Origin of the sequence: Nocardioides sambongensis (genome assembly GCF_006494815.1) — a bacterium.
Classification (GTDB): domain Bacteria; phylum Actinomycetota; class Actinomycetes; order Propionibacteriales; family Nocardioidaceae; genus Nocardioides; species Nocardioides sambongensis.
This window is the reverse complement of the sequence record NZ_CP041091.1, coordinates 1,377,843-1,432,960: the sequence shown is the minus strand read 5'-3', so window position 1 is coordinate 1,432,960 and position 55,118 is coordinate 1,377,843. Positions and strand designations below refer to the sequence as shown.

Below are 55,118 nucleotides of genomic sequence, written 5' to 3'. Positions count from 1 at the left end.
CCGTGCGCGACGACGACCTGGACCTCTACCTGCGGACCGTCGGGCGCGGCCGGATCCGGGCCGAGCAGCGGATGGTCTTCGCCAACCTCGACCAGCTGCCGGTCCAGACCGTCGGCTACCGGCTGGTCGAGGACTCCGTCGCCGCCGACGGCGACCGCAGCTACTGGGTCACGGTCGAGACCACCCTGCGCCTCGACGGGTACGACGTCGCGCCGGTGCGCACCCGGGACCGATGGCGCTTCACCCTCGGTGAGCACGGCCGTCGTCTCGCGCTCTCCTCCACCACCGACGTGGCGTGGGAGTCCGAGCACGGTGTAGGGCAGCAGCCCTGGGACGTCGAGCCGATCCGGGTGGAGGAGGGCTTCGACGTGCTCGGCATCTTCGACGCGAGCACCGTCGGCGGCGCCGACGACCTGCTGGCCGCGGTCGGTGACGGTCGTTTCGACGTGGCCGCCGAGCTGGACGACGGCGAGAGCGTGGCGGACCGGCCCGGCACCGTGGTCTACGTGCTCCGGGACCGGTCGGCCACCGACGGCCTGACCGGGCAGCCGGTGGGTGCTCCCCAGCGCGCCGACGGGCTCACCATCGCGATCCCCGCGGACAGCACGGACCCCGGGGCGGGGATCGCCGGCTACCGGATGTCGCTGGACCCGCAGGTGCTCGACGAGGACGACGTGGTGCTGGACCGGCTGATCCGGCACGAGCTGACTCATGCGATACTCGGCGACCGTGGCCGCGGCGGCCCGCTCTGGATCACCGAGGGCGTGGCCGAGTGGGTCTCGGTGCAACGCCTCGCGCCGGCGGAGCGCCGACTGCCCGCCGACGCGCTGAGCGTGGGCGCGAGCGCCTCCGCGCTGCCCACCGCGGAGGACTTCGCCGGCCCCGACGCCGCGGCCTGGTACGCCGTCTCCTGGTGGGTGTGTGAATACATCGCCACCACCTACGGGGAGGCGGCGCTGTGGGCGCTGCTGGACCGCCTGGTCGCCGGCGAGGAGACCGGGACGGTGCTCGGCGAGGTGCTGGGCCTCACCGAGGAGCAGCTGGTCCAGCGGGGTGTGGCCGTGATGACCAGCACCTACGGCTGAGCCGCGGCCCGGTCCGCGCGGCGCGGGCAATAGGCTGGCCCGGTGACTTCCGTGCCGAACCGACTCGTCCACATCGTCGACGACGTCCCCGAGCTCGAGGGCGTCGAGGACCTACGGATGGTGGTGGCGCTCGACGGCTTCCTCGACGCCGGCAACGCCGGCGCCCTGGCGTGCCGGCACCTGGTCGAGGTCGGCGCCACCGGCGGGGGCCTGGTGGTGGCCACCTTCGACGTCGACCAGCTCCACGACTACCGCGCGCGGCGACCCCCGATGACCTTCGCCCGCGACCACTACACCGACTACGAGGCCCCGCGCCTGGTGGTCCGGCTGCTGCACGACGCCGGCGACACGCCGTACCTGCTGCTGCACGGGCCGGAGCCGGACACCCGGTGGGAGGCGTTCTGCCGGGCGGTGCACGAGGTCGTCGAGCGCTTCTCGGTCGCGCTGGTGGTGGGGATCGGCGCGGTGCCGATGGCGGTGCCGCACACCCGGCCGATCGCGATCACCCACCACGCCAACAACCCCGAGCTGCTCACCGGCACCAGCCCGTGGCGCGGGGAGCTGCGGGTGCCCAGCAGCGCCCAGTCGCTGCTGGAGGTGCGTCTGGGGGAGTGGGGACAGGACGCCCAGGGCTTCGTGGCCCACGTGCCGCACTACCTGGCGCAGCTCGACTTCCCGCGCGCCTCGCAGTCCGTGCTGGAGCAGGTGGAGCTCGCTGCCCGCCTGACCATCGACCTCACCGCGCTGGGCGAGGCCGCCGACGAGCGGGAGCAGGAGATCGCCCGCTACCTGGCCTCCAACGAGGAGGTGGCCGGCGTGGTCGCCGCGCTGGAGCAGCAGTACGACACCTTCGCGCGCGCCGAGGCGGAGGGCTCCAGCCTGCTCGCCGAGGACGAGCCGCTGCCGACCGGCGAGGATCTGGGCCGGCAGTTCGAGCAGTTCCTGGCCGGGCTCGAGGGCCCGGACGAGCAGCAGGGTGGAGGACTCGGATGAGCGACCCCACGGCGATCCCGACCGGGACCCCGGAGGAGGAGACCCGCAAGCTCGTCGAGCTGCTCGACCTGGAGCGGCTCGACGTCAACCTCTACCGGGGACGGCAGCCCGCGACCACGCGACAACGGGTCTACGGCGGACAGGTCGCGGCACAGGCGCTGATCGCGGCCAACCACACCGTCGACCCCGACTACCACGTGCACTCGCTGCACTCCTACTTCCTGCTGCCCGGCGACTACCAGGTGCCGATCATCTACGACGTGGAGCGGATCCGGGACGGACGGTCGTTCCTGACCCGCCGGGTGGTCGCGCGTCAGCACGGACGGGCGATCTACTACCAGACGCTCAACTACCAGCGGGCCGAGGACGGCTTCGACCACCAGGACGCGATGCCGGAGGTGAAGCCGCCGACCGACGGGGTGGACCTGCTGGAGCTGATGCGCTCGCGGGGCACCGACGACGGGTTGGCCCAGGAGTGGGCGGCCCTCGACGTGCGGTGGATCGGCAACTCCCGCCACGGGGGCCTCGCCGACGACCCGGTCCGGCCGTCCCGGGCCGGGGTGTGGCTGCGGATCGCCGGGGAGCTCTCCGACGACCCCAACGAGCACCTCGCGATGTTCACCTACGCCAGCGACGTCACGCTGCTCGGGGTCTCGCTGGCCGCGCACGACACCGATCCGTCGAAGGTGCAGATGGCGTCGTTGGACCACACCATCTGGTTCCACCGCCCGTTCCGGGCCGACGAGTGGTGGCTCTACGACCAGTGGTCGCCGTCGGCCAGCGGTGCGCGCGGGCTCTCCCTGGGGCGGGTCTTCACCCAGGACGGCAGCCTGGTCGCCACGGTCGCGCAGGAGGGCCTGATCCGACCGCACACGGGACACGCCCGCCCCACGGCTGAGCCCACGACCGAGCCCCACTCCGAGCCCCACTCCGAGCCCACGTCCGACCACCGGTCCGCCGAGCCGGCCCGGTGGTCGGGGCTGGTGATCACAGCGCGGTGGTACGACCCATCAGGTGCGGCGCTCCGCTCTTCGGGTCCACCAGGGTGAAGTCCCAGCCGGAGCCGGCGCGGCGTGCCCCGAACCGCACCGTGCCGGGGAGGAAGATCGGCTTCTTGAACCCGACCTCGACGCGCACCGCATCGGGCAGGCGGGTCTCCAGCGCGGCGACGCAGCGGGCCATGCTCCACATCCCGTGCGCGATGTGGCGCGGGAACCCGAAGGCCTTGGCGGTCAGCGGGTGCAGGTGGATCGGGTTGCGGTCGCCGGAGACGGCGCCGTACCGGCGTCCGAGGTCCTCGGGCAGCCGCCACACCGGCGCCTGCGGCTCGACCGCGGCGAACGCGGTGCCGGGGTCGCCGCCGTCCTTGTCGCCCTTGCCGACCCGCAGGTACGTCGACGTGGACTCCCAGACCACCTCGCCCTCGACCGTCGCGACGACCACCATGTCGAACGCGCGCCCCTTGGTGCTGGTGCGCAGGTCCTGCGACACCAGGGAGAGGTCGATCCGCTCGCCGACCGAGACCGGCCGGTGCTGGGTGATCGCGTTCTCCAGGTGGACCGTCCCGATCGCGGGGTAGGGGAAGCCCGGGTCGGTCATCAGCGCCATGTGCAGCGGGAACGCCAGCATGTGCAGGTAGGGCAGTGGGGCGGTGTCGCGCCGGGGGAACCCGCAGACCGCGGCGTAGCGCTCCACGTCCGCGCGCTCCACCGGCACACCGGTGCGCTGCAGCGTCAGGTCGGGCAGGCCACCGCCGGTCTTGCGGATGCCGGGCAGCCGGTTCAGTCCCGGGACGACCGGCAGCGCGGCTTTCAGCATGGTCGTGGCGCCGCCGCTGCCGGCCACCTCGCGGGTGGTGGGGTCCGAGGCCATCTCAGGCCCCCAGCATCATCTGGCCGCAGACCCGGACCACGTTGCCGTTGACGGCCGAGGAGGCGGGGTTGGCGTACCAGGCGATGGTCTCGGCGACGTCGACCGGCAGGCCGCCCTGGGCCATCGCGTTGAGCCGCTGACCGACCTCGCGGGTCGCGAACGGCACGGCGGCGGTCATCTGGGTGATGATGAAGCCCGGCGCCACCGCGTTGATGGTGATCCCGTCCTTCAGCTCGTCGGCGAAGGCGTCCACCAGGCCGATCACGCCCGCCTTCGAGGCGGCGTAGTTGGTCTGGCCGACGTTGCCGGCGATCCCGGCGATCGAGGCCACCCCGACGATCGAGCCGCCGTCGTTGACCACGCCGCCGTCGAGGAGCTCGCGGGTGATCAGCTCGGGGGCGGTCAGGTTGACCGCGAGGACCGAGGTCCACCGGTCGCCCTTGTCGTTGGCGGCCATGTTGGCGAGCTTGCGGTCGCGGGTGATCCCGGCGTTGTGCACGACGACGTCGACCCCGCCGTGCTTCTCCTTCAGGTGGTGGGCGATCCGCTGCGGAGCGTCCTTCCCGGTGATGTCCAGGGTGAGCCAGTCGCCGTCGAGCTCCTTCATCAGCGACTGCAGCTCGTTCGCGGCCTGCGGTACGTCGACCCCGACCACCGTCGCGCCGTCGCGGTGCAGCACCCGGGCGATCGCCTCGCCGATGCCACGGCTGGCGCCGGTGACCAGCGCGACCTTGCCGGCCAGGGGCGCGGTCCAGTCCTCGACGGTCGTGGTGGTGGCCTTGCCGTGGGCGCCGATCCGGACCACCTGGCCGGAGACGTAGGCGGACTTGGGGGAGAGCAGGAAGGCCAGCGTGCTCGTCGCCGCGGCCTCCTGGCCCTCGGCGACGTAGACCAGCTGCACGGTCCCGCCGCGACCGATCTCCTTGCCGAGGCTCCGGCTGAAGCCCTCCAGCGCGCGCTGGGCCACCCGCTCCCGGCCCTTCGCCTGCTCCGGCGGAGTGCCCAGCACGACCACGCGGCCGCAGCGACCGAGGCTGCGCAGCACCGGGGTGAAGAAGTCGCGCAGCGCGACCAGCTGGGTGGAGTCGGTGAGCCCGGTGGCGTCGAAGACGATGCCCTTGAGGCCCTCGGCGTCGCCGAGCTCGGGGGCGTCCGCCACGGTGGTCGGGTGCGCGGTGGTCGAGGGCGCGCCGAGGATGTCGAGGATGCCCGGCAAGGACTCCACGAACCGGCCGGTGCCACCGACCAGCACGGTGCCCTGCACGAGCGGGTCACCGGCGGAGTAGCGCTCGAGCGGGGTGGGGGCCGGCAGCCCGAGGTTCTTGACGAGGATCTTGCCGAGGGGGGAGCTGGCGAAGCCCTGGTACTTGTCGCTCATGGTGCTGGCGCCTTTCGCTGATGGCGAGGGGAGTGCGTGAGGTGCGGGTGGCCCGCTGGCCTCCATGTAACTAGATGTGTAACTCTGAGTCCACATTTCGTGATCTGCCCCTCGAACGCTTCCCGTCCGGGGCGTTGGACCTGAGGATAGGAAACATGGCCAACACTGTCCGTCGTGCCGCCGTCATCGGTGGCAACCGCATCCCGTTCGCCCGTTCCAACGGCGCCTACGCCACCGCCTCCAACCAGGAGATGCTGACCGCAGCCCTGGACGGGCTGATCGCCCGCTTCGGGCTGGAGGGTGAGCGCATCGGCGAGGTCGCCGGTGGCGCGGTGCTCAAGCACAGCCGCGACTTCAACCTGGTCCGGGAGTCCGTGCTGGACACCCGGCTCGCCCCGGAGACGGCCGCCGTCGACCTGCAGCAGGCCTGCGGGACCGGCCTCCAGGCGATCAACTACATCGCCAACAAGATCAAGCTCGGCCAGCTCGAGTCCGGCATCGGTGGGGGCGTCGACACCACCTCCGACGCGCCGATCGCGGTCGGCGAGAGGCTCCGCAAGAAGCTGCTCCAGCTCAACAACGCACGCAGCAACAAGGAGCGTCTCGGCGTGCTCGCCTCGCTGCGCCCCGGCGACGTCGGCCTGGCCATCCCCTCCAACGGTGAGCCGCGCACCCGGCTCTCGATGGGGGAGCACCAGGCGCTCACCGCGCTGGAGTGGCAGATCGCTCGCGAGGCCCAGGACCAGCTCGCGGTCACCTCCCACCACAACCTGGCCGCCTCCTACGACGATGGGTGGCAGGACGACCTGGTCAGCCCGTTCCGCGGGCTGGAGCGGGACAACAACCTGCGCCCCGACTCCTCGCTGGAGAAACTGGCCAAGCTGCGGCCGGTCTTCGGCAAGGGCGAGGCCGGGACGATGACGGCGGCGAACTCCACCCCGCTCACCGACGGCGCCTCCACCGTGCTGCTCGCCTCGGAGGAGTGGGCGGCCGCGCACGACCTCGAGCCGCTCGCCTACTTCGTCGACTCCGAGGTCGCCGCGGTCGACTTCGTCAACGGCGCGGAGGGGCTGCTGATGGCCCCGGCCTACGCCGTGCCGCGGATGCTCGAGCGCAACGGGCTCACGCTGCAGGACTTCGACTTCTACGAGATCCACGAGGCGTTCGCCTCGCAGGTGCTCTCCACGCTGGCCGCCTGGGAGAGCCCGGTCTTCTGCAAGGAGCGGCTCGGTCTCGACGCCCCGCTGGGGACGATCGACCGCGCCAAGCTGAACGTGAAGGGCTCCTCGCTGGCCGCCGGGCACCCGTTCGCCGCCACCGGCGGACGCATCGTGGCCAACGCCGCCAAGCTGTTGAAGGCCAACGGCGGCGGTCGCGCGCTGATCTCGGTCTGCGCGGCCGGCGGCCAGGGCGTCGTCGCCATCCTGGAGGCCTGACCAGGTCGGACCAGGTCGGACCAGGTCGGACCAGGTCGGACCCGGCACCGCGGATCAGCCCGCGACTCGCGTCAGGTGTGCGTGGGTCGCGGGCTGACCAGTGCGAGGGCCGAGCTGACCAGGTAGCGACGTACCTGCTCGCGGGAGACCTGGCCGACGGTCGGGACGCCCGGCGCGGCCTCGCTGACCAGGATGCCCAGGCGCGCGAGCTGGAGGGCGCCCAGGCCGCTGGAGTAGAGCATGTTGGCGAGCAGGGCCGGGTCCTCGGGGTTGCGGAAGTCGCCGGTCTCGCTGCCCTTCGCCAGGGCGTCGGAGAGGATCCCCAGGCAGGACGTGATGCCGCGGCCCAGCCGGAAGAGGGCGCTCTCCGAGAGCTCGTCGAGCAGCTCCGAGCCCGGCCGGTTCATCAGTGCCTGCGCACAGTCCACGAAGGCCGGGTGGGCGACGCCGTAGTCGACGAACGCGCCGACGATGGCGGCCAGCTGCGCCCGGGGTCCGTCGGCGGCGTCCGCGGCGGTGCTCATCGCGGCGGCGAGCTCGTCGAGGTAGCCGACCAGGGTCAGCGCGACGATCTCCTCCTTGCCGGTGAAGTGCCGGTAGACGATCGCGCGGTTGATGCCGACCGCGGTGGCGATCTCCTCGATCTGGACCTCACGGACGCCCTTGGCGTCGAAGATCTGGCGGGTGGCGGCGATGATCTGCGCCTGACGGGCCTTGCGGCGTGCGGCCGCCGCCCTGCGCCGGCCGTCGTTGGCGGGTGCCGGAGTCACCATGCGGGCAGTGTACGACGTGTGCAACTCAGAGTTGCAGGAGCGCCTGGACGGTCTGCACGGTGTCCGCCTCGGCCGCGGTCTTGTCGTCGCGGTAGCGCACCACCCGGGCGAACCGCAGGGCGACGCCGCCCGGATACCGCGTCGAGCGCTGCACACCGTCGAAGGCGATCTCGACCACCTGCTCCGGACGCACCGTGACCACCCATCCGTCGTCGGACACCTCCAGCTCGCGGAACCGCTCGGTCTGCCAGGCCAGCAGGGCGTCGGTCATCCCCTTGAAGGTCTTGCCGAGCATCACGAAGCCGTCACCGTCGCGGGCGCCGAGGTGGATGTTGGAGAGCCACCCGCGCCGGCGCCCGGAGCCGCGCTCCACGGCCAGCACCACCAGGTCCAGCGTGTGCACCGGCTTCACCTTGATCCAGGCCGACCCCCGCCGTCCGGCGGCGTAGGGAGCCTCCGGGTCCTTGACCACCACGCCCTCGTGGCCCGAGGCGAGCGCGGCGTCGGCGAAGGCGGCGGCCGTGGCCGGGTCCCCGCCCTGCCAGCGCGGCACCACCAGCTCCTCGGGCACCAGCCCGGCGAGCCGGCGCCACCGCTCGTGGGCGGGCCGGTCGAGGAGGTCGACGCCGTCGACGTGCAGCAGGTCGAAGAAGTACGGCGCCACCCGTACCCCGTCGTCGGTCCGGTGCTGGGCGGTGCGGGCAGCGGTCTCCTGGAACGGTCGCGGGCGCCGGTCCGGTCCCAGCAGCAGCGCCTCGCCGTCCAGCACCAGGCGCTCGGAGGGCAGGGCTCGGACCGCCGCGACCACCTCGGGTAGCCGGTCGGTGATGTCGTCCAGGCTGCGGGTGGCGACGGTGACCGTGTCCCCGTCGCGGTGGACCTGGATCCGGATGCCGTCGAGCTTGGTGTCCACGGCGAGCACCGGGCGGTCCAGCTTGGCCCAGGCCGACGCCAGGTCGGTGGCCGACGAGGCGAGCATCGGGAGCACCGGGCGGCCCACCTCGAGCCCGATCCCGCCCAGCTCGCCGGCGAAGGCCGCGTCGACCACGGGCGGCACGCCTCCGGCCAGCATCGCCGCCCGCCGCACCTGGGTCAGCGGCTGCCCGCTGGCCGCGGCGAGGGCCTCGGCCAGGATCGCGTCCGAGGCGCCCTGGCGGACCTCGCCGAGCACGACCGCCCGCAGCCAGCGTTGCTCGCTCTCGGTCGCCGCGCCGAAGAGGTCGGACGCGCTCCGGGCCCGGGCGCCAGTGGAGCCCGCTCCGGTCAGCCGCGACATCGCCGCGAAGGCGGCGTCGACGTCGGCGACCGCCAGGCTCGCAGCCTCGTCGGGCGCCGGCGCCGGCAGCTCGCGCAGGCTCCGCCACCCGAGCCCGGTACGACGCTGGGCCAGTCGTCCCGCCAGGTAGGACGCGACCAGCGGGCGCTCGTCGGGCGCGGCGCGGCCGAGGGCCTCCGCGACCAGCCGGGTCTTCTCCCGGCGCGAGCGGGTCGCGGCGACGGCCGCGGAGGTGGCGACCAGGTCCTGCAGCAGCATCAGCCCTCCTGGGTGCCGGGAGACCCGGAGCGACGTTCGGGGCGCCTCAGCGGGCGGTGGCCTCGAGGACGGTGGCGGTCACCGCGCCGCGGATGACCAGCTCGAAGACCTCGTCGAGGTCGACCGCCTCGTCCACACCCTGCAGGTCGCCGAAGTAGCCGGCGACCTCGAGGGAGACGAACCCGTGCAGCGCGGAGAAGATCGCCAGAGCGGTCGGGATCAGCCGGTCCTCGGGCAGCCCGGCGGAGCGGACCATCACCGAGAGCGCCTCGATCGCGTCGAGCGCAGCGGTGTAGAAGCCCTCCCGGTCCAGCGGGGGACGGGTCAGCGCCGCGTAGCGCTGTGGGTGCTGCTGGGCGAAGGCACGCAGCTGGTGGCTCAGCGCCCGGAGGCCGTCCGCCCCGGCGTGTCCCATCGCCGCGGTGCGCACGTGCCCGCCGAGCATCTTCATCGCCCGGATCTGGATCAGCGATCGCAGGTCCTCGAGGCTGGCGACGTGGTTGTAGAGCGAGGAGACGCGGGCGTCCAGCTCGGCGGCGAGCGAGGTCATCGTCAGGGCGTCGTAGCCGTCCCGGTCGATGAGCGTCTCGGCCGCGACCAGCACGACCTCCTGGTCCAAGCGTCCGCGACGAGGTCGCGCGCTGTCGATGGTCACGGTTACTCCTGGAGCGAAGGTGTTTCGTCGGTTCGTGACACAGCCTAGTCTCTCGCCCGGGTGTGGTCGTTGCCGCAGCGCCGTGGGTGGCCTCTAGCCTGGCGCCATGGCTGGCCCGCGCACCCGAGTCTGGCGTCCCGGACGGCCGGTGCCCGTGCGGCGCATCGTCGGCCAGCAGCGCCGGGGCGGCGGTGACCCCACCCAGCGGGTGATCGGCGAGACCGTCTGGCGCGGGAGCCGCACCCCCGACGGCCCGGCCACGCTCGCGCTGAGCCCCGGGCCCGACCGGGTGGAGGCGCGGGCCTGGGGGAGCGGTGCCGACTGGGTGCTGGACCGGCTGCCCGCGCTGCTCGGCGATGCCGACGACTGGACCGGGTTCGAGCCGCGCCATCCGGTGCTGGTCGAGGCGCAGCGGCGGCACCCGCACCTGCGCCTGGGGCGCACCGGACTGGTCTTCGAGGCGCTGATGCCGTCGATCATCGAGCAGAAGGTCACCGGGCAGGAGGCGTTCGCCGGCTACGGCGCGCTGGTCCGCCGGTACGGCGAGCCGGCACCCGGGCCGGGGGCCGATCGGCGGCTCTGGGTGGCACCGGCGCCGGCCACGGTGGTCGGCGTACCGTCCTGGGCCTGGCTGGAGCTGCACGTCGATCCGGCGCGCTCGGCGGCGTTGGTGCGGGCCGCCGAGCGGGGCGCGGCCTGGGAGCGCTTCGCCGACCGCCCGGCCGGCGAGCTCGACCGGGCGCTGCGCAGCATCCGCGGCATCGGGGTCTGGACCAGTGCCGAGGTCCGGGCACGGGCGCTCGGCGACCCGGACGCGGTCTCCTTCGGCGACTACCACGTCGCCCGCGACGTCGGCTGGGCGTTGACCGGCGAGGAGTTCGACGACCGGCGGCTGGCCGAGTTCCTCGAGCCCTGGCGCCCGCAGCGCGGCCGGGTGCCGTTCCTGGTCGGGGCCGCGGGGCTGCACCGACCGCGTCGCGGCCCCCGGATGGCTCCGCGCAACCACCTGCCGCGGCGGGCGCCGGGCGGGTGAGCGCGCGGGGCGATGCTCTAGATTGGCCGCGTGGTGGCTGAGCGTGGGACGGGGGCGGGACTGCGCACCTGGCTCCGCCGTCTGCTGCTGACCTTCGTCGGGGTGCCGTTCCTGGTCGCGATCGGGATGTCGGTCGTCGACTCCTACCGACGGCGCGGCAAGAAGCCGAAGCCCTTCCCCACCCACGCGCCCGTTCCGGTCCCGGTCGGTGACGGAGAGGTCACCACCTACACCTACGGCAAGGACCTCTACGACGACATGCTCGCCGCCATCGAGGGGGCGCAGCGCCAGATCCTCTTCGAGACCTACATCTGGAAGGGCGACGCGACCGGCGAGCGCTTCAAGGCGGCGCTGCACGCCGCGGCCGAGCGTGGCGTCGAGGTCTACTGCATCTACGACGCGTTCGCGAACCTGGTCGTCTCCCCGCGGTTCCTGCACTTCCCGGACTCGATGAAGGTGCTGCGCTATCCGGTCTACGCCGCCGGATGGCGCTTCTTCGACCTGCGGCGCTACGGACGCGACCACCGCAAGATCCTGGTGGTCGACGACGCGGTCGGGTTCATCGGCGGCTACAACATCGGGTCGCCGTACGAGACCGAGTGGCGGGACACGCACGTGCGGGTGACCGGACCGGCGGTCTGGGACCTCAAGCGTGCCTTCGCCGACTTCTGGAACCTCAACCGGCGGCGCCGGCTGCGGAGCTCGGAGCGCCCGCTGCTGCTGGAGACCGCCTCCACCTGGGAGTCGCGGATCCGGTTCCAGCGCAACGTGCCGCGCCTGTGGATGTTCCCGATCCGGTCGATGTACCTCGAGGCGATCAACCGGGCCAGCCACAACGTCTGGATGACCCAGGCCTACTTCATGCCCGACCAGGACTTCGTGGACGCGCTGAAGGCGGCGGCCCGGCGCGGGGTGGACGTGCGGCTGCTGCTCCCGCTGAAGTCGAACCACATCGTCGCGGACTGGATCTCCCGGGGCTACTTCAGCCAGCTCCTGGACGCCGGGGTGCGGATCTTCCGCTACCGCGACGCCATGGTGCACGCGAAGACCGCCACCGTCGACGGCACCTGGTGCACCGTCGGCACCGCGAACATCGACCGGCTCAGCCTCCAGGGCAACTTCGAGATCAACATCGAGGTGATCGACGCCGGGCTGGCGCGGCACCTGGAGGAGATCTTCCTGGTCGACCAGTCGAACACGCTGGAGCTCACCCGGGCGAGTGGTCCGCCCGCGACCTGCACCGCAAGTTCACCGAGCTGGTGCTGACCCCGCTGCGCCCGCTGCTCTGAGAGGTCCGGTCGCCCCGGTCGCTGTCGGCGGCGGGTCGTAGGCTCGCAGCATGCGTCCGGTCACCGATCTCGAACGTCGTGTCGCGCCCCTCCGTGTCGAGTCGGAGTTCCAGCCCTCGGGGACCAGCCGGCCGCCATCACGGAGATCGCCAAGCGCCTCGACGGGGGCGTCGACGACGTGGTGCTCCTCGGTGCCACCGGCACCGGCAAGACCGCGACGATCGCCTGGGTCGCCGAGCAGGTGCAGCGCCCGCTGCTGGTGCTGCAGCCGAACAAGACGCTGGCCGCCCAGTTCGCCAACGAGCTGCGTCAGCTCTTCCCCAAGAACGCGATCGAGTACTTCGTCTCCTACTACGACTACTACCAGCCCGAGGCCTACGTCCCGCAGACCGACACCTACATCGAGAAGGACTCCTCGATCAACGAGGAGGTCGAGCGGCTGCGGCACTCGGCGACCAACTCGCTGCTCACCCGGCGCGACGTGATCGTGGTCAGCACCGTCTCCTGCATCTACGGCCTGGGCACGCCGCAGGAGTACGTCGACCGCATGGTGCGGCTGCGGGTCGGGGAGGAGCACGACCGCGACTCCGTGCTGCGCCGCCTCGTCGAGATCCAGTACACCCGCAACGACCTCTCCTTCACCCGTGGCACGTTCCGGGTGCGCGGCGACACGCTGGAGATCTTCCCGGTCTACGAGGAGCTCGCGGTGCGCATCGAGTTCTTCGGGGACGAGGTGGAGCGGCTGATGACGCTGCACCCGGTGACCGGCGAGGTGGTCACCGAGGACACCGAGCTCTACATCTTCCCCGCCAGCCACTACGTCGCCGGGCCGGAGCGGATGGAGCGCGCGATCACCGGCATCGAGGCCGAGCTGGCCGACCAGCTGGCCACCTTCGAGCGCCAGGGCAAGATGCTGGAGGCGCAGCGGCTGCGGATGCGGACGACGTACGACATCGAGATGATGCGGCAGGTCGGCTCCTGCTCGGGCATCGAGAACTACTCGATGCACATCGACGGGCGGCCGCGGGGGAGCGCGCCGAACTGCCTGCTCGACTACTTCCCCGAGGACTACGTGCTGGTCGTCGACGAGTCCCACGTCACCGTGCCGCAGATCGGCGGCATGTACGAGGGCGACATGTCCCGCAAGCGCAACCTGGTCGACCACGGCTTCCGGCTGCCGAGCGCGATGGACAACCGCCCGCTGCGCTGGGAGGAGTTCCTGGACCGGATCGGGCAGACCGTCTACCTCTCCGCGACCCCGGGCGACTACGAGCTGGACAAGGTGCAGGGCGATGTCGTCGAGCAGATCATCCGGCCCACCGGCCTGGTCGACCCCGAGGTCGTGGTCAAGCCGACCAAGGGGCAGATCGACGACCTGATCGGCGAGATCCGCACGCGCACCGAGCGCGAGGAGCGGGTGCTGGTCACCACGCTGACCAAGAAGATGTCGGAGGACCTCACCGACTACCTGCTCGACGCCGGGGTGCGGACCCGCTACCTGCACTCCGAGGTGGACACCCTCAAGCGGGTGGAGCTGCTGCGCGACCTGCGCCTGGGCGCCTACGACGTACTCGTCGGCATCAACCTGCTCCGGGAGGGTCTCGACCTCCCCGAGGTGTCCCTGGTCTCGATCCTGGACGCGGACAAGGAAGGGTTCCTCCGCTCGGACAAGTCGCTGATCCAGACCATCGGCCGCGCCGCGCGCAACGTCTCCGGCCAGGTCCACATGTACGCCGACAAGATCACCCCCTCGATGGAGTCGGCGATCGAGGAGACCAACCGGCGCCGCGAGAAGCAGATCGCCTACAACACCGAGCGCGGCATCGACCCGCAGCCGCTGCGCAAGAAGATCGCCGACATCACCGAGATGCTGGCCCGTGAGGACGAGACCACCCAGGAGCTGCTGCAGACCTGGGCGGACGTGGGTCAGAAGGGTCGCGCCGGCGGGGTGAAGCCCAGCAAGGGCGCGCCCACACCGGCGCTGCGCTCCACCGACGTGGGCGCGCACAGCAAGGAGCTAGCGGGGATGCCCAGCGCGGACCTCGCCGCACTGATCCAGGACCTCACCGACCAGATGAAGGCGGCCGCCGGCGAGCTCCAGTTCGAGCTCGCGGCCCGGCTCCGCGACGAGATCGGCGAGCTCAAGAAGGAGCTCCGCCAGATGATGGCCGCCACCCAGTAGCACCCGGAAGCACCCCGCGGGGCCCTCGATCGCGCCCGCCGGGTGAATCCTGCCGTCGATCTCACGAATAGTTTTCGTTCTTCCGCGTGTGCCTGTCGAGGACGCATCGTCGCAGGTCAGCCACTGCCTTCGGGGGTCCGGTGCGCTGCTGCGCCATCCCACCGGACGGCCGAATCTGAAAAAGATGTCGCATCGGGCGTGACCAGCAGCACATCTGTCCCGTTACTCCGAGCGAGAGTCCGTCGACACCGGACGGCCGCCCGAGGGAGCAGCGCGGGGTGGTCCCAGGTGGGGTCACGTTCCCACCTGCCGGGCTGTCGACCAACGGAGGGAGGAGCGGACGTGGCGTTCAACGCCGTCTCGGTGATCCGCGGCCCCGGTGAGATCGCACTCATGGTCGTCGAGGTGACCAAGAGGATCTTCACCCGGCCGTTCCAGGTCCGGGAGTTCTTGGAGCAGGCCTGGTTCGTCACCAGCGTGACCCTGCTGCCCACCATCTTGGTGTCGATCCCGTTCGGCGCGGTGATCTCGCTGCAGGTGGGCAACCTCACCGGTCAGCTCGGGGCCCAGTCGTTCGCCGGCGCCACCGCGGTGCTGGCCACCGTGCGCGAGGCCGCGCCGATGGCCGCCGCGATGATCATCGCCGGCGCCGCGGGCTCCGCGATCTGCTCCGACATGGGCGCCCGCAAGATCCGCGAGGAGATCGACGCCCTGGAGGTGCTGGGCATCGACCCCCTCGAGCGGCTGGTCGCCCCACGTGTGGTGGCCACGATGTTCGTGGCGCTGATGATCAACGGCATCGTGATCTCGGCCGGCATCGGCGGCGGGTACTTCTTCACCGTCATCGTGCAGGGCGGGTCGGCCGGCGCCTTCCTGAGCTCGTTCGCCGCGATGGCCTCGCTGCCGGACCTCTACATCTCGATGATCAAGGCCCTGATCTTCGGCTGGCTGGCGGCGATCATCGGCGCCTACAAGGGCCTGCGCGCCGGTGGCGGCCCCAGCGGCGTCGGCCGGGCGGTCAACGAGTCGGTGATCATCGCCTTCATGGCGCTGTTCTTCCTCAACGCCGTGATCACCGCGATCTACTTCCAGGTCGTTCCACCGGCCGGGATCTGAGGGGGAGGACATGGCCAGCATCACCAGCGCCGCCGGCGAGGTCGTCAAGGCCCGCCGCCGCTCCCTGGAGGAGTACGGCGACCAGCTGTTCTTCTACGTCAAGGCACTGATCTGGGTGCCACGCACGATCAAGCGGTATCCGCGCGAGATCATGAACACCCTGGCCGAGGTCGCCTTCGGCGCCGGAGGCCTGAGCATGATCGCCGGATCGGTCGGCGTGATCGCGTTCATGGCGTTCTTCGCCGGCACCGAGGTCGGCATCCAGGGCTATGCGTCGCTGAGCCAGATCGGCGTCGCCAAGTTCAGCGCCTTCATCTCCGCCTACTTCAACACCCGCGAGGTGGCGCCGCTGGTCTCCGCGATCGCCCTCGCGGCGACCGTCGGGTGCGGCTACACCGCGCGGCTCGGCGCGATGCGGATCTCGGAGGAGATCGACGCGCTGGAGGTGATGGGCATCCCGTCGCTGCCGTTCCTGGTGACCAGCCGGATGATCGCGGCGTTCGTGGCGGTGATCCCGCTCTACATCGTCGCGCTCTGCGCCTCCTACCTCTCTCCCCGCCTGATCGTGACGCTCATCTACGGGCAGTCCGCGGGCACCTACGACCACTACTTCCTGCAGTTCCTGCCGCCGATCGACATGCTCTGGTCGTTCTTCAAGCTGCTCTTCCTCGCGGTGGCCGTGATCCTGATCCACTGCTACTACGGCTACACCGCCTCGGGCGGTCCGGCGGGGGTGGGCCGCGCCGTGGGTCGTGCCATCCGGACCAGCATCGTCACGATCGTCGTCGCGGACTTCTTCCTCAGCTTCGCGATCTGGGGCTCGACGACCACGGTGAGGATCACCGGATGAGCCGCTCCACGACGCCCGTGGTCTCCGCTCCGTCCGTCCGGACCTGCGTGCGGGGGCGCCGCTGATGCTGGTCAACGTCCACCACGACTCGGCGCGGGAGCACAACCGGCTCCTGGTCGCCGGCATCGTCTTCCTCACCTCGATCGCGCTGCTGATCGGGCTGTCGATCGCGATCTACAACAAGGAGTTCGACCGGGTCACCTGGATCACCGTGAAGGCGGACCGGGCCGGCCTGCAGCTGGCCAAGTTCGGCGACGTCCGGATCAACGGCGCGCTGGTCGGTCAGGTGCGCGAGGTGACCCAGGACGGCGAGCAGGCCGAGATCCGCCTCGCGCTCGAGCCGGACGCCGCGAAGTCCATCCCGTCCAACATCTCCGTCGAGATCATGCCGACGACGCTCTTCGGCCAGAAGTTCGTCTCGCTGGTCCGGCCTGAGGCCCCCTCCTCGACGCCGCTCGCCGACGGCGACGTCATCCCGTCGGACCGGGTGACCACCAACGTGGAGCTCAGCCGGATCCTCGCCGACCTGTTCCCGGTGCTGCGCGCGGTGCGTCCCGCCGACCTCAACGCCACCCTGAACGCGCTGGCGACCGCGCTGTCCGGTCGTGGCGACGAGATCGGCACCACCATGGACCAGCTCGGCGGCTACGTCGACGCGATCGACGACCACCTGCCGACCCTGCGCGAGGACCTGGTCGAGCTCGCCGACGTGGCCGACGCCTACGACCTGGCCGCCCCCGACCTCCTCGACACCCTGGCCAACGTGACGGTCACCAGCAAGACGATCGTGCAGAAGAAGCGGGACCTGGACACCTTCTTCTCCGACCTGGGCGGCCTGGCCGACGTGGCCACCCGGGTGCTCGCCGAGAACGAGCAGAACCTGATCCGGGCCGGTGAGCTCACCGAGCCCGTGCTGGCGCTGCTGGCGGAGTACTCCCCGGAGTTCCCGTGCCTGATCAAGGGCGCCGCGCGCTACGCACCGATCCTCTCCAAGACCTTCGAAGGAAACGTGGTCAAGCAGTACATCGAGCTCGGCACCCCGCAGTACCGCGCGTTCGACGAGCGCGACACCCCCGTGTACGGCGAGGTCGGTCACGGCCCGTGGTGCGCCGGCCTGCCCGACTTCAAGGTGCCGGCCGACCCCGCGCCGCTGGACCAGGGGTGGGCGCTCGACGAGGACCCGCCGACCAGTCCGCTGCCCAACCTGGGCCTCTTCGACCCGATCTCGGACACCGGGGTGGACAGCGGGCTCGCGGGCTCGGAGGCGGAGCAGCGGATCGTCAACGCGATGCTCGCCTCCCAGAGCGGGCAGGACCCCACCTCCTACGGCTCCCTCGGGAGCCTGCTCTACGGACCGTTGGTCCGTGAGGGCGAGGAGGTGTCGGGATGAGCAGGCGCAACAACGTCACCATCGCCGCGGCGGTCAAGCTGGGCGTCTTCACCGTCATCTCGGTGCTGTGCACCGCGCTGCTCGCGGTGATCATGGGCAACATTGGGCTCGGCGCGGCCAAGGAGTACTCCGCGATCTTCACCAGCGCCACCATGCTGGAGAAGGGCGACGACGTCCGGATCGCCGGGGTGAGCGTCGGCGAGGTCCGGCGCGTCGAGCACTACGACACCACGATGGCGAAGGTGACCTTCCGGGTCGACGACGACGTCGCGCTGACCGAGGAGTCGCGGGCCGAGATCCGGTTCCTCAACCTGATCGGCGACCGCTACCTCGCCCTGGAGGAGGGGAGCGCCGCGAGGTCCACCCCCGTGCTCGAGGCCGGCGACACCATCGCGGTGGCCAACACCAAGCCCGCGCTCGACCTGACCGTGCTCTTCGATGGCTTCAAGCCGCTTTTCCAGGCGCTGAGCCCGAAGCAGGTCAACGAGCTGAGCATGAACCTGGTCCAGGTGCTGCAGGGGGAGGGGGCACCGTGCGCGGCCTGCTGCAGCACACGGCGTCGCTGACCAACACGCTCGCCGACCGGGACGCCCTGATCGGCGAGGTGATCACCAACCTCAGCGAGACCCTGGACACGGTCAACCAGCGCCACGAGCAGCTCAGCACGCTGGTCATCGAGCTCAAGGACTGGATGACGGACCTGGCGAAGGACCGGGACACCCTCGGGTCGTCGCTGGACAACATCTCCGACCTCACCGTGACCGTCGCGGACCTGCTGGAGCAGGGCGGCCGCTGATCAAGAAGGACATCGCGGCACTCGACGACCTGGCCAGCCTGCTCAACAAGCCGGAGCAGCGTGCCGACATCATCGACCTGCTCAACCGGATGCCCGAGGTGATGTCGGACCAGACCCGGACCGGGACCTACGGCTCCTGGTACCAGTACTACATCTGCGGAATCTCCGCCCGGATCCGGCTGCCGCTGATCGGTGACCAGCCGATCATCCGGCAGATCCAGAAGTACATCAGCGACTTCGAGCTGAAGTCCACCGCGGAGAGGTGCCAGGACCGATGACCCTGCCCACCGCCACCTTCTCCGCGACCGCGCTCCTCCGCACGACTCCGAGGGGCATCGATGAGTCGCAACAACGACGCACGGGTGCTGCGGCTCGGCGTGATCACCCTGGTGGTGATGGCGCTGATCTCGGCGGCGACGTTCAACCTGTCCAAGTTCCCCGGCTTCAAGGGCACCACCTACTACGCCGAGTTCAGCGATGCCAGCGGCATCCACAAGGGCAACGTCGTCCAGGTCGGCGGCATCCGGGTCGGCCGGGTGACCGACGTACGGCTCCAGGACTCCACGGTCGTGGTCGCCTTCGAGATCGACGGCGACGTCGAGTTCGGCGAGCAGAGCTCGGCCTCCATCGACGTCTACAACCTGCTCGGCGAGAAGTACCTCAGGCTCGTGCCGGCCGGGGACGGGCAGCTGGCCGGCGGGGAGACGATCCCGGTGGACCGCACCGAGTCGGCCTACGACATCGTCGGCGCGTTCGGTGACCTGACCACCACCACCGAGCGGATCGACACCGACCAGCTGGTCCAGGCCCTCGACATCGTCTCCGACACCGTCGACGAGGCGGCGCCGGAGATCCAGTCCTCGTTCGAGGGGATCGCCCGACTCTCCCGGACGGTGTCCACGCGCGACGAGCAGCTGCAGACCCTGCTGGACTCCTCCGCCGAGGTGAGCAAGGTGCTCTCCGCGCGCAGCGAGGACATCGTCGGGCTGATGAAGAACAGCGACCTGGTCTTCCAGGAGCTGACGAAGCGCCGCCGGGCCGTCCACGACCTGCTGGTCAACGCTCGGACGATGGCGCAGGAGCTGAACGGCGTGGCCACCGACAACGCCGAGCAGATCGGGCCCGCCCTGGAGCAGGTGGACACCCTCACCACGATGCTGGTCGACAAGAAGAAGCAGCTGAAGGCGACGTTGAACGCACTCGGGCCCTACGTGGAGATCCTCAGCAACATCCTCGGCACCGGACCCTGGTTCGACGCGTACGCCGCCAACATCGCCGCCATCCCCACCGGCGAGTTCCTGCCCGGGGTCGTGGAGTGAGCGCCATGGTGAACACGATCTGGAAGCGCATCGACCGCCGCATCGTCGCGCTCGTCGTGCTGCTGCTGGTGGTCGGCGGACTGGTGAACGTCGCGGCCTCGCCCCAGGAGACCAAGACCGTCACGGCCCACTTCCCGCGCGCGGTCAGCGTCTACAAGGGCACCGACGTCCGGATCCTCGGGGTCAGCGTCGGGACCGTGACCGCGGTGATCCCGGAGGGGAACTCGGTCCGCGTCGAGATGGAGTACGACGCCACCTACCGGGTCCCCGAGGACGCGAAGGCGGCCATCGTCACCCCGACCCTGGTCGCGGACCGCTTCGTGCAGCTGACCCCGGTCTACACCAAGGGCGACGTGATGGCCGACGGCGCCGACATCGCGCTGCCGGAGACCGCGGTCCCGGTGGAGCTGGACCGGATCTACGGGAGCCTGCAGAGCCTGACCCAGGCGCTCGGGCCCAACGGCGTCAACGAGGACGGCACGCTGAACCACTTCCTGAAGGCGGCGCGCAAGGCGTTCGAGGGGCAGGGCGCCCGCGGCAACGCCATGATCCAGGAGCTCGCGGCCGCTGCCGAGACCTTCGGCGACGGTGCCGGCCCGCTGTTCCAGACGGTGACCGAGCTGGCGACCTTCACCTCCACGCTCGCCGAGAACGACTCGCTGGTGCGGGCCTTCATGAAGGATCTCGCCGACGTCTCGCAGATGCTCTCCGCGGAGAGCGACGAGCTCAGTCGCGCCGTCGGGGCGGTCGCCCGGGCGGTCGGCAACGTGAAGAGCTTCGTCGGCGACAACCGCGACGCCCTGGCCAAGGACGTGCGCCAGCTGACCACGGTGGTCTCCACGATCGCCTCGGAGAAGGACAACCTGGACACGGCACTGCGGATCGCCCCGGTGGCGATCGGCAACCTCCACCTGGGCTTCGACCACGCCTCCGGCAGCCAGAACTCGCGGATCGGCATCGGCGGGATGATCTGGGACGCCGACGGCTTCATCTGCGGCGTCGTGCAGCAGAACCCGCTGATGCCGCGGGCACTGAAGGACATCGCCTGCGAGCTGTTCGAGCAGCTGCTCGAGCCGCTCACCACCAAGCTCCCCTACATCCCGCCGGAGTACAGCTCCTACCTGCCCAGCAAGACCGACACGAAGAAGGGTCTGCGGCTGCCGCAGACCGAGCAGGTCGGCTACGTCCCGAACCTCGACCCCTCGGTCGCCGGACTGCTCGGAGGTGGCACCCGATGAAGCACACGGACACGACGTTGCGCCGTCGACTGCGGACCGCCGCGGTCGCCGCGGTGGCGGGGCCGCTGCTCCTCGCGGGCTGCGACTTCGACGGCGCCTACGACCTCCCGCTGCCCGGCTCACCGGTCGCCGAGGACGAGGCCTACCAGATCACCGCCGAGTTCGCCGACGTGCTGAACGTGGTGCCGCGTTCGCCGGTGATGGTCGACGACGTGGTGGTCGGCGAGGTGACCGAGGTGGAGCGCAAGGGCTGGCACGCCGAGGTGACCCTGCGGATCAAGGACGACGTCGTCCTGCCGGACAACGCGCTGGCCGACATCCGCCAGGTCTCCCTCCTCGGTGAGAAGTACGTCGCGCTCGTCGAGCCGACCGAGCAGCAGCCCACCGGCCGGCTCGAGGACGGCGACAACATCGACCTGGCCGCCACCGGCCGCAACCCCGAGGTCGAGGAGGTGCTCGGCGCCCTCTCGTTCCTGCTCAGCGGCGGCGGGGTGGCACAGCTGGGCACCATCACCGAAGAGGCCAACCTGGTGATGTCGGGGCGCGAGGACCGGCTCAAGTCCCTGCTGGGCTCGCTCGAGGCCTGGTCGGCACGCTGGACCAGCAGAAGGTCGACATCATCCACGCGATGGAGTCGATGAACAGCCTGGCCGGCACGCTGAACGCGGAGAAGAAGACGATCGGGAACGCCCTCGACGCCACCGGCCCCGCGGTGAAGGTGCTCGCCGAGCAGCACGACGAGCTGATCTCGATGCTCGGCTCGCTGGACAAGCTGGGCCGGGTCGGCACCCGGGTGATCAACGCGAGCAAGGGCGACGTACTGAAGATGCTCGAGCACCTCGCGCCGGTGCTCGACAAGCTGGCGGGCGCCGGCGACGAGCTGGCGCCGGGCCTCAACCTGCTGGCGAGCTTCCCGTTCCCGAAGGCGGCGAACGCGATCGTCCAGGGCGACTACGCCGACACGATCGCCCGGGTCGACATCGACCTGGCCAACCTGCTGCGCGGCGTGGGCATCCCCGACATCCAGCTGCCCGACCTCGGCGAGGTCATCGACCAGGTCGGCAAGTGCCTGACCAGCGGCAAGCTGACCAGCCGCGCCTGCTCGCTGGTGCTCACCGATCTGGACCTGCTGAAGAACCTGAGGAAGGAGTGCCGCCTCGACCAGCTGAAGGACAGCCCGGTGTGCGCGATCGTGAACGCCGTGCCGGACCTCCGGTCGCTGGTCGAGGACGGTCTGCTCGGGGACACCCTGAACGGTCTTCTCGGCGGCGTCAGTGGACTCTCCCGCAGCATGCAGGAGGGCGACTCGGACCCGACGGTCACCACCGTCGGCCTGCTCGGAGGTGCGGCATGACCCGTGGCGTGCGGATCCGGCTGATGGCGTTCGTGGTGCTCAGCGCGGTGGGCATCACCTACATCACCGCCACCTATCTCGGCCTGGTCGACAGGGTGCTGGGGCGCGGCCTGCACGTGACCGTGATGCTGCCCGAGTCCGGCGGACTCTTCGAGGGCAGCGAGGTGACCTACCGCGGCGTCAAGATCGGCAAGGTCTCCACGGTCACCCCCACCGAGGAGGGGATCGACGTCGACCTGGCGCTCGAGGACGGCACCGAGCTGCCCACCGACTCCTCGATCTACGTGCACAACCTCTCCGCAGTGGGGGAGCAGTACCTGGACTTCCAGCCACCCGACGAGGAGGCCCCGTACGCCGAGAACGGACACGTCTTCGAAGCCGGAGCGGACGCGGTGCCGGTCGACGAGGGAGACCTGCTGGTCGACGTCAACGACTTCGTGCAGTCGGTCGACAAGTCGGACCTCCAGGTGACCGTCAAGGAGCTCGGGCTGATGTTCACCGACACCGGGCAGGATCTGCAGAGGCTCCTGGACAACGGCTCGGTCTTCATCGAGGAGGCGTCCGAGCACACCGAGGAGACCGTCCGGCTGCTCGACAGCGGACTCACCGTGCTGCGGACCCAGCGGGGGCAGAAGGAGAACATCCGGGGTTCTCCCGCGACCTCGCCACGATCACCGACACGCTCCGCCGCAGCGACGGGGACCTGCGCGACGTGATCACCGACGCGCCCGGAGCGGCCCGCGAGGTGCAGGCGCTGCTGGAGGACCTCGAGCCGACCCTGCCGGTCCTGCTCAGCGATCTCACCTCCACCAGCCAGGTCATGGTCACCCACCTGGCCGGCATCGAGCAGCTGCTGGTGACCTACCCGGCGGTGATCGCCGGCGGGCCCACCGGGAGCACCTCCGACGGATGGGGACACGTGAATCTGCAGTTCGACTACAGCGTGCCGCCGTGCACCCAGGGCTACAAGCCGCCGGAGGACTGGCGCTCGACGCAGGACCTCACCGACGGCCCGATCTACCCGGCGGAGTGCACCGCGGACGCGCCGTACTCGATGCGGGGATCGCGCGCGGTGCCCGGTGGAACGGGGACCAACGCGTCCGGCGCCCGTGTCTACAGTGGCACCTACGACCCGGTGACCAGGGAGGTCCCCGGAGTCGTCGATGAGCACGGGAACCCGGTCCGCTTCGCGGACAACGGGAACCTGTCCGTCCTGGGAGGGGATGCGTGGAAGTGGATGCTCGTGGGACCGGTGGCGACACCATGACCCAGACCATGACGGCCCGCGGCCGGCTGACCTTGAACCTCGTGCTGTGGGGGCTGGTGATCGCCTGCGCGGCGATCGCGATCGCGGTCGGCGTGACCATCGTCCGGGACGACCCGGCCGGCGGCGGCTCGGGCGACGGGGAGATCGCGTTGTCCGGGGTCACCGAGCTCGAGGAGGCCAGCGTCGAGGACCAGGAGCGCGACGCGGCCGTCCTGGACGCCGCCACCAAGATGGCGACCTCCTTCATCAACCTGCGCCACGACGACGCCGACGCCGCCGTCGAGGCGGTCACCTCGCAGTCGACCGGCGACTTCCGCAAGCAGTACGAGAAGTCGGCCAAGGGGTTGGTCGAGGTCGCCCAGCGCGCCGAGTCGGTGATGGAGGGCGAGGTGCTCTGGGCGGGCCTGGTCTCCGCCGACGACGACTCCGCGACCGTGCTCGCGGCCACCACCGGCACCGTGGCCAACAAGACCACCGACTTCAAGAAGCAGGCACGCAACTACCGGCTCCAGCTCGAGCTCGTGCGCGAGGGCGACCGGTGGCTGGTCCGCGACCTGCAGTTCGTGCAGTGAGGAGGCAGCGATGAGTCCCAGCAACCCACGACGCCCCAGCTCCCGCGGCACCACCCCGAGGCCGCGCAAGCTGGCCGGCCGGAGCCCCGGCTCCGCTCCGGACGCGGCCGGCGGCGAAAGCGCCGACCGGGGCGCGGACGAGTCCGGCACCACCACAGGGAAGCCGACCGGCAAGGCCGACAAGGCGACCGGCGGGTCCGGCGGCAAGGCCCCGCGAAGCCGGCGGCGCGTACGTCGACGGACGGCGCGCCCAGGGCCGACGGTCGGCTGACCTCGCTGCTCGGCGGCACCCGGATGACGCGCGGCCTGCTGGTCGTGCTGACCGTGATCGCCCTGGTGCTGGTCGCCCAGACCGCCTGGTTCGTCCTCGGCGACGACGAGGCGAGCGCCCGGGCGGACTCCGACGCGCCGATCTCCGTCCCCGACGACCGGCCGATCCAGATGAACGACTCCGACGCCCAGAGCGGCGCGGAGGCCGCGGCGACCGCGCTGGTCGACATCGTCGCCCGCAAGTCCACGTCCTACGACGACGACGTGGCCAAGGCCAGCGAGGTGATGACCGAGCGGTTCGCCGCGGAGTACCAGGAGACGACCGACCAGATCAAGGACGAGTTCGTCGCCAACAAGACCGACGTCCAGGCCCGGGTGGTCGGGCAGGGCGTGGTCCGGGCGAGCGCGTCGGAGATGGAGGTGCTGGTCTTCCTGAACCAGTACGTCACCAAGGGCACCAAGGCGGACCGCAAGACCACCTATGCGCCCTACCGCGCGGTGGTCACGGTGGTGAACACCGACCGGGGTGGCTGGTCGACGGCCTGGCGACCAAGTGACGGGACACTTCGCAGATGGGGATACCCAGCCCAAATAGAACACGTTACAGTTTCGCTGTGGACAGTCCTGAGCCAGTCGGAGCCGACACCCGCGACGTGTCCTGCGACCTGATCGTGGTCGGCGCCGGGCCCGCCGGGCTGTTCGCCACCTACTACGCGGGGTTCCGTGGCCTCACCGTCGCGCTGGTGGACTCACTGCCCGAGCTCGGCGGCCAGGTCACCGCGATGTACCCGGAGAAGGCGATCCTCGACGTCGCCGGGTTCCCGACGGTGAAGGGCCGTGACCTGGTCACCGGTCTGGTCGAGCAGGCGCGCACCGCCGTTCCGGTGGAGCTGCTCGGCCGCACCGCGAACGACCTGGTGGCCGACGGGTCCGGCGTCCGGCTCACCCTCGACGACGGCACCGTGGTGCAGGGGGTGCGATGGTGATCACCGCCGGGATCGGCAAGTTCAGTCCCCGGCCGCTGCCGGCCGGCGGGGAGTGGCTGGGGCGCGGCCTGGAGTTCTTCGTCCCCTCCTTCGAGCCGTACGTCGACCGCGACGTCCTGGTCGTCGGCGGCGGTGACAGCGCCTTCGACTGGGCGCTGCACCTGGAGCCGATCGCCCGGTCGGTGACCCTGGTCCACCGGCGGGACGCCTTCCGAGCCCACGCCCGCACCGTGGAGCAGGCGCGGGCCTCGAGCGTCGAGATCATCACCAGGGCCCAGGTCTCGGCGCTGCGTGGCGACGCGCAGGTCGCCGAGGCCGAGCTGACGGTCGAGCGCGAGGACGGCCCGGCGGTCGTCGTACGGCCGGTGCAGGCGGTGGTCGCGGCGCTCGGTTTCGTGGCCGACCTCGGCCCGCTGCAGCGCTGGGGCCTGGAGACCAACAAGCGTCACCTGGTGGTGGACAGCGCGATGCGGACGAACCTCCCGCGGGTCTTCGCCGCCGGCGACATCACCGACTACCCGGGCAAGGTGCGGCTGATCGCCGTCGGTTTCGGCGAGGCGGCCACCGCCGTGAACAACGCGGCGGTCGCCATCGATCCCGACGCGCACCTCTTCCCGGGCCACTCCTCGGAAGGTGGTTGAGCGATGAGCGGTGGCCGGGAGGGGGTGCGGATGACCCCCGGCGAGATCGACGCGATGCTCGCCGAGAACCTCAAGGTCCAGGTGGCGAGCGTCGGCCCGGACGGCGCGCCGCACCTGACCACCCTCTTCTACGCCCTGATCGACGACCGGATCACGTTCTGGACCTACGGGCGCAGCCAGAAGATCCGGAACCTCGAGCGCGACGACCGGCTCAGCGCGTTGGTCGAGGACGGCACCGACTACTTCGAGCTGCGTGGCGTCTCCATCGCCGGGCGCGCCGAGATCGTCCGCGAACGCGACCGGATCCTCGAGATCGGGGCGGCCGTGGTGACCCGGATGGCGGGTGCCGGCAGCTTCGAGGAGCTCGGCGACATCGGGCGCCAGACCGTGGAGAAGCAGGCCGCCAAGCGGGTCGCCGTGGTGATCCATCCCGAGCAGGTGGCGAGCTGGGACCACCGCAAGATGGTCTGAACCGGCCTCCAAGGTCCCAGCGGGTGGGACCGACGGCAACGCAACGCGGCAAGGAGTGATGGAAATGAAGATCAAGGTGGACTTCGACCTCTGCGAGAGCAACGGGCTCTGCGAGGCGATGGCTCCCGAGGTGTTCGAGCTGGACGACGACGACTTCCTCCAGCTGAGCACCGACGAGACGACTGATGACAACGAGGCCGACGTGAAGCGTGCCGTGGCGGCGTGCCCGCGCGCAGCGATCAGGCTGGAGGAGGACGCGTGAGCAACACCGATCTGGACGGCAAGGTCGCCATCGTCACGGGGGCCGGAGCCGGCCTCGGCAGGGCCGAGGCCCTGGCGCTCGCCGACGCCGGAGCACGGGTGGTCGTCAACGACCTGCCCGGCGCCGGTGACCAGGCGGTCGAGGAGATCCGCTCCCGCGGCGGCGAGGCCGTGGCCGTGGGCGGCGACGTGAGCGACCGGGCCACCGCCGACGCGATGATGGCCGCCGCGGTCGACGGCTTCGGCCGCCTCGACATCGTGGTCAACAACGCCGGGATGACCCGCGACCGGATGCTGTTCAACCTCTCCGACGAGGAGTGGGACGCGGTCATCGCCGTCCACCTGCGCGGTCACTTCCTGCTCTCCCGCAACGCCGCGTCGTACTGGCGCGAGCAGGCGAAGGCGTCGGAGTCCGGGACGGTCGAGGCGGCCGTCGTCAACACCGCGTCCGAGGCGTTCCTGGGCGGGTCGCCCGGCCAGGCGAACTACGCCGCCGCCAAGGCGGGCATCGCCGCGCTCACCCTCTCCACCGCCCGCGGGCTCTCCCGGATCGGGGTCAGGGCCAACGCGATCTGCCCGCGGGCGCGGACCGCGATGACGGCGCAGGTGTTCGGTGCGGACCAGTCGGGCGCGAAGGTCGACCCCTACTCGGCCGACCACGTGGCACCCCTGGTCGCCTACCTGGCCTCGCCGGCGGCGAGCAACATCACCGGTCAGGTCTTCGTCGTCTACGGCGGCATGGTCGCACTGGTCGCGGCACCGGTCGTCGAGCAGCGGTTCGACGCCGCCGGCGACCTGTGGAACGCCGAGGACCTCGACCAGCAGCTCGGCGGGTTCTTCGGCGACCGCGACCCCTCCGTCGGGTTCGCGGCCGATTCGATCATGCAGCTCACGGTCTGACCGCGAGCGGGAACGGGAGTCACTGATGGGTCGTCTGGACAGCAAGGTCGCGATCGTCACCGGCGGCGCGCAGGGCCAGGGCGCCGCGATCGTCCGCGAGTTCGTCGCCGAGGGCGCCAAGGTGGTCATCGCCGACGTGGCCAAGGAGGCCGGGCAGGCACTGGCCGACGAGCTGGGCGAGGCCGCCCACTTCGCCCACCACGACGTGAGCGACGAGGCGTCCTGGGCGACGCTGGTCTCGGACACCGAGCAGCGGTTCGGCGCGATCAGCGTGCTGGCCAACAACGCCGGCGTGCTGCGGTTCGGCGAGATCGAGCGGATGCCCGCCTCCGAGGTGGAGCTGCTCTGGCGGGTCAACCAGCTGGGCTGCTTCCTGGGGATGCAGGCGGTGACCCGGTCCATGCGCGAGAACGGCGGCGGCTCGATCATCAACGCGTCCTCGGTGGAGGGCCTGGCCGGGATGCCCTCCTGCTCGGCCTACGCGGCCACCAAGTGGGCGATCCGTGGGATGACCAAGTGCGCCGCGATGGAGCTCGGCCCGAAGGGGATCCGGGTCAACTCCGTGCATCCCGGGATGATCGACACTCCGATGACCCGGGTGCACGGCGGGGATGCCGCGATGGAGTACGGCGCCTCCAAGGTCCCGCTGCGACGGGTCGGCCAGCCCGACGACATCGCACCGCTCTACGTCTACCTGGCCTCGGACGAGTCCGGCTACGTCAACGGTGCCGAGATCGCCATCGACGGCGGGGTGACCTCGACCCACGCGTTCGGCGCCTGAGGCAGCGCCTCGGCTCAGCCTGGAATCAGTGCAGCACGAGGCGGACCGCGGTCTCCATGTGGGCCGCGGTCTCCGGGGCGCTGGACCGTCCGGTCACCCAGGCGACGAGGGCGGAGAGCCACACGTCACCGAGCACCCGGGCGACGGCGATCTCCTCCTCGGTGATCTCCCGGCCGTCGTCGTTGCCGCGCATCGCGTGGGTGACCAGCGAGGTCATCGACATCCCGACCGCGTGGATCTCGGCGGTGACACTGCTGTCGGCGAACATGAAGGCGCGGGTCAGCGCCTCGGTCAGCTTCGGGTCGCCCTGCATGCCGCGCGCCATCCGCTTGAGCACGTAGAGCACGCGGTCGGCAGGGGTGTCGCCGGGCACGGGACGCTCGGTCAGGCGGGGCACGGACTCGTCGAACTGACGCCCCAGGGCGGAGACCAGCAGGTGGATCTTCGAGGGGAAGTAGCGGTAGAGGGTGCCGAGGGCGACGTCGGCCTTCTCGGCCACCGCGCGCATCTGCACCGCGTCGAAGCCGCCTTCGCTGGCCAACGCGTACGTCGCGTCCAGGATCCTCCGCCGCCGATCGCGCTGGGCGGCGGAACCGCCGGCGTCGGCGCTCTCGCGATCGCTGGTGGAGGTCAGCGAGTTCGTGGTCACGAGGTCTCCTCGGGTGGCGCGGAGTGGGCTTCGGTCGCCGTCCGCGACGCTCCGGACCGAGGTGGACCGATGCGGGGGCCGATCTGGTCGACAGACTGCGGACGGGTGTGTCTAGGCTACTCGCACGTAGCGCATAATCAGAAACACGTTCCAGTTTTGTTCCGGCCCCAGCTCCCCGCGAGTGCGGCGCCGTGACGAGTGGTCGGAGCCGAGGGGGCTCCGGTCAGGAGCCACCGCCCACCGAGGAGAGTCGTATGCGGATCGCCCTGCTGTCCTATCGCAGCAAGCCCCACGTCGGGGGCAAGGTGTCTACCTGCGTCACCTGAGCCGCGAGCTGGTCCGTCTCGGACACACCGTCGAGGTGTTCTCCGGACAGCCCTACCCCGAGCTCGACGAGGGTGTGGCGCTGACCAAGGTGCCCAGCCTGGACCTCTACCGCGAGCCGGACCCCTTCCGGATCCCCAAGCCGCGCGAGTTCCGCGACAGCATCGACGTCCAGGAGTTCGCGATCATGTGCACGGCCGGCTTCCCCGAGCCGCGCACCTTCGCCCGTCGCATCGCCCGCGTGCTCGAGGAGCGCAAGGAAGACTTCGACATCGTCCACGACAACCAGGTGCTCGGCCACGGCCTGCTCGACATCGAGGAGAAGGTCGGGTTGCCGATGATCACCACGATCCACCACCCGATCACCTTCGACCGGCGCATCGACCTCGCCCAGACCCGGAACCCGTGGCGCAAGTTCACCGTGCGCCGCTGGTACGGCTTCCTGCGGATGCAGGCGGCCGTCGCTCGCCGGGCGCGCTGGATCCTGACGCCGTCGGAGACCTCCAAGCGGGACATCGCCAAGGACTTCGGCGTCGACCCCGCCCGGATGCAGGTCATCCTGCTCGGCGTCGACGACATGTTCGTGCCGCCGACCAAGCCGCGGGTGCCCGGCCGGATCATGGCCATGGCGAGTGCGGACGCCCCGATGAAGGGGATCGCGACCCTGCTCGAGGCGTTCGCCAAGCTGCGCACCGAGCGCGACCTGGAGTTGGTGCTGGTCACCCGGCCGAGCCCCGGCGGACGCACGGAGAAGCTGATCGAGAAGCTCGGCATCGGCGACGCCGTACGGTTCGCGAACGGTCTCACCGACCAGGAGCTGGTCGAGCTGATGGGGTCGGCCGAGCTCGCCTGCGTGCCCTCGCTCTACGAGGGCTTCTCCCTGCCGACCGCGGAGATGATGGCCTGCGCGACGCCCTTGGTCGTCTCCCGGGCCGGAGCGATCCCCGAGGTGGTGGGAGAGGACGGCGAGTGCGCCGACCTGGTCCCCCCGGGCGACGTCGGCGAGCTGTACGCCGCCCTCGAGCGGATGCTCGACGACCCGGACCGCCGTGCGCGGATGGGCGCCGCCGGGCGCCGGCGGGTCGAGGAGCACTTCAGCTGGCGTGCCGTGGCCGAGAAGGTGGCCGACGCCTACCAGCACGTGATCGACGACTTCCGCGCGGAGCGCGGAGCCACCTCTACCACCGAGGAGAACTGACGCCATGCTGACCGTTGACTTCGACCGGCTGGGGCTGCGACCGGGCGACCGGGTGCTCGACATGGGCGCCGGTGCCGGGCGGCACAGCTTCGAGATGTATCGCCGCGGCGCCGACGTGATCGCGTTCGACCTGGACGCCGACGAGCTGGCCGGGGTGCGCGACCTCTTCGTCGCGATGAAGGAGGCGGGGGAGGTGCCCGACGGCGCCGAGGCCGACGTGAAGCAGGGCGACGCGCTCGCCCTGCCCTTCGCCGACGGCGAGTTCGACCGGATCGTCGCCGCCGAGGTGCTGGAGCACATCCACGCCGACGTCGACGCGATCAAGGAGCTGGTCCGGGTGCTGCGGCCCGGCGGCACCCTCGCCGTCTCGGTGCCGCGCTGGCTGCCCGAGGTGGTCAATTGGAAGCTGTCGGCCGACTACCACAACGCGCCCGGTGGCCACATCCGGATCTACACCGACCACGAGCTCATCGACAAGGTCACCAAGGCCGGCCGGTTCAACGACGGCACACCGGGTGAGGCGATGGTGTTCGAGGGCAAGGCCTACACGCACGGCCTGCACGCGCCGTACTGGTGGATCAAGTGCGCGGTCGGCGTCGAGAACGACGAGCACCCGTTGGCCAAGGCCTACCACAAGCTCCTGGTGTGGGAGATCATGAAGCAGCCGACCGCGCTCAAGGTCGCGGGCAAGGTGCTCGACCCGATGATCGGCAAGAGCATGGTGCTCTACTTCCGCAAGCCCGACGCCGCGGTGAGCGAGGCCGTCGATGCCGGCTGAGCCCGAGGTCCCGCTGGCCCGCCTGCCCTACGTCGAGGGGCTGCTCACCGCGCAGCAGGTCGCCGACACCGCGGCGGCGATCGCCGCGATGCAGGAGCCGTGGGGTGCGGTGCCGTGGACCGTCGGCGAGCACGTCGACATCTGGAACCACGTCGAGGCGGCGATGGCGATGCTGGTCGGCGGCCAGGTGGCCGCCGCGGAGCGCGCCTACGCCTGGGTTCCCACGCTGCAGCGCGCCGATGGGTCGTGGCCGATGAAGATCGTCGACGGCCGTGCCGAGGACGAGCGCGGCGAGGTCAACATGTCCGCCTACTTCGCCGTCGGGGTGTGGCACCACTGGCTGGTCCGGCGCGACATCGGCTTCGTCCAGCGCTACTGGCCCTCGGTGCGGGCGGGCCTGGACTTCGTGGTCTCGCTGCAGCAGCCGTTCGGCGGGATCCAGTGGACCCCCGAGGACGACTTCTGCCTGCTCACCGGCAACTCCAGCATCTACCACTCGCTGCGGGCCGGCGTCGCGCTCGCCGACCTGATGGACGACCCGCAGCCGGAGTGGGAGCTGGCCGGTGGCCGGCTCGGGCACGCCGTGCGGCACCACCGCTCGGAGTTCGCCGACAAGTCGACCTACTCGATGGACTGGTACTACCCGGTGCTCGGTGGCGCGGTGCGCGGCCAGGAGGCGCGTGACCTGCTGTCGTCACGCTGGGGCGACTTCGTGGTGCCCGGTCTGGGCATCCACTGCGTCGACACCAACCCGTGGGTGACGGGTGCGGAGACCTGCGAGCTCGCGATGGCGCTGGACGTGATCGGCGAGTCGGAGCGGGCCCGGGCGCTGGTCGCCGACATGCAGCACCTGCGCGAGGACGACGGACGCTACTGGACCGGCTGGGTCTACGACGACCCGGCGCGCGCCAACCCCGACGGGGAGCCGCGCAACGTGCACTGGCCCGTCGAGCACACCACCTACACCGCGGCCGCCGTGCTGCTGGCGGTGGACGCGCTGGGGGAGACCTACGGGCACGCGACCGCGGGCTCGGGCATCATCCGCGGCACGTCGCTCGCGCCGCACTTCCAGGAGATCGCGCTGGAGTGCGGCTGCCGCTCGGAGGAGACCGTCGGCCGACGCTAGGGCGTGCCGACCGGGGCCGACGCCGCCGTCCCGGCCTCGACCGCGTCGCCCGCGTCGCCGCCGGTGCGCTGCAACACCCGCAGCGAGCCGACGGCGGCCACCTCGGTGAACTGTCCGCTCGCCAGGGCCGGTAGGTAGATCAGCTCGTACGGTGGCCGCCCGCCGTCGGCCGGGTCCGGGAACACGTCGTGGATCGCGAGGTAGCCGCCGGCCTGCACCCATCGGGGCCAGGACTCGAAGTCGTCACGAGCGGGCTGCTCGCCGTGGCCGCCGTCGATGAAGAGCAGGGAGAGTGGCGTCCGCCAGTGGCGGGCGACCGTGGTGGACGCGCCGACCACGGCGACCACGTGGTCCTCGAGCCCGGCCCGCGCGATCGTCCTCCGGAAGACGCCCAGGGTGTCCATCCGGTCCGACTCGGGGTCGACCAGCGAGGTGTCGTGGTGCTCCCAGCCCGCCTGGTTCTCCTCCGAGCCGCGGTGGTGGTCGACGGTGAAGACGGTGGCGGGGTGGCGGTGCCGGGGGAGGCGGCGGAGATCGCCTGCGCCGCCGCGCCCAGGTAGACCGCCGACTTCCCGCAGTAGGTGCCGACCTCGAGCGCCGGGCCGTGCGGGAGGCGCTCGAGCGCGATCCGGTGCAGCAGGTCGCCCTCGTCCTCGGGCATGAAGCCCTTCGCGGCGCGGGCATGTCCGATCAGGTGGGACGGCATCGTGTCGGTCACGCCCGCACTCTAGTAAACTGAAACCTGTTCTATTTCGGTCGGCCGCTGTACGGGCACCGCCGACCGCGCACGTCTGCACACCGGACCCGAGGAGAGCACCCCATGTCGATCGGCATCAGCGACGAACAGGTCGAGCTCGCCGCCACCCTGCGCAAGTGGGCCGGCAGCCTCGGGGCGATCGAGGCCGTCCGGGCCGCCGAGGGCGACCCCGACGCACGGTTCGACGACGTCTGGTCAGCCATCGAGGAGATGGGCCTGCACGCCATCGCGGTGCCGGAGGGCTCCGGCGGTGGTGGCGGCACCATGGTCGACCAGGCGGTCGCCGTGGAGGCCTGCGCCCACGCGCTGCTGCCCGGCGGCCTGCTCGGCGCCGCCACCGGCAGCCGGATCACCGGGACCCCGGGCCGGTACGGCGTGCACGCCAGCCCCGGCGTCGTCTGGGACGGCGGCACCGCCGCCGATCACCTGGTGGCCGAGGGCGGGTCCGCACCGGCGGCCGCGCCCGGCCTCGACCTGAGCGCCCGGCATGCGGCGGTGCACGGTGCCGGTCCGGTGGACGAGTCGTGGCGTCGTACGGCGGTGACGTTGGCGGCGGCCGAGGCTGCCGGGGTGGCCCGGTGGTGCCTGGAGACCGCGGTCGAGTACGCCGGAGTCCGTGAGCAGTTCGGCCGTAGGATCGGCTCCTTCCAGGCGATCAAGCACCTGTGCGCGCAGATGCTGGAGACCGCGGAGTCGGTCACCGCGGCCGCCTGGGACGCGGCCGCGGCCGCTGACGGTGCGGACCCGGATCAGTGGGCATTCGCCGTCGACGTGGCCCAGGCGATCTGCTTCGACGGGGCCGTCCGGGTGGCCGAGGACTGCATCCAGGTCCTCGGTGGGATCGGGTTCACCTACGAACACGACGCCCACCTCTACCTGCGCCGGGCGCTCACCCTCCGCGCCCTCGCCGGCTCCTCCGACGACGCGGCGGAGCGGCTGACCGCGGCCACCGTGGCCGGGCGCCGTCGCCAGGTCCAGGTCGACCTCGAGGGTCGCGACGAGCCGGTCCGGCCCCGGATCCGGGAGACCGCCGAGGCGATCGCCGCGGCGCAGGACCGCCGCGTGGCCCTGGTCGACGCCGGCTACCTGACGCCACACTGGCCAGCGCCGTACGGGCTCGGTGCCGACCCGACCACCCAGATCGTCGTCGACCAGGAGCTCGCGCGGGCCGGGGTCGAGCGCCCGGACCTGGTGATCGCCGGGTGGGCGGTGCCGACGATCCTGGCGCACGGCACCGACGCCCAGCGGGAGCGTTTCGTCCGTCCTTCGCTGCTGGGCGAGCTGGTCTGGTGCCAGCTCTTCTCCGAGCCGGGCTCCGGCTCCGACCTCGCCTCGCTGCGCACCAAGGCGGTCAAGGTCGACGGCGGCTGGCGACTCTCGGGCCAGAAGGTCTGGACCTCGGGGCGGAGAAGTCCGATTGGGGCATCTGCCTGGCCCGCACCGACGCCGACGCGCCGCAGCACAAGGGCATCTCCTACTTCCTGGTCGACATGCGCTCGGCCGGCATCGACGTGCGCCCGTTGCGCGAGATCACCGGCGAGTCGCTCTTCAACGAGGTCTTCCTCGACGACGTCTTCGTGCCCGACGACTGCCTGGTCGCCGAGCCCGGCGACGGGTGGCGGCTGGCCCGCACCACGCTGGCCAACGAGCGGGTGGCGATGGCCAGCGCGCGGCTGACCAAGAGCGTGGAGCGTGCGGTGGAGCTCGCCGCCACCGGCGACCTCGGCCCGGTCGCACGGGTCAAGGTCGGGCACCAGGTCGCCCTCGCCACCGTCTGCGCGCTGCTCGGGGTGCGGACCACGCTGCGCGCGCTGGGCGGCCGCGGCCCCGGGGCGGAGTCCAGCGTCGCCAAGCTGCTCGGCGTGCGCAGCCGTCAGGAGTCCTCCGCCCTCGTCGTCCAGCTCCAGGGCGAGCAGCTCGCCGTGCTGTCCGGTGCCACCCGGGTCGCCGAGGACGGGGCCGACTCCCTCGGCGCCGACGTCTGGGAGCAGCTCAACACCCGCTGCCTCTCCATCGCCGGCGGCACCACGCAGATCCTGCGCAACGTGGCGGGGGAGCGGATCCTCGGGCTGCCCCGCTGAGGAATCCCGGTTGAGCCCGGGTCTCCTGATGCGGTTCGCTGAGGACCATGAGCGAGATACGGGTGGGACCGGCCGGCGATGCGGACCGCTATCGCGCGAGTGACGACCTGGTCTGGTTCCAGGAGGTGCTGGCGCACCCGAGCGATCTGATGCTCACCGGCGTGCGCCCGGACCAGCGGTTCGCGGCCGAGATCGACGGGGCGGACGAGGCGACGTACCCGGGGATCTACGGGGTGTACCCGCTCCAGCTCGCCCTGGCCGGAGGCGACGGTACGCCGCGGCAGGTGCCGTGCGCCGGACTGACCTGGGTGGGCGTGCACCCCGACCACCGGCGCCGGGGCGTGCTGTCGGCCATGCTGCGTCACCACTTCGAGCAGGTGCACGCCGAGTCCGGCACCCATCTCTCCGCCCTGCATGCCAGCGAGCCCGCCATCTACGGACGGCACGGCTACGGCCTGGCTTCGCTCGAGCTGGAGGTCGGGCTGTCGCGGGGGACCACCCTGACGGCGCCCGGGCTGGACGAGGCCGCCGCCGCGATCAGCACGCGGATGGCGACGGTCACCGATGCCGACGTGCCGGCGCGGATGCTGGCGTGTCACCGCGACACCGCCGAGGCGGGCGCGGTCATCGGCGCTCCGGACTACTACGAACGCCTCTGCCTGGAGCTGCCCGAGCACGTCCGCGACAAGGAGTCGTGGCGGGTGCTGTTCGCCCGCCGGGACGGCCGGGACGTGGGTTGTGCGATGTTCCGGCGCGAGGACAAGTGGGAGCGCGGTCGGCCGGCCGCCGAGCTCGACGTGTGGGCGGTGGTCGGCGAACCGGCCGCCCGGCTGACGCTGCTGCGCCGGCTGGTCGACTTCGACCTCGTCGGCACCGTCAAGGTGCGCACCGTCGGGAGTGAGGACCCGCTGCTGACCTGGGCCGGCGGCCCTCGCGCCACTGCGTCCGTGGAGACCTTCGACAGCCTCTGGGTGCGCTTGGTGGACCTGCCCGAGGCGCTGATGGCGCGCAGCTGGAGCGCGCCCTGCGACGTCGTCGTCGAGGTCGCCGACTCCGCGGCGCCGTGGAACCAGGGCCGGTGGCGGATCCGTGCCGACGCCACCGGCACCGCCGAGGTGGAGCGCACCGGCGCCGAGGCCGACCTGCGGCTCCCGGTGCAGGCGCTGGGTGCGGCGTACCTCGGTGGGACCAACCTGCTCGGCCTGGCCCGGGCGGGCGTGATCAGCGAGGCGCAGCCCGGTGCCGCCCGCGCCCTGTGGCACGGGCTGCGCACCGACGCCGCGCCGACGGCGGCGGTCGGCTTCTGAGGCTTGCCGGGTCGTCCGGGGTGGACGGTCCGCGGGTCAGGCGGACTCGCCGACGACCGGGCTGGTGCGACCCCGCCGCCACCCGGCCCAGTGCCACTGCAGGTAGCGGTCGATCGCCCGCACGATGTGGGCCGAGCGCACGGACGGGAACATGTCGAAGGCGTGTTGGGCGCCGGGCAGCTCGATGTAGACCACGCTGTGTCGCGACACCTCCCGCAGCCGCTGCACGAAGGCGCGGGCCTGGCCGACGTTCACCAGGGTGTCGCTGGTCCCGTGCAGCACGAAGAAGTCGGGGGCGTCCTCGCCCACCCGCAGCAGCGGCGAGGCCTTCTCGAACACCTCCGGATCGTCGGCATAGGTCCGCTGCATCACCCGCGGAGCGAGGAACCGGTCCCGGGTCTGGGTCACGCTGGAGATCTGCGTCGACCCGGACAGGTCGTAGACGCCGTAGTGCGGCACCGCCACCTGGACGCTGGTGTCGGCGTCCTCGAAGCCGGGCTGGAGGTCGGGGTCGTTCGGGGTGACTGCGGCGAGCGCGGCGAGGTGGCCGCCCGCCGAACCCCCGGTGATCGCCAGGTAGTCCGGGTCGCCCCCGAAGGCCTCGATGTGGTCCTTCACCCAGGCGATCGCGGCCTTCACGTCCACGATCTGCGCCGGCCACGGGTCGCGCGGCGCGAGCCGGTAGTTGATCGCGACGCAGACCCAGCCCTTCGCCGCCAGGTGCTGCATCAACGGCAGTCCCTGCTGGTCCTTGCGACCAAGGATCCAGGCGCCGCCGTGCACCTGCAACAGCACCGGCGCCCCGGAGGGCGGCGTCACCTCGGAGGTGTAGATGTCGAGCATCCCGCGGCCGCCGTACGGTGCGAACGGGATGTCGCGGTGCACCTGGACGCCGGCCCTGCGGCGGGCACCGCCGTAGCCGAACGGGTTCGCGATGCTGCGCCACGGGGTGGCCAGCTCCGCCGGGGTCGGTACGGCGTCCAGCTGCTCGGTGTAGTCGACCCCGAGCCCTTCGACCAGGGCCTCCTCGGCGGTCTCGGCCACCCGCTGGCTCTGGCGCAGCAGGTAGGCGAGCCCCACGCTGGATGCTCCGGCGAGGGCGAGGCCCCGCAGGTCCCGCTTGCGGCTGCTGGCGGCGTTGACCGCCGCGTCGGCGACGGTCAGCCCCAGCACGTGGGGTGCCAGCTCGCTGGTCAGCCACCCGGCGAAGAAGGCGGGGATCCCGGCGCGGAAGCCCGGCAGCGGGCGGATCGCGTTCGCGGTCAGCGCCGCGGTGATGAGCTGGCGACGTACGAAACCCATGACCCCGAGGGTAGTCGGATCGTTGCTCGTCCTGGAACCTGTTCTAGAGCCGGGACGAGCCCGGCCGGAAGGAGTCGGCATGCAGCGCCTGTCCGGTCTGGACGCGAGCTTCCTCTACCTGGAGACGCCTGCTCAGCTCCTACACGTCTGCGCGGTGATGGTGCTGGACCCGAGCACGATGCCGGAGGGCTACTCCTTCCCGCGCGTCCTGGACGGCATCGAGCAGCGGGTGCGCGACGTCCCGGCGTTCACCCGGAAGATCCGCGGCGTGCCCCTCGGCCTGGACCACCCGGTCTGGGTCCGCGACCAGGACTTCGACATCGAGCGGCACCTGCACCGCCTGGCCCTGCCCACCCCGGGCGGCTACCGCGAGCTGATGGACCTCTCCGCCCATCTCGCCTCGCTGCCGCTGGACCGGTCCCGTCCGCTGTGGCAGATGTGGCTGATCGAGGGCTATCGGCCCGACGGCCCGGACGGCCCGGAGCGGGTCGTGGTCTTCGCGAAGATGCACCACGCCACGGTCGACGGCGTCTCCGGCTTCAACCTGGTCTCCCACCTGTGCTCCCTGGAGCCGCAGGCAGCACCGATCGAGGTCTCCGGCCCCGCCGGCCGCCTGCGCGACCCGAGCCGCGGCGAGCTGCTCGGACGCGCCGTGCTCGGGACGGTGGGCCGACCGCTCACCTTCGCCAGGGTGCTCCGACCCTCGGCCGACCTGATCGCCAAGACGGTGGGCCGGGTGCGGGAGGGCACCGCGATGGCCGCGCCGTTCTCCGCTCCGCGCACCTCCTTCAACGGCACGATCACCGGCCATCGCGCACTCGGTCTGATCGATCTCGACCTGGAGGAGATCCGCGAGGTGAAGCGTGCCTCGGGGACCACGGTCAACGACGTGGTGCTGGCCGTCGTCGGCGGCGCACTGCGCGCCTACCTGGCCGAGCGCGACGAGCTGCCGGAGACGTCGCTGCTGGCCACGGTGCCGGTCAGCGTGCGGGACGCCTCGCGGCGCAGCGACGGGGCGAACAAGGTGTCGGCCCTGTTCTGCAGGCTCGGCACCGACCTGGCCGATCCGCAGGAGCGGCTGCGGATGATGGCCGAGCGCAACCGGCACGCGAAGGACCATCACAACGCGATCCCGGCGGACGCGCTCCAGGACTGGGCCGAGTTCGCCGCCCCGCGGACCTTCGGCCTGGCGGTGCGCGCCTACGCCAACCTGCGGCTGGCCGAGAAGCACCCCGTGGTGCACAACCTGGTGATCTCCAACGTGCCGGGACCACCGGTGCCGCTCTACTTCATGGGCGCCCGGATCGATGCGATGCATCCGCTCGGACCGGTCTTCCACGGGGCGGGCCTGAACATCACCGTGATGTCCAACGCGGGCCGGGTGCACGTCGGTGCGATCAGCTGCCGCGAGTCGATGCCCGACGTGGACGCGCTGGTGCGCCACTTCCCGGTCGAGCTCGAGCGCCTGCGCAAGGCGGTCCTGGTCGGCTGAGTCTGGTCGGCTGAGTCTGGCCGGCTGAGTCTGGTCGGCCGGTCAGCGCTGCCGGGCACGCTCGACGGCGTCGTGGAACGCGCGCAGCACGTAGGGCGGCACCTGCATCCCCCGGCGGTGCGCCCACAGCAGGTCGCGCTCCACCCGGACCGCCTGCCCGGCGAAGGAGTCCACGTCGTCGGCGATGCCCAGGGTCGCCATCACCGCGCCGAAGTCGGCGCGCTGGCCGTCGGTGTTGGCGCCGACCGGCGCGAACGAGACCGTCCGCATCCGTCGGACCAGCCAGCGCTGCCAGGCGGCGAGCTCGGCCCACAGCCCACGGGCGGAGAGCTGGTAGAAGGCGTAGTGGCCCGGCTCCTGGCGCTTGATCGGGGCGAGCACGGTGCGCGCGACAGCATGCTCGCCGAGCTCCTCGGTGCCCCGGTGCAGCAGGTTGTAGGCGAGCACCGCGGAGCGCTCGGTGGCCATCCCGGTGAGGTAGTAGAGCATCCGGCAGACGTCCTGGAAGCCGTCGAGATGGGCCAGCACGCCCAGCAGGCGGAGCTTGGCGCCGACCGTCTCGGTGTCCGGCGCGGCGGGGGAGCGGCCGAGTTCGACCTGGAGCCGGTCCAGGATCCGTCCGTGCTGGATCTCCTGCGGCTGCCAGACCTCGGCGTAGAAGTAGCGGTCGACGGCGGGTGGATCCGGCAGCATCGTGGTCAGCTCGAGCACGTTGCGGTCGACCTCCAGCTCGACCCGGGCCATGTAATCCAGGACGTGGCCGAACCGGCGCTCGAAGGTCTGCGGGTCCCGCACCGTGAAGTCCACCGCGTCCAGGCGCAGCGGAGGGTGCTCCTCGGCCAGCCGGTCGACGTGCTCGACGAGTCGACGATCCTCGCTGGTGCCCCGGGCCATACTCCATTGTGACTGCCTCCCGGTCTCCCGGTGACCGGGAGGTGCCGCCCGCTCGAAATAGAACACGTTACAGTTGGACTGTGGATGCAGAGGCGATCAACGCAGTACGCGACGTGGTCCGCGAGGTTCTCGAGCGGGAGAGCGACGCAGCCCGGTGGCCCGCCTGGGCGGCCGCCGGCCTGACCGCGCTCCCGGTCCCGGAGGAGCACGGAGGAGAGGGCTTCGGTCTCGAGGCCGTCGCCGTGCTGCTGCGCGAGGCAGCGCACCGGGGGGTACAGACGCCCGCGTGGGACACCCTGTGCTGCGGTGCGCTGACGCTGGCGTCGTACGGGACCGATGCGCAGCGCAAGGAGCTGCTGCCCGGTGTCGCCACCGGTGAGACGCTGCTCGCCGCCGCGCTCCGTGAGCCCGGCCTGCCGACCGGCAGCACCGAGGGCCTGCGCACCCGCTACCACGACGGCGCGGTCACCGGTCGCAAGGTCGCGGTCACCCACGCCGTCGACGCGGCCCGGCTCCTGGTCACCGCGCTCGACGGGGATCGACCGGTCGTCGTGCTCGTCGACCCCCGCGCTGCCGGCGTCGAGCTGTACGTCTCCTCCGCCGCGAGCGCGGAACCCCAGCACACCGTGGTCCTCGACGGTGCCCGCGCCGAGCTGCTGGAGCCCGGTGCGGCCGAGCACCTCCTCGCGCTGGCCCGTGCCGGCCTGTCCGTCTCGGCCGCCGGCGTGCTGGCCGGTGCCCGCGACCTCACCGCGGACTACGTCAAGGGACGCCGGCAGTTCGGGCGGGCCCTGGCCGAGTTCCAGGCCGTCTCGCTGCAGATGGCCGACGTCTACGTCACCTCCCGCACCCTCGACCTCGCCGCCGACAACGCGGTATGGCGGGTGGCCGCGGGACTGCCGGCCGCCGACGACCTCGCCGTCGCCGGATACTGGGCCAGCCAGGTCGCGCCGTCCGCCCTGCGCACCTGCCACCACGTGCACGGCGGGATGGGCGTCGACATCACCTATCCGCTGGTCGGCTACACCACGTGGGGCTCCGACCTCGCCTACGCCCTGGACACGCCCGGCGCCCGGGTCCCGGTCGAGGACCCCGCCACCAAGAACCTGGAGCTCACCGACGCGCAGCGCGCGCTCAAGGCCGAGTTGCGGGAGTGGTTCGCCGGCCTCTCCGCCGAGTTCGGACACCCCGCCGACCCCGGCCCCGACGGCTCGGTCGACCGGCACGGTCCGACGTACCAGCGGTTGATCCGCCGGATGGGCTCGGACGGCTGGATGGGGGTCGGCTGGCCCGCGGAGTACGGCGGCCACGGACTCGGCGAGATCGAGCAGACCGTCTTCGCCAACGAGGCGCAGTACCACGACGTCCACCTTCCCTCGGTGACGCTGCAGACCGTCGGGCCGACCCTGATCCGCTACGGCACCGAGCGGCAGAAGGAACTGTTCCTCTCCCGGATCCTCGCCGGGGACGTGCACTTCGCCATCGGGTACTCCGAGCCCGACGCGGGCACCGACCTGGCGTCGCTGCGCACCAGCGCCCGCCTGGTCGAGGACGACGGCGACCCCTACTACCTGGTCAACGGCCAGAAGATGTGGACCACCGGGGGGCACCAGGCCGACTACATCTGGCTCGCGGTCCGCACCGACCCCGACGCTCCCAAGCACAAGGGCATCTCGATCCTGATCGTGGACACCCGCGACCCCGGCTACTCCTCGACCCCGATCCTCACCGCCGACGGGTCGCACCACGTCAACGCCACCTACTACAACGACGTGAAGGTGCCCGTCGAGATGGTGGTCGGCGAGGTCAACCAGGGGTGGAAGCTGATCACCACCCAGCTCAACCACGAGCGGGTCATGCTCGGCCCGGCCGGCCGGATCGAGGGACTCCGGGACAAGGTCGTGGCGTGGGCGGACGCCGCCGGCGTGCGGGACAGCGCCGACGTCGCCGACCTGCTGGGCCGCACCACGGCGGTCTTCCGGGTCAACGAGCTGCTCAACTGGGAGGTCGCCCGCGCGGCGGCCGAGGGTGAGATCAGCGTCGCCGACGCCTCCTCGTCCAAGGTCTTCGCCGCCGACCAGGTGCAGCACCTGCTCGCCGACCTGATCGCCCTCGTGCACCGCCACGGCGATCCCGGCGAGGGTGCCACCAAGGAGCTGCTGGACTACCTCGACCCGCAGGCCAAGCGGAACCTGGTGCTCACCTTCGGCGGCGGCGTCCAGGAGGTGCAGCGCGAGCTGATCTCGATGTTCGGCCTGGGGCTGCCCCGGGTCCCGCGGTGACGGAGGAGCGCGCCCGATGAGTGACCCCGTGCAGACCCAGGACCTGGTGCCCGCCGCGATCCATGCCCACGTGATGGCCGAGGCCGAGCGGATCCAGGGGTGGGGCGAGGCCGCCGAGCGCACCGCGCGCGACGAGGTCAACCAGCCCACGATCAACAACTGGCTGGAGGCGATGGGCATCGACAGCCCCCGCTTCCGGTCGGGTGAGGCGCCACCGTCGATGGCGCAGGTGTGGACGATGTACGGCCTGGGCGGGACCCCGGCCGACGACGATCCGCTCCACTCGATGATGCGGGTGCTGAACGAGGCCGGGTTCACCGCCGTGCTGGGCACCAACAGCGAGCAGAGCTACGACCGCTACCTCGAGGTCGGCGAGCAGCTGCGGATCACCACCGCGCTGGACTCGGTGGTCGGTCCGAAGGCGACCGGGATGGGGGTCGGCTACTTCGTCACCTCTCGCAGCACCTGGTACGTCGATCACCCGGCGCCCGACGGCGGGGAGGCCACCCCCGAACGGGTGGCGACGATGCTCTTCCGGGTGCTGAAGTTCATCCCGAAGAAGGAGAACGCCGGTGGCTGAGGCACGAGCACAGCGAGCCGCGACGGCCGGTCCGGTGCGTCCCGTGGTCGGGCGCGACAACGCCTTCTTCTTCGAGGGCACGGCGCGCGAGGAGCTGCGGATCCAGAAGTGCAACGCCTGCGGTGTGCTGCGGCACCCGCCCGGTCCGGCGTGTCCCGACTGCGGCGCCCTGGACCGCGGCCACGTGCTCGCCGCGGGCACGGGGACCGTCTTCTCGTTCCTGGTGCACCGCGCGCCGCAGGTGCCGGGCAAGGAGCTGCCGCTGGTGATCGCCCTGCTCGACCTCGACGAGGGCGTGCGGATGGTCGCCGAGGTGACCGGAGTCGCCGCCGAGGGCCCCGACGGGCTCGCCATCGGCGACCGGCTGGCGGTCGGCTGGAACCGGATCGACGACGAGCTGACCCTGCCGGTCTGGCACCGGGTCGAGCGGGGCGGAGAGTCCGCAGCGGCATCGGCCCCGACCCAGGCTGCGACCCAGGCTGCGACACCGACAGGAGAGGGCGCATGACCCGCGCGATCGAGGCCGGAGACCGGCTGCCGGAGTGGACCCTGCCGATCACCCCCACGATGGTGGTCTCCACGGCCCTGGCCACCCGCGACTTCCAGGACGTGCACCACGACCGGGACCGGGCCCAGGCGGCCGGGTCCCAGGACATCTTCGTCAACATCCTCACCTCGACCGCCCTCTGTGAGCGCTACGTCACCGAGTGGGCGGGGACCGACGTACAGATCCTCGGGATCGGCATCCGTCTCGGCGCGCCCGCCTATCCCTACGACACGCTCACCTTCACCGGCGAGGTCGCCGAGGTCTCCGACGAGGGCGGGCGCGGGGTGGCCACGATCAAGGTGACCGGCGCGGTCTCCTCGGGCAGTCACGTGATCGGCACCGTGCGGGTGGCGGCATGAGTGCGCCGAGCGACGCCGGGCGGACCCTGTCCGGCCGGGCTGCGATCGTCGGCATCGGCGCGACCGAGTTCTCCAAGGAGTCCGGTCGCTCCGAGCTGCAGCTCTCCGTGGAGGCGGTGCAGCACGCCCTGGCCGACTCCGGGCTCACCCCGGCCGACGTCGACGGCCTGGTCACCTTCACCATGGACACCTCCTCGGAGATCGCGGTGGCGCGCGAGCTCGGGATGGGGGAGCTGAGCTTCTTCAGCCGGATCAACTACGGCGGCGGCGCGGCCTGCGCGACCGTGCAGCAGGCGGCGATGGCCGTGGCCACCGGCGTCGCGGACGTGGTGGTCTGCTACCGCGGCTTCAACGAGCGCTCCGGCCAGCGGTTCGGGCAGGTGCAGAACTGGGCCGCGACCCAGGTCAACACCAACGGTCTGGACAACGCCTGGACCTACCCGCTGGGCCTCAGCACCCCGGCCGCGACGGTCGCCATGCAGGCCCGCCGCTACATGCACGAGTACGGCGCGACCTCCGAGGACTTCGGCCGGGTGGCGGTGGCTGACCGCAGGCACGCCGCCAACAACCCGCATGCCTTCTTCCACGGCAGGCCGATCACACTGGAGGACCACCAGGCTTCCCGGATGATCGCGGACCCGCTGCACCTGCTCGACTGCTGCCAGGAGTCCGACGGGGCGGTCGCGCTCGTCGTGGTCTCCGCCGAGCGCGCCCGGGACCTGCCGAACAAGCCGGCGCTGGTGGCCGCGGCCGCTCAGGGGTCCGGGCGCGACCAGTTCGTGATGACCTCCTACTACCGCGACGACATCGGCATCCCCGAGATCGGTGTGGTGGGCCGGCAGCTGTGGCGCCAGTCCGGACTGACGCCGGACGACATCGCCACCGCGGTCCTCTACGACCACTTCACCCCGTACGTGCTGATGCAGCTGGAGGAGCTCGGCTTCTGCGGCCGCGGCGAGGCCGGCGACTTCGTCAAGGACGGCGCGATCGAGGTCGGTGGCCGGTTGCCGCTGAACACCCACGGCGGGCAGCTCGGGGAGGCCTACATCCACGGGATGAACGGGATCGCCGAGGGCGTCCGCCAGATCCGGGGCACCTCGGTGAACCCGGTGGCGGGAGCGGAGCACGTGCTGGTCACCGCCGGCACCGGTGTGCCCACCAGCGGGTTGATCCTCTCCGTCTGAGCGAGGCTGAGGTGGCACGGCCGGGAGTGCACCGGCCGGGAGTGCACCCGCCGGGCGGGGACCGACGTACCGGCGCGCTGCGCCGTCGATCGCCGGGAGGGGGCTAGCGTGGTCCGCGGACTTTCCTCGAGACGGGAGCCGTAGCCAATGACACTCGGGTCACCGGCGACACTCGCGGCGTTGCCGCTGGCGTCGGACACCATCATCGACGCAGCCTGGGTCGACTACCTGATCCTGGCCACCTACTTCGTCTTCGTCCTGGGCATCGGCTGGATGGCCAGACGACAGATCTCGGATGCCGTGGACTACTTCCAGTCCGGGCGTGCGCTGCCGGCCTGGGTCACCGGCCTGGCCTTCATCTCGGCCAACCTGGGCGCCGTCGAGATCATGGGCATGTCGGCCAACGGCGCCGAGTTCGGCCTGCCCGCGGTGCACTACTTCTGGGTGGGCGCGATCCCGGCGATGCTCTTCCTCGGTGTCGTGATGATGCCCTTCTACTACGGGTCGAAGGTCCGTTCGGTGCCCGAGTTCATGCTCCGCCGGTTCGGCCCCGGGGCGCACCTGGTCAACTCGATCTCCTTCGCCCTGGCGCAGCTCCTGATCGCCGGGGTCAACCTGTACCTGCTGGGGATCATCGTCCGTGCGCTGCTCGGGTGGCCGCTGCCGGTGGCTCTGGTCGTGGCGGCGATCGTGGTGCTCTCCTACATCGCGTTGGGTGGTCTCTCCGCCGCGATCTACAACGAGGTGCTCCAGTTCTTCGTGATCATCGCTGCGCTGCTGCCGCTGACGGTGATCGGGCTGCACCAGGTCGGCGGCTGGGACGGTCTGATGGACCGGGTCGCGCCGGCCAAGGACGCCGAGGGCGCGGTCACCGCGACGGTGGGGCAGCAGACCGAGTCCTGGCCGGGCCAGGCGCTGACCGGCTTCGACTCCCCGGTGCTCTCGGTGATCGGGATCGTCTTCGGTCTGGGCTTCGTGCTCTCCTTCGGATACTGGACGACCAACTTCGTCGAGGTCCAACGGGCGATGGCCTCGGACTCGATCTCCTCGGCCCGCAAGACGCCGATCATCGGCGCGTTCCCGAAGATGTTCATCCCGTTCGTCACCATCATCCCCGGCATGCTCGCCGCGGTGCTGGTCACCGAGATCGCGGACCTCAAGGCGGGCGGAAGCCCGCCCGGCGGCGCGTCCGGGGACGGGGTGGCCTACAACGACGCGCTGCTCTACCTGATGCGGGACCTGCTGCCCAACGGCCTGCTGGGGGTGGCCATCACCGGCCTCCTCGCCGCGTTCATGGCCGGCATGGCGGCGAACATCTCGGCGTTCAACACCGTCTTCAGCTATGACCTGTACGGCGACTACCTGGTCAAGGGCCGCAGCGACGACCACTACCTGCGGGTCGGTCGCTGGGCCACGGTCGCGGCGACGGTGATCGCGATCGGCACCGCGACGCTGGCCGCGAACTTCTCGAACATCATGGACTACCTCCAGACGCTGTTCGGGTTCTTCAACGCCCCGCTCTTCGCCACCTTCATCCTCGGCATGTTCTGGCGGCGGATGACGGCGACCGCCGGCTGGGTCGGCCTGGTCGCCGGCACCCTCTCCGCGGTCCTGGTCGCGTTCCTGAGCGAGGACGCGTTCGGGTCGCTCAGTCTCGGTGTGCTGCCGCTCTCCGGCCAGGGCGCGGCGTTCGTCTCGGCCTCGGTGGCCTTCGTGGTCGACATCGTGCTCAGCGTCGTGGTGTCGTTGATGACCCGTCCGAAGCCGGCTGAGGACCTGGTCGGGCTGGTCTACTCCGAGACCCCGCGCGAGATGCGCACCGACCCGAACGAGGCGTCCCGGCCGTGGTACCAGCGCACGATCCCACTGGCCAGCATCGCCGGGGTGATGGTCGTGATCCTGAACGTCATCTTCTAGGAGGCACAGCCATGGACGAGGCGGAGCAGACCAGTCACAGCGAGCGCCGGCGCCGGCACACCTCGCGGGCCTTCGACATCCGCACGGTGATCGGCGCCCTGCTCGGGATCTACGGCGTGGTGCTGGTCGCGGTCGACATCGTCGGCGACGACGCGGGCAAGGAGACGGGCGACCTGTCCGCGAACCTGTGGGCCGGTCTGGCCCTGATCGCGGTCTCCGTGGTGTTCCTGACCTGGGTGCGGCTCAGGCCCGTCGTGGTGGAGGACACCGACGACGGGCCGGAGGACCGCTCCTGAGCGGACCCACCTCAGCCTGATTCAGCGGGTGGTCAGCACGCAGTCGGCGAGCACGGGTGCGCCGGCGCGCGGGCCGGCGCCGATCGTCGCGGTGGCGATGATCCGGCCGTCCTCGCGCCAGCCGTCGACCGCGATCGACTCGCCCGGGAAGACCACGCCGGCGAAGCGGCCGGTGAAGTCGGCGACCTGCGCGGCCTCGCCGTCGAGGAGGCCGTCGGTCAGCTCGCGCAGCACGATCCCGTAGGAACAGAGGCCGTGCAGGATCGGCGCCGGGAAGCCGGCGCCCTCGGCGAACGTGGGGTCCGCGTGCAGCGGGTTGCGGTCGCCGCAGAGCCGGTAGAGGAGGGCTTGCTGCGGGGTGACGTCGTAGGCGGTGCTGAGGTCGGCCGCGCGCTCGGGCACGACGACCGACTCCGCAGAGCCGCGGTCACCGCCGAAGCCGCCCTCGCCCTTGACGAAGATCGAGGAGCGCACCCGCCACAGCTCGGCACCGGCGTGGTCGGTGACCACGCCCTCCTGCCAGATGACGGCCGCCTTGCCCTTGTCCCAGATGTCGGTGAGCGTGGTGGTGAGGTGGCCGTTCCCCGACGTCGGGATCGGCCCGGAGACGCTGATCGACTGGGCGCCGTGCACCACCTGGGCGAGGTTGATGTCGCAGCCGGGCAGGTCGAGCGGCGGCGGGTCCGTCGCGTGGAAGGTGGGGGCGACGACGCCGAAGGACGGCAGCACCTGGAGGGCGTCGTCGTCCAGCGTGTAGCGCAGCGCCGCGGCCGAGGTGTTGTCGCCCTCGCGCGAGCCGGCGCCGATGCCCAGGTGGTAGAGCAGGACGTCGGACTCGGACCAGCTGAACGTGACGTCGGCGGTCTGCGCGCCGATGGCGACGGACGGGTCGATGGGCATCAGGCGCTCTCCTTCTCCGGCGTGGCGGCGATCTGCTCGGCAGCCAGGTAGCCGAAGACGATAGCGGGCCCGATGGTGCCGCCGGGCCCCGGATAGGTGTTGCCCATCACGGCGGAGGAGACGTTGCCCGCGGCGTAGAGGCCGGGCAGCACGGACCCGTCCTCCCGGAGCACCCGAGCATGCTCGTCGGTGACCAGACCACCCTTGGTGCCCAGGTCTCCGGGGACGATCTTGACCGCGTAGAAGGGGCCGTTCTCGATCGGCGCCAGGGAGCAGTTCGGCTTCACCGTGGGGTCCGAGTAGTACTTGTCGTAGGCGGACTCGCCACGGCCGAAGTCCTCGTCGACCCCGGAGCGCGCGAAGCCGTTGAAGCGCCCCACGGTCGAGACCAGCGCATCGGCGGGAAGGCCGACCTTCTCGGCCAGCGCGTCGAGGCTGTCGGCACGGGTGACCACGCCCTCCTTGTACCAGCGGCCGGGGAACGGCTGGCGCCCGGCGAGACCGGCGAAGACGTAGCGGTTGCGGTAGGTCTGGTCGAAGACCATGTACGACGGCACGTGGTCCACGCCGGTGGCCTGGCCCTTGTAGATCTCGTGGGTCGCCTCGACGTAGGGGAGCGCCTCGTTCATGTACCGCTCGCCGGCGGAGTTCACGATGATCGAGCCGGGCAGGTTGCGCTCGGCGAGGCAGAACCAGGCGCGCCCCGGGAGCGGGATGGTGGGGCCCCACCAGGCATCGTCGAGCAGGTCCGTCGCCGCGCCGGCGGCGGTGCCGGCGAGCAGGCCGGCACCGGTGTTGGACGCCGCACCGGTGGACCACGCCTCCTGGGTGGGGGCCGGCAGGAACTTCTCGCGCAACTCCTGGTTGTGCTCGAAGCCGCCGGAGCCGAGCACCACCCCGCGGCGAGCGCGGATCTCGCGGCGCGCGCCGTCCTGCTCCACCACGACGCCCACCACCCGGCCGTCCTCGACCAGCAGGTCGGCCAGGGCGGTGTCGTACTCGACGGGGACGCCCGCGTCGCTCAGGCCCTTGCGCAGCCCGATCGCGATGGCGTTGCCCATGGCGTACATCTTCCGGCCGAGCGCGATCGCCAGCAGGCGCTTCAGGAAGACCTTCGCCATGGTCAGCGGGCCCTTGATGGTGCGCAGGCCGAGGCTGATCTTCCGGAAGTCGGCCTGCATGACGATCATGTTCGCCGGCGCCTTCGTGTACGGCGGGTGCAGGCGGTCCAGCTCGTCGCCGAGGAACCGGGCATCCATCGGCACGGGCTCGACGCTGCGCCCTGCGGCCCGGCCGCCGGGCCGCTCGGGCAGGTAGTCGGCGTACTGGGGGACCCAGGTGAACCGCAGCGGCGTCGTCTCCTTGAGGAAGTCGAGCACCTCGGGGCCGCGGTCCAGGTAGGTGTCCCGGCGGACCTTCGGCACGACGTCGCCGACGATGGCGTCGAGGTAGCGCTTGGCCTCATCCCGATCGCCGGCGTCGACCTGCCCGGCGGCCCGCAGCGCGTAGTTCCCCGGGATCCACACGCCGCCGCCGGAGCGGGCGGTGGAGCCGCCGAAGTAGCTGCTCTTCTCGATGAGCACCGTGTCGAGGCCGCGGTGCGCGGCAGCCAGCGCCGCGGACATGCCGGCACCGCCGGCTCCGACCACGACGACGTCGTAGGAGTCCTTCATGGAAAAAAAGTAACAGGTTCTAGTTTGCGGACGCGGGCTGCGTTCTGGTGGGTGGAACGTGGTCTGGCCGCCGTCCTCGGCCGCGCCCCTACGATGCGGGACGTGACTGATTCCGCTGCCATTTCCGAAGCCGTACGACGCCTGGCGCAGGCCCAGGAGAGCCGAGTGCCGTGCGCCCCGGTGCGCGACCTGATCGGCACCGACGACCTCCCGGCCGCGTACGCGGTCCAGCAGGGTCTGGTGCAGGCCCGACTGGACGGCGGCACCACGGTGGTCGGGCGCAAGATCGGTGCCACCTCCGAAGCGGTGCAGCGTCAGCTCGGTGTCGACCAGCCGGACTTCGGCTACCTGCTCTCCGACATGGACGTCAGCCACGGGGTGGACGGCACCCCGATCTCGATGGCCACGCTGGTCCAGCCGCGGGTCGAGGCGGAGGTCGCCTTCGTGCTCTCCCGCGACATCGACGCGGCGCCGGAGGAGATCACGCTGGCGATGGTGCGCGACGCGGTCGACGTGGCGCTCCCGGCACTGGAGATCGTCGACTCCCGGATCGCGGAGTGGGACATCGCGTTCACCGACACCGTCGCCGACAACGCCTCGAGCGGGCTGTACGTGGTCGGCCGCGACGCCAGGCCGCTCAACGAGATCGAGCCCCGGGAGGTGACGATGTCGCTGAGCATCAACGGCGAGGAGCGGTCCTCGGGCAACGGCGCCGCCTGCCTGGGCGACCCGCTCGAGGCACTCCGCTGGCTCGCGGTCCAGGCGGCCACGTTCGGCGACCCGCTGCGGACCGGACACCTGGTGCTCTCCGGCGCGCTCGGCCCGTTCGTGCCCTTCGCACCCGGGGACCGGGTCGACGCCGCGATCAGCGGCTTCGAGACGCTGAGCGTCCGGTTCGCCGAGTGACCCTCCGCGGCTGCTCGGCCCGGTGACGCCGGCCTGATCGTCCCGGATCCACCGAGGCCTCCCGACCGCTGGGTGGGGAGGCCTCGGAGCTGCTCGGACGCGTGGCTCAGCGTCGCACGGTCACCTGTCCGGAGCGGGTGGGCGGCAGTGCCCGGTAGCGGGCGTCACCGGAGTAGCGGACCTTGACGGTCCACCTCCCGCGGTCGAGGGCGGGGACGCCCACGGTGGCGGCACCCCGGGTGAGCCGGGCGCCCCGCACCACCGTGCGACGGCCCTTGCTCAGCACCACCTCGACCCGTCCCGGGGCGGGAGCGCGCCGGCCCGGGTGTCGGAGGAGAGCACCACCCGGATCCGCCCGGGACGCCTGGTGGTGGGCGCCTTCCGCACGCTGGCTCGGGCGTCGACACCCGCCTTGGTGACCCGCACCGACGCAGCGGCCGCGGTGTCCTCGTAGCGGCCGGCCCCGCTGTAGGCGATCGCCACGTCGTGGGGCCCCGGCGCCAGACGCACCGGCACCGCCACACTCGCGACCCCGTCGACGACATCGGTCGTCTGCAGTCGGCCGAGGCCGGTCACGGTGACCGAGCCGCCGTCCACCGCAGCGCCGTCGCCGTCGGTGACCGAGACGTCGATGCCGTCCCCCGAGCCGTAACCGACGGTGGCGGTCTCCACGGTGACCTGGGTCGCCCAGGTCGGGGCGTCGCCGCCCGAGCCGAACTCCCAGGTGCCGGCGCCGACCTCGAACTGGGTGTAGCCGTCGACGTCGCTGGGCACCACCTGGGCGCCGCGCGGCCCGTAGGCGGGGGAGCCGTCCGCGGCCTCGGGCACCCGCACCGTGGCGGTGGTGTTGCCCGGCACCTCGACGGTCAGGTCCAGCGTGCCCTGGTCACGGCTCCAGGAAGTGGCGATCGGCCCGCGGACGGAGTCGTAGGTGGTGGAGGCGCTGTCCACCCCCTCGACCAGGGCGGGCTGGACGACGACGTGCTCGAACGCGACCGAGTCCGGTGCCTGGGTCAGCCCGGCGAGGCTCTCGTTCAACCACCCCTCCAGCATGCCGAGCATGTAGTGGTTCTGGGAGCCGGTGCCGCCCCTGCCCGACCAGTGCTCGGGGAGCGAGGTCGAGCCGGAGTTCACGAACTTGGCATAGCTGTTGCCGGTCGGACGGGTGGCCAGCTCGTGGATCAGGTCGTGGCGACCCTCCTCGGCGAGCACGCGCAGCAGGGCGTAGAGCCCGACCTCGCCGACCATGAACTGGCCGCCGTCGGCCTCGATCCGCGTCACCAGGGCCTGGACCGCCGCGTCTCGCTGGTCCTCGGGGACGAGGTCCTCGTCGAGCGAGAGCGCCAGCGCGGCCTGGTTGCCGTTGCTCCAGGTGCCCTGCTCGGCGTCGTAGTACGCCGAGCGGTAGTCCTCGGCGATCCGGGCCGCCCGGGCCGTGTAGGTGCGGGCCGCGGCGGGCCGGCCCAGCACGGTCGCGATGTCGGCCATGGTCCGGGTGATCTTGTGGTACGCGTAGGTCTGCACCAGCGCGTCGGGGACCCGGTCGACGGCCTCCTCGGGGGTGGCCCAGTCGTTCAGTCCGCCGGGCAGCACGCCGCCGCGCACCTCGGAGGCCAGGTAGTCCTGGTAGCGCACCATGTTCGGCCAGAACTCGCGCATCGGCTCGGTGTCGCCGTACTCGGTGTAGACCTGCCACGAGGAGACCGCGAGGGTGGCGCCCCAGTTGGCGTCGTGCCGGAAGGCGCCGGCGAACATCGAGTCTTCGGGGGCGGTGGTCGGGATCAGTCCGTCGGGCTGCTGAGCGTCGACCACGTCCTGCAGCAGCTTGCGGTACTGGGCCTGCATGTCGTAGCCGCGGGTGGCGGTGGTGAAGTTCAGGTTCGTCTGGTCCAGCCACCCGAGCTTCTCGCGGTGCGGGCAGTCGGTCATCACCGAGTACATGTTGCTCTGCACCGAGCGGTCGATCAGGGCGTGGATGCTGTTCAGCATCTCGTCGGAGGAGTCGAACTCGCCGACGTCGGCGTTGTCGGCCCGCAGCACCAGCCCCTTGACGGTCGAGGCGGTCGGTTCGCCGGGCAGGCCCTCGACCTGGAGGTACTGCATCCCGTGGTAGCGGAAGCGCGGTCGGTAGGTCTCCGTGCCCGCACCGGCCAGGGTGAAGGTGTCGTAGGCGTTCGGACCGGAGCTGCGCTGGTCCACGGTGCCCTCGGCGGTCAGCCTCTCGCCGGGCCGCATGGTGATCTCGGTGCCGGCCGGCCCCGACGCGGTCAGCTCCTGCCAACCGGCGAAGTTGACCCCGAAGTCGAAGACGTAGGTGCCGTCGACCGGCTCGGTCCAGGTGGCCTGGTCCAGCGTGTCGACCTGGCGGATCGGCGGCATCACGCGCCCGACCAGCCGCGTGTTGCGCTTCGGTGCGGCGGAGGCGACCGGCGCCTGCCAGGAGTCGCGGGCGGTGCCCGGCTCGTCCCAGCCCTCGATGTGGCGACGGGCGTCGACGTCCTCGCCGCCGTACCAGTTGGTGAAGGTGACCTCGCCGAGCGTGGTGCGCCAGCTGGTGTCCTCGCCCGCGTCGGTGGCGACGGTGGTGACGTCGCCCTGAGCATCGGTCAGCTCGAGCTGGCCGATCACCCGCGGAGCGCCGTGGCCGCTCGCCGTCTTGACGTAGCGCGAGGTGTTGTCGGGGGTGTTGAAGACGTTGAAGATGCCGTTCCCGACCTCGATGCCGAGGCTGTTCTCACCGTCGGCGAGCAGCTCGGTGACGTCGTAGGTCGCGTACGGCACGCGCTTGGCGTGCTCGGTGTTCGCGGGCTCGAGCAGGTCCTCGGAGACCGCCTGGCCGTTGATGCTGGCGTTGTAGACGCCGAGGCCGGCCACGTAGAGGCGGGCGGAGACGACGTCGTCGGCGTCGAAGTCGGTGGCGAAGACCGGGAGCGCCTCGGGCGCCTCGTGCACCGTCGAGATCGCCGGCAGCTTCTTCGCGCTCGCCACGGTCGTGTACGACGTACCGTCGACCGACGTGGCCACCGTGACGTCGCGGGGGTAGTTGGGCGTGGTGCCGAAGCCGCCCGGGCTGTCCCAGAGCGAGTAGAGCTCGAGGGTGTCGAAGGTCCGGGCCTCGGGGAGCTTCAGGGTGAGCACGATCGGCGAGTCCTGCACGTCGGTCTCGGGGTGGTAGAGGCTGCGGAACCCGCGCGGTGCGTCGGCGGTGGTGAACTTGCCGTCGACCACGAACTGCGGCTCCCAGACGCCGGTCTGGTTCTTCCGCTCGGAGGCGGTGACGGTGGCGCCCTCGGCCAGGTTCGCGGTGCCTCCGTTGCTGTCGCGCAGGGCGATCTCGCCCAGCTCCAACCGGGGCTTCCACGCCGGGTCGTTCAGCGGCTCCTCGGGACGGCCGAGGTCGGTGACGGTGACCCGCACGTACTGCGCGGTCTGCGCGGTGTCGAAGGCGAGGTCCTGGTGCAGGGGCTGGTTCCACTCGGGGTTGGTGATCCAGTCCGCGCTCCAGTCGGCCTCGCTGAGCAGGCCGATCTCGAAGCGTGCCGGGTCGCTCCACGCGGTCTGCGCGCCGTCGGCGTCCCAGACCCGGACCTGCCAGTAGGCCCGGTCCCGGGAGTCGAGGCCGGTGCCGGCGTAGGCGGTGGAGAGGGCCGCGGAGTCCACCCGGCCGGAGTCCCAGAGGTCGGGGTCGTCCAGGCCCGCCTCGGTGGTCGCGGCGCGGACCTGGAACGCGCTCTGCTCGGCGATCGCGGTGGCGTCCTGCCAGCTCAGCGTCGGGGTGGTGTCGTCGATCCCGAGCGGGTCGGTGAGCCCGCCGACCTCGAGGTGGCCGGGCGCCGTGGCGCCGGGGGAGTCCGGAGCGGCCGCAGCGGTGCCCGGTGGCAGCGCGCTCGCCAGGCCGACGCCCAGCAGGAGTGCGGCCGATCCGGCGAGCGCGCGGCGGGAGGTGTCGGTGCAGAACAGCACGTGGATCCTTCCGAGAGGAGTGAAACGATTCATGGAGCGCGTGCCAGGACCGTATGACGACGGTCACAGGGGCGTCAATGCTCCCGGGTGGCCGGATCCGGCCAGGCTGCGCCCGCTCGTCCCGCACGGCCGGACGTCGGTCAGGAGAGTGTCTCCGGATC

Annotated in this window: 55 protein-coding genes and 1 pseudogene (1 of these 56 only partly in view); 43 read left to right on the top strand and 13 right to left on the bottom strand. The window is 71.4% G+C overall.

Translation table 11 applies throughout. From position 1 onward, the window contains the following. The 3 genes in view from FIV43_RS06675 to FIV43_RS06665 are tightly spaced (at most 42 nt apart) and all read left to right on the top strand, a layout consistent with a single transcriptional unit that may run on beyond the window. Positions 1 to 1,085: the 3' portion of a hypothetical protein gene (locus tag FIV43_RS06675; RefSeq protein ID WP_141013500.1), read on the top strand. The gene continues 178 nt to the left of window position 1, outside the view; the window shows 1,085 of its 1,263 coding nt (coding positions 179–1,263); the start codon falls outside the window, past its left edge; it ends in the stop codon at positions 1,083 to 1,085. A 42-nt stretch (positions 1,086 to 1,127) separates the two neighbouring features. Beyond that, on the top strand, positions 1,128 to 2,078 hold the full coding sequence (locus FIV43_RS06670; RefSeq protein ID WP_231123782.1) for a proteasome assembly chaperone family protein: 951 nt from the start codon (positions 1,128 to 1,130) through the stop codon (positions 2,076 to 2,078). Next, the gene (locus tag FIV43_RS06665) at positions 2,075 to 3,127 is read left to right on the top strand and encodes an acyl-CoA thioesterase (protein ID WP_196780994.1); all 1,053 of its coding nucleotides are present in this window, start codon (positions 2,075 to 2,077) and stop codon (positions 3,125 to 3,127) included. Before FIV43_RS06670 ends, FIV43_RS06665 begins: the two co-directional genes overlap by 4 nt. Here FIV43_RS06665 and FIV43_RS06660 read toward each other — a convergent pair. Together FIV43_RS06660 and FIV43_RS06655 are read right to left on the bottom strand one after the other, a co-directional pair. Beyond that, positions 3,066 to 3,950 carry a MaoC/PaaZ C-terminal domain-containing protein gene (locus FIV43_RS06660; RefSeq protein WP_141013499.1) on the bottom strand — a complete coding sequence of 295 codons (885 nt, stop codon included), beginning with the start codon at positions 3,948 to 3,950 and terminating at the stop codon, positions 3,066 to 3,068. The genes FIV43_RS06665 and FIV43_RS06660 overlap by 62 nt on opposite strands. Before the next feature lies 1 nt (position 3,951). Further along, positions 3,952 to 5,328 carry a 3-oxoacyl-ACP reductase gene (locus FIV43_RS06655; protein WP_141013498.1) on the bottom strand — a complete coding sequence of 459 codons (1,377 nt, stop codon included), beginning with the start codon at positions 5,326 to 5,328 and terminating at the stop codon, positions 3,952 to 3,954. 155 nt (positions 5,329 to 5,483) lie between these two features. Here FIV43_RS06655 and FIV43_RS06650 point away from each other — a divergent pair, with 155 nt between their 5' ends. Further along, positions 5,484 to 6,764: an acetyl-CoA C-acetyltransferase gene (locus tag FIV43_RS06650; protein ID WP_141013497.1), complete on the top strand. Its 1,281-nt coding sequence runs from the start codon at positions 5,484 to 5,486 to the stop codon at positions 6,762 to 6,764. 71 nt (positions 6,765 to 6,835) lie between these two features. Here the strand turns inward: FIV43_RS06650 and FIV43_RS06645 are convergent, their stop codons facing one another. The 3 genes from FIV43_RS06645 to FIV43_RS06635 are packed head-to-tail and all read right to left on the bottom strand — an operon-like array spanning position 6,836 to position 9,726. Continuing rightward, entirely contained in the window at positions 6,836 to 7,537 is a 702-nt protein-coding gene (locus FIV43_RS06645; protein ID WP_141013496.1) for a TetR/AcrR family transcriptional regulator, read from the bottom strand. Between the two features lie 25 nt (positions 7,538 to 7,562). Continuing rightward, entirely contained in the window at positions 7,563 to 9,071 is a 1,509-nt protein-coding gene (locus tag FIV43_RS06640; RefSeq protein WP_141013495.1) for an ATP-dependent DNA ligase, read from the bottom strand. 46 nt (positions 9,072 to 9,117) lie between these two features. After that, complete coding sequence (locus tag FIV43_RS06635; RefSeq protein WP_141013494.1) at positions 9,118 to 9,726, bottom strand: TetR/AcrR family transcriptional regulator; 609 nt, start codon at positions 9,724 to 9,726, stop codon at positions 9,118 to 9,120. Positions 9,727 to 9,832: 106 nt separating this feature from the next. Between FIV43_RS06635 and FIV43_RS06630 the strand changes: the two genes are divergently transcribed. The 24 genes and pseudogenes from FIV43_RS06630 (at position 9,833) to FIV43_RS06530 (ending at position 28,442) form a co-directional block, all read left to right on the top strand. After that, positions 9,833 to 10,759, top strand: a complete 927-nt coding sequence (locus FIV43_RS06630) for a DNA-3-methyladenine glycosylase family protein (protein ID WP_141013493.1) — start codon at positions 9,833 to 9,835, stop codon at positions 10,757 to 10,759. Positions 10,760 to 10,789: 30 nt separating this feature from the next. Beyond that, on the top strand, positions 10,790 to 12,025 hold the full coding sequence (locus FIV43_RS06625) for a phospholipase D-like domain-containing protein (protein WP_231123781.1): 1,236 nt from the start codon (positions 10,790 to 10,792) through the stop codon (positions 12,023 to 12,025). Positions 12,026 to 12,098: 73 nt separating this feature from the next. Next, positions 12,099 to 14,230: pseudogene (gene uvrB / locus FIV43_RS06620) on the top strand (excinuclease ABC subunit UvrB). Positions 14,231 to 14,572: 342 nt separating this feature from the next. Next, positions 14,573 to 15,346 carry an ABC transporter permease gene (locus FIV43_RS06615; protein ID WP_269204065.1) on the top strand — a complete coding sequence of 258 codons (774 nt, stop codon included), beginning with the start codon at positions 14,573 to 14,575 and terminating at the stop codon, positions 15,344 to 15,346. A gap of 10 nt (positions 15,347 to 15,356) precedes the next feature. Continuing rightward, the gene (locus FIV43_RS06610) at positions 15,357 to 16,196 is read left to right on the top strand and encodes an MlaE family ABC transporter permease (RefSeq protein ID WP_141013492.1); all 840 of its coding nucleotides are present in this window, start codon (positions 15,357 to 15,359) and stop codon (positions 16,194 to 16,196) included. A gap of 64 nt (positions 16,197 to 16,260) precedes the next feature. Continuing rightward, positions 16,261 to 17,586, top strand: a complete 1,326-nt coding sequence (locus FIV43_RS06605; protein ID WP_141013491.1) for an MCE family protein — start codon at positions 16,261 to 16,263, stop codon at positions 17,584 to 17,586. Further along, the gene (locus FIV43_RS22075) at positions 17,583 to 18,152 is read left to right on the top strand and encodes an MlaD family protein (RefSeq protein WP_231123780.1); all 570 of its coding nucleotides are present in this window, start codon (positions 17,583 to 17,585) and stop codon (positions 18,150 to 18,152) included. The genes FIV43_RS06605 and FIV43_RS22075 overlap by 4 nt, the downstream gene beginning before the upstream one ends. Continuing rightward, positions 18,119 to 18,382 (top strand): Mce/MlaD family protein, encoded by a 264-nt coding sequence (locus FIV43_RS22070; protein ID WP_231123779.1) that lies wholly within the window; start codon positions 18,119 to 18,121, stop codon positions 18,380 to 18,382. Before FIV43_RS22075 ends, FIV43_RS22070 begins: the two co-directional genes overlap by 34 nt. A gap of 101 nt (positions 18,383 to 18,483) precedes the next feature. Next, positions 18,484 to 18,660 carry a hypothetical protein gene (locus FIV43_RS22065; RefSeq protein WP_231123778.1) on the top strand — a complete coding sequence of 59 codons (177 nt, stop codon included), beginning with the start codon at positions 18,484 to 18,486 and terminating at the stop codon, positions 18,658 to 18,660. Between the two features lie 60 nt (positions 18,661 to 18,720). Next, positions 18,721 to 19,701: an MCE family protein gene (locus FIV43_RS06595; RefSeq protein ID WP_141013490.1), complete on the top strand. Its 981-nt coding sequence runs from the start codon at positions 18,721 to 18,723 to the stop codon at positions 19,699 to 19,701. 5 nt (positions 19,702 to 19,706) lie between these two features. Further along, entirely contained in the window at positions 19,707 to 20,939 is a 1,233-nt protein-coding gene (locus FIV43_RS06590; RefSeq protein WP_141013489.1) for an MCE family protein, read from the top strand. Continuing rightward, complete coding sequence (locus FIV43_RS06585; protein WP_141013488.1) at positions 20,936 to 21,580, top strand: MlaD family protein; 645 nt, start codon at positions 20,936 to 20,938, stop codon at positions 21,578 to 21,580. The genes FIV43_RS06590 and FIV43_RS06585 overlap by 4 nt, the downstream gene beginning before the upstream one ends. Continuing rightward, on the top strand, positions 21,568 to 22,293 hold the full coding sequence (locus FIV43_RS06580; protein WP_141013487.1) for an Mce/MlaD family protein: 726 nt from the start codon (positions 21,568 to 21,570) through the stop codon (positions 22,291 to 22,293). The genes FIV43_RS06585 and FIV43_RS06580 overlap by 13 nt, the downstream gene beginning before the upstream one ends. Further along, positions 22,290 to 23,009, top strand: coding sequence for an MlaD family protein (locus FIV43_RS06575; RefSeq protein ID WP_141013486.1), 720 nt, complete (start codon positions 22,290 to 22,292; stop codon positions 23,007 to 23,009). The genes FIV43_RS06580 and FIV43_RS06575 overlap by 4 nt, the downstream gene beginning before the upstream one ends. Further along, the gene (locus FIV43_RS06570; RefSeq protein WP_141013485.1) at positions 23,006 to 23,560 is read left to right on the top strand and encodes a hypothetical protein; all 555 of its coding nucleotides are present in this window, start codon (positions 23,006 to 23,008) and stop codon (positions 23,558 to 23,560) included. Before FIV43_RS06575 ends, FIV43_RS06570 begins: the two co-directional genes overlap by 4 nt. Further along, complete coding sequence (locus FIV43_RS06565) at positions 23,557 to 24,132, top strand: hypothetical protein (RefSeq protein ID WP_141013484.1); 576 nt, start codon at positions 23,557 to 23,559, stop codon at positions 24,130 to 24,132. The genes FIV43_RS06570 and FIV43_RS06565 overlap by 4 nt, the downstream gene beginning before the upstream one ends. 10 nt (positions 24,133 to 24,142) lie before the next feature. After that, positions 24,143 to 24,403 carry a hypothetical protein gene (locus tag FIV43_RS06560; protein WP_141013483.1) on the top strand — a complete coding sequence of 87 codons (261 nt, stop codon included), beginning with the start codon at positions 24,143 to 24,145 and terminating at the stop codon, positions 24,401 to 24,403. A gap of 23 nt (positions 24,404 to 24,426) precedes the next feature. After that, positions 24,427 to 25,071 carry a hypothetical protein gene (locus FIV43_RS06555; RefSeq protein ID WP_141013482.1) on the top strand — a complete coding sequence of 215 codons (645 nt, stop codon included), beginning with the start codon at positions 24,427 to 24,429 and terminating at the stop codon, positions 25,069 to 25,071. After that, a complete protein-coding gene (locus FIV43_RS22060; protein WP_231123777.1) occupies positions 25,056 to 25,388 on the top strand; it encodes an FAD-dependent oxidoreductase in 333 nt (110 codons plus the stop codon). The genes FIV43_RS06555 and FIV43_RS22060 overlap by 16 nt, the downstream gene beginning before the upstream one ends. Then, positions 25,382 to 26,029: an NAD(P)/FAD-dependent oxidoreductase gene (locus tag FIV43_RS22055; protein ID WP_231123776.1), complete on the top strand. Its 648-nt coding sequence runs from the start codon at positions 25,382 to 25,384 to the stop codon at positions 26,027 to 26,029. The genes FIV43_RS22060 and FIV43_RS22055 overlap by 7 nt, the downstream gene beginning before the upstream one ends. A 3-nt stretch (positions 26,030 to 26,032) precedes the next feature. Next, positions 26,033 to 26,500, top strand: a complete 468-nt coding sequence (locus FIV43_RS06545; RefSeq protein WP_141013481.1) for a pyridoxamine 5'-phosphate oxidase family protein — start codon at positions 26,033 to 26,035, stop codon at positions 26,498 to 26,500. Between the two features lie 64 nt (positions 26,501 to 26,564). Beyond that, positions 26,565 to 26,762 carry a ferredoxin gene (locus FIV43_RS06540; protein ID WP_181407704.1) on the top strand — a complete coding sequence of 66 codons (198 nt, stop codon included), beginning with the start codon at positions 26,565 to 26,567 and terminating at the stop codon, positions 26,760 to 26,762. Next, entirely contained in the window at positions 26,759 to 27,661 is a 903-nt protein-coding gene (locus FIV43_RS06535) for a 3-oxoacyl-ACP reductase (protein ID WP_181407703.1), read from the top strand. Before FIV43_RS06540 ends, FIV43_RS06535 begins: the two co-directional genes overlap by 4 nt. Positions 27,662 to 27,686: 25 nt before the next feature. Beyond that, on the top strand, positions 27,687 to 28,442 hold the full coding sequence (locus FIV43_RS06530) for a glucose 1-dehydrogenase (protein WP_141013479.1): 756 nt from the start codon (positions 27,687 to 27,689) through the stop codon (positions 28,440 to 28,442). 25 nt (positions 28,443 to 28,467) lie between these two features. Here the strand turns inward: FIV43_RS06530 and FIV43_RS06525 are convergent, their stop codons facing one another. Continuing rightward, a complete protein-coding gene (locus FIV43_RS06525) occupies positions 28,468 to 29,091 on the bottom strand; it encodes a TetR family transcriptional regulator (RefSeq protein WP_141013478.1) in 624 nt (207 codons plus the stop codon). Positions 29,092 to 29,272: 181 nt separating this feature from the next. Here FIV43_RS06525 and FIV43_RS06520 point away from each other — a divergent pair, with 181 nt between their 5' ends. From FIV43_RS06520 to FIV43_RS06510, 3 genes are read left to right on the top strand one after another with little or no spacing between them, the layout of a single operon-like run. Further along, the gene (locus FIV43_RS06520; RefSeq protein WP_231123775.1) at positions 29,273 to 30,613 is read left to right on the top strand and encodes a glycosyltransferase family 4 protein; all 1,341 of its coding nucleotides are present in this window, start codon (positions 29,273 to 29,275) and stop codon (positions 30,611 to 30,613) included. 4 nt (positions 30,614 to 30,617) lie between these two features. Next, on the top strand, positions 30,618 to 31,391 hold the full coding sequence (locus tag FIV43_RS06515) for a class I SAM-dependent methyltransferase (protein ID WP_141013477.1): 774 nt from the start codon (positions 30,618 to 30,620) through the stop codon (positions 31,389 to 31,391). Beyond that, positions 31,381 to 32,517, top strand: a complete 1,137-nt coding sequence (locus FIV43_RS06510) for a prenyltransferase (RefSeq protein WP_141013476.1) — start codon at positions 31,381 to 31,383, stop codon at positions 32,515 to 32,517. Before FIV43_RS06515 ends, FIV43_RS06510 begins: the two co-directional genes overlap by 11 nt. Here FIV43_RS06510 and FIV43_RS06505 read toward each other — a convergent pair. Next, positions 32,514 to 33,314 (bottom strand): class I SAM-dependent methyltransferase, encoded by an 801-nt coding sequence (locus FIV43_RS06505; RefSeq protein ID WP_231123774.1) that lies wholly within the window; start codon positions 33,312 to 33,314, stop codon positions 32,514 to 32,516. The two genes, FIV43_RS06510 and FIV43_RS06505, sit on opposite strands and share 4 nt — an antisense overlap. A 23-nt stretch (positions 33,315 to 33,337) precedes the next feature. Between FIV43_RS06505 and FIV43_RS06500 the strand changes: the two genes are divergently transcribed. From FIV43_RS06500 to FIV43_RS06495, 3 genes are read left to right on the top strand one after another with little or no spacing between them, the layout of a single operon-like run. Continuing rightward, a complete protein-coding gene (locus FIV43_RS06500; protein ID WP_231123773.1) occupies positions 33,338 to 34,951 on the top strand; it encodes an acyl-CoA dehydrogenase in 1,614 nt (537 codons plus the stop codon). Then, positions 34,933 to 35,355: an acyl-CoA dehydrogenase family protein gene (locus FIV43_RS22050; RefSeq protein WP_231123934.1), complete on the top strand. Its 423-nt coding sequence runs from the start codon at positions 34,933 to 34,935 to the stop codon at positions 35,353 to 35,355. The genes FIV43_RS06500 and FIV43_RS22050 overlap by 19 nt, the downstream gene beginning before the upstream one ends. Positions 35,356 to 35,402: 47 nt before the next feature. Further along, a complete protein-coding gene (locus FIV43_RS06495; protein ID WP_141013475.1) occupies positions 35,403 to 36,662 on the top strand; it encodes a GNAT family N-acetyltransferase in 1,260 nt (419 codons plus the stop codon). A 36-nt stretch (positions 36,663 to 36,698) separates the two neighbouring features. On the opposite strand, the gene FIV43_RS06490 is transcribed toward FIV43_RS06495, so the two are convergent. Beyond that, positions 36,699 to 37,964 carry an alpha/beta hydrolase gene (locus FIV43_RS06490; RefSeq protein ID WP_141013474.1) on the bottom strand — a complete coding sequence of 422 codons (1,266 nt, stop codon included), beginning with the start codon at positions 37,962 to 37,964 and terminating at the stop codon, positions 36,699 to 36,701. A 79-nt stretch (positions 37,965 to 38,043) separates the two neighbouring features. On the opposite strand from FIV43_RS06490, the gene FIV43_RS06485 reads away from it, so the two are divergent. Beyond that, positions 38,044 to 39,456: a WS/DGAT/MGAT family O-acyltransferase gene (locus tag FIV43_RS06485; protein ID WP_141013473.1), complete on the top strand. Its 1,413-nt coding sequence runs from the start codon at positions 38,044 to 38,046 to the stop codon at positions 39,454 to 39,456. Between the two features lie 42 nt (positions 39,457 to 39,498). Here FIV43_RS06485 and FIV43_RS06480 read toward each other — a convergent pair whose 3' ends face one another. After that, positions 39,499 to 40,350 carry a GTP-binding protein LepA gene (locus tag FIV43_RS06480; RefSeq protein ID WP_141013472.1) on the bottom strand — a complete coding sequence of 284 codons (852 nt, stop codon included), beginning with the start codon at positions 40,348 to 40,350 and terminating at the stop codon, positions 39,499 to 39,501. 80 nt (positions 40,351 to 40,430) lie between these two features. Here FIV43_RS06480 and FIV43_RS06475 point away from each other — a divergent pair, with 80 nt between their 5' ends. The 7 genes from FIV43_RS06475 to FIV43_RS06450 all read left to right on the top strand — a co-directional run bounded on the left by FIV43_RS06475 (position 40,431) and on the right by FIV43_RS06450 (position 47,515). After that, positions 40,431 to 42,632 (top strand): acyl-CoA dehydrogenase, encoded by a 2,202-nt coding sequence (locus FIV43_RS06475; protein WP_141013471.1) that lies wholly within the window; start codon positions 40,431 to 40,433, stop codon positions 42,630 to 42,632. Positions 42,633 to 42,648: 16 nt separating this feature from the next. Further along, entirely contained in the window at positions 42,649 to 43,212 is a 564-nt protein-coding gene (locus FIV43_RS20885) for a MaoC family dehydratase N-terminal domain-containing protein (protein ID WP_181407702.1), read from the top strand. Then, the gene (locus FIV43_RS20880) at positions 43,205 to 43,720 is read left to right on the top strand and encodes a Zn-ribbon domain-containing OB-fold protein (RefSeq protein ID WP_231123772.1); all 516 of its coding nucleotides are present in this window, start codon (positions 43,205 to 43,207) and stop codon (positions 43,718 to 43,720) included. Before FIV43_RS20885 ends, FIV43_RS20880 begins: the two co-directional genes overlap by 8 nt. After that, complete coding sequence (locus tag FIV43_RS06465; protein WP_141013470.1) at positions 43,717 to 44,118, top strand: MaoC family dehydratase; 402 nt, start codon at positions 43,717 to 43,719, stop codon at positions 44,116 to 44,118. The genes FIV43_RS20880 and FIV43_RS06465 overlap by 4 nt, the downstream gene beginning before the upstream one ends. Next, positions 44,115 to 45,302 (top strand): lipid-transfer protein, encoded by a 1,188-nt coding sequence (locus FIV43_RS06460; RefSeq protein ID WP_141013469.1) that lies wholly within the window; start codon positions 44,115 to 44,117, stop codon positions 45,300 to 45,302. The genes FIV43_RS06465 and FIV43_RS06460 overlap by 4 nt, the downstream gene beginning before the upstream one ends. 147 nt (positions 45,303 to 45,449) lie before the next feature. Further along, positions 45,450 to 47,219 (top strand): sodium:solute symporter family protein, encoded by a 1,770-nt coding sequence (locus FIV43_RS06455; RefSeq protein WP_141013468.1) that lies wholly within the window; start codon positions 45,450 to 45,452, stop codon positions 47,217 to 47,219. Positions 47,220 to 47,230: 11 nt separating this feature from the next. Then, positions 47,231 to 47,515, top strand: a complete 285-nt coding sequence (locus FIV43_RS06450; protein WP_141013467.1) for a hypothetical protein — start codon at positions 47,231 to 47,233, stop codon at positions 47,513 to 47,515. A 21-nt stretch (positions 47,516 to 47,536) separates the two neighbouring features. Here FIV43_RS06450 and FIV43_RS06445 read toward each other — a convergent pair whose 3' ends face one another. Then, complete coding sequence (locus tag FIV43_RS06445) at positions 47,537 to 48,415, bottom strand: MaoC/PaaZ C-terminal domain-containing protein (RefSeq protein ID WP_141013466.1); 879 nt, start codon at positions 48,413 to 48,415, stop codon at positions 47,537 to 47,539. After that, a complete protein-coding gene (gene kstD / locus FIV43_RS06440) occupies positions 48,415 to 50,088 on the bottom strand; it encodes a 3-oxosteroid 1-dehydrogenase (RefSeq protein ID WP_141013465.1) in 1,674 nt (557 codons plus the stop codon). The genes FIV43_RS06445 and kstD overlap by 1 nt, the downstream gene beginning before the upstream one ends. A 102-nt stretch (positions 50,089 to 50,190) precedes the next feature. Between kstD and FIV43_RS06435 the strand changes: the two genes are divergently transcribed. Continuing rightward, positions 50,191 to 50,994, top strand: a complete 804-nt coding sequence (locus tag FIV43_RS06435; RefSeq protein ID WP_407938874.1) for a 2-keto-4-pentenoate hydratase — start codon at positions 50,191 to 50,193, stop codon at positions 50,992 to 50,994. 106 nt (positions 50,995 to 51,100) lie between these two features. Here FIV43_RS06435 and FIV43_RS06430 read toward each other — a convergent pair whose 3' ends face one another. After that, positions 51,101 to 51,283, bottom strand: a complete 183-nt coding sequence (locus tag FIV43_RS06430) for a hypothetical protein (RefSeq protein WP_141013464.1) — start codon at positions 51,281 to 51,283, stop codon at positions 51,101 to 51,103. Then, the gene (locus FIV43_RS06425) at positions 51,274 to 54,957 is read right to left on the bottom strand and encodes a family 78 glycoside hydrolase catalytic domain (RefSeq protein ID WP_141013463.1); all 3,684 of its coding nucleotides are present in this window, start codon (positions 54,955 to 54,957) and stop codon (positions 51,274 to 51,276) included. Before FIV43_RS06425 ends, FIV43_RS06430 begins: the two co-directional genes overlap by 10 nt. Positions 54,958 to 55,118 lie beyond the last annotated feature (161 nt).

What these genes read in the sequence shown, in the direction of transcription:
- FIV43_RS06645 (WP_141013496.1), bottom strand. Translation starts at nt 7,537, where the DNA reads ATGGTGACTCCGGCACCCGCCAACGACGGCCGGCGCAGGGCGGCGGCC.
- FIV43_RS06590 (WP_141013489.1), top strand. Translation starts at nt 19,707, where the DNA reads ATGGTGAACACGATCTGGAAGCGCATCGACCGCCGCATCGTCGCGCTC.
- FIV43_RS20885 (WP_181407702.1), top strand. Translation starts at nt 42,649, where the DNA reads ATGAGTGACCCCGTGCAGACCCAGGACCTGGTGCCCGCCGCGATCCAT.
- FIV43_RS06530 (WP_141013479.1), top strand. Translation starts at nt 27,687, where the DNA reads ATGGGTCGTCTGGACAGCAAGGTCGCGATCGTCACCGGCGGCGCGCAG.
- FIV43_RS06495 (WP_141013475.1), top strand. Translation starts at nt 35,403, where the DNA reads ATGAGCGAGATACGGGTGGGACCGGCCGGCGATGCGGACCGCTATCGC.
- FIV43_RS06455 (WP_141013468.1), top strand. Translation starts at nt 45,450, where the DNA reads ATGACACTCGGGTCACCGGCGACACTCGCGGCGTTGCCGCTGGCGTCG.
- FIV43_RS06560 (WP_141013483.1), top strand. Translation starts at nt 24,143, where the DNA reads ATGAGTCCCAGCAACCCACGACGCCCCAGCTCCCGCGGCACCACCCCG.
- FIV43_RS06555 (WP_141013482.1), top strand. Translation starts at nt 24,427, where the DNA reads ATGACGCGCGGCCTGCTGGTCGTGCTGACCGTGATCGCCCTGGTGCTG.
- FIV43_RS06465 (WP_141013470.1), top strand. Translation starts at nt 43,717, where the DNA reads ATGACCCGCGCGATCGAGGCCGGAGACCGGCTGCCGGAGTGGACCCTG.
- kstD (WP_141013465.1), bottom strand. Translation starts at nt 50,088, where the DNA reads ATGAAGGACTCCTACGACGTCGTCGTGGTCGGAGCCGGCGGTGCCGGC.
- FIV43_RS06500 (WP_231123773.1), top strand. Translation starts at nt 33,338, where the DNA reads ATGTCGATCGGCATCAGCGACGAACAGGTCGAGCTCGCCGCCACCCTG.
- FIV43_RS06630 (WP_141013493.1), top strand. Translation starts at nt 9,833, where the DNA reads ATGGCTGGCCCGCGCACCCGAGTCTGGCGTCCCGGACGGCCGGTGCCC.
- FIV43_RS06660 (WP_141013499.1), bottom strand. Translation starts at nt 3,950, where the DNA reads ATGGCCTCGGACCCCACCACCCGCGAGGTGGCCGGCAGCGGCGGCGCC.
- FIV43_RS06575 (WP_141013486.1), top strand. Translation starts at nt 22,290, where the DNA reads ATGACCCGTGGCGTGCGGATCCGGCTGATGGCGTTCGTGGTGCTCAGC.
- FIV43_RS06490 (WP_141013474.1), bottom strand. Translation starts at nt 37,964, where the DNA reads ATGGGTTTCGTACGTCGCCAGCTCATCACCGCGGCGCTGACCGCGAAC.
- FIV43_RS06665 (WP_196780994.1), top strand. Translation starts at nt 2,075, where the DNA reads ATGAGCGACCCCACGGCGATCCCGACCGGGACCCCGGAGGAGGAGACC.
- FIV43_RS06585 (WP_141013488.1), top strand. Translation starts at nt 20,936, where the DNA reads ATGAAGCACACGGACACGACGTTGCGCCGTCGACTGCGGACCGCCGCG.
- FIV43_RS22065 (WP_231123778.1), top strand. Translation starts at nt 18,484, where the DNA reads ATGTCGGACCAGACCCGGACCGGGACCTACGGCTCCTGGTACCAGTAC.
- FIV43_RS06610 (WP_141013492.1), top strand. Translation starts at nt 15,357, where the DNA reads ATGGCCAGCATCACCAGCGCCGCCGGCGAGGTCGTCAAGGCCCGCCGC.
- FIV43_RS06650 (WP_141013497.1), top strand. Translation starts at nt 5,484, where the DNA reads ATGGCCAACACTGTCCGTCGTGCCGCCGTCATCGGTGGCAACCGCATC.
- FIV43_RS06580 (WP_141013487.1), top strand. Translation starts at nt 21,568, where the DNA reads ATGGAGTCGATGAACAGCCTGGCCGGCACGCTGAACGCGGAGAAGAAG.
- FIV43_RS06545 (WP_141013481.1), top strand. Translation starts at nt 26,033, where the DNA reads ATGAGCGGTGGCCGGGAGGGGGTGCGGATGACCCCCGGCGAGATCGAC.
- FIV43_RS06565 (WP_141013484.1), top strand. Translation starts at nt 23,557, where the DNA reads ATGACCCAGACCATGACGGCCCGCGGCCGGCTGACCTTGAACCTCGTG.
- FIV43_RS06485 (WP_141013473.1), top strand. Translation starts at nt 38,044, where the DNA reads ATGCAGCGCCTGTCCGGTCTGGACGCGAGCTTCCTCTACCTGGAGACG.
- FIV43_RS06655 (WP_141013498.1), bottom strand. Translation starts at nt 5,328, where the DNA reads ATGAGCGACAAGTACCAGGGCTTCGCCAGCTCCCCCCTCGGCAAGATC.
- FIV43_RS06605 (WP_141013491.1), top strand. Translation starts at nt 16,261, where the DNA reads ATGCTGGTCAACGTCCACCACGACTCGGCGCGGGAGCACAACCGGCTC.
- FIV43_RS06450 (WP_141013467.1), top strand. Translation starts at nt 47,231, where the DNA reads ATGGACGAGGCGGAGCAGACCAGTCACAGCGAGCGCCGGCGCCGGCAC.
- FIV43_RS06445 (WP_141013466.1), bottom strand. Translation starts at nt 48,415, where the DNA reads ATGCCCATCGACCCGTCCGTCGCCATCGGCGCGCAGACCGCCGACGTC.
- FIV43_RS06595 (WP_141013490.1), top strand. Translation starts at nt 18,721, where the DNA reads ATGAGTCGCAACAACGACGCACGGGTGCTGCGGCTCGGCGTGATCACC.
- FIV43_RS06540 (WP_181407704.1), top strand. Translation starts at nt 26,565, where the DNA reads ATGAAGATCAAGGTGGACTTCGACCTCTGCGAGAGCAACGGGCTCTGC.
- FIV43_RS22055 (WP_231123776.1), top strand. Translation starts at nt 25,382, where the DNA reads ATGGTGATCACCGCCGGGATCGGCAAGTTCAGTCCCCGGCCGCTGCCG.
- FIV43_RS06460 (WP_141013469.1), top strand. Translation starts at nt 44,115, where the DNA reads ATGAGTGCGCCGAGCGACGCCGGGCGGACCCTGTCCGGCCGGGCTGCG.
- FIV43_RS06480 (WP_141013472.1), bottom strand. Translation starts at nt 40,350, where the DNA reads ATGGCCCGGGGCACCAGCGAGGATCGTCGACTCGTCGAGCACGTCGAC.
- FIV43_RS06510 (WP_141013476.1), top strand. Translation starts at nt 31,381, where the DNA reads ATGCCGGCTGAGCCCGAGGTCCCGCTGGCCCGCCTGCCCTACGTCGAG.
- FIV43_RS06515 (WP_141013477.1), top strand. Translation starts at nt 30,618, where the DNA reads ATGCTGACCGTTGACTTCGACCGGCTGGGGCTGCGACCGGGCGACCGG.
- FIV43_RS06640 (WP_141013495.1), bottom strand. Translation starts at nt 9,071, where the DNA reads ATGCTGCTGCAGGACCTGGTCGCCACCTCCGCGGCCGTCGCCGCGACC.
- FIV43_RS22050 (WP_231123934.1), top strand. Translation starts at nt 34,933, where the DNA reads ATGGCCAGCGCGCGGCTGACCAAGAGCGTGGAGCGTGCGGTGGAGCTC.
- FIV43_RS22075 (WP_231123780.1), top strand. Translation starts at nt 17,583, where the DNA reads ATGAGCAGGCGCAACAACGTCACCATCGCCGCGGCGGTCAAGCTGGGC.